Genomic DNA, 56,493 nt, shown 5'->3' with positions numbered 1-56,493 from the left:
GAACTTCAGGCGCTTGACCACCATCTTGTCGTCGAGGACGAAAGACAGTTTGTCTTGCCAGGCCAGCGACAGTTGAGTGACCACTTTGCCGGTGCTCAGGTGCAGCTGGATCTCTTCGCTGGTCAGGTCCTGACGTTTGCAGCGCACAATCCCGCCGTCTTCGTGAGTATCACGCAGCTCGCATTCGTCCAGCACAAAGAAGTCGTCCGCGGCTTTCTGGGTGGTGACCCATTCGGTCATGGTGGCGGTCGGCGACATTTTTACCGTCAGTGGACGTACCGGCAGGGTGCCGATCACTTCACGCAGGGTCGACAGCAAGTCTTCGGCACGTTTCGGGCTGGCCGAGTTAACCAGGATCAGGCCCTGTTTCGGCGCAATAGCGGCGAAAGTCGAGGAGCGACGGATAAAGGCGCGCGGCAGGAACGCCTGGATGATTTCATCCTTGATCTGGTCACGCTCCTTCTTATAGACCTTGCGCATTTGTTCGGCTTCGATCTCGTCGACCTTTTCCTTCACGGCGTCGCGCACGACGCTACCTGGAAGAATGCGTTCTTCTTTACGTGCAGAGACCAGCAGGAAGTCGCCGCTGACGTGGACCAGCGGTGCATCTTCGCCCTTGCCGAATGGCGCGACGAAACCGTAGGTGGTCAACTCCTGGCTTGCACATGGACGCGCCAGTTTGGTGGCCAGTGCAGTTTCCAACGCCTCGGCATCAACAGGCAGATCTTGGGTCAGGCGATAGATAAGCAGGTTTTTGAACCACATGGGGTAAGTCTCTCCTTATATACAAAGGGGGGCATTATTCTCTTAGCGGCGCCATAGGCCAACCCTTCGCTAAGCCTTTGGAAGGCCTGAGAAAATTATTTAAAAAAGTGCTTGCCAGAGGTGAGGTCGCTCCGTAGAATGCGCGCCACACCGAACGTGAAGGGTGATTAGCTCAGCTGGGAGAGCGTCTGCCTTACAAGCAGAATGTCGGCGGTTCGATCCCGTCATCACCCACCATTCGCATTCAGTGTTACGCGCAGCGGTAGTTCAGTCGGTTAGAATACCGGCCTGTCACGCCGGGGGTCGCGGGTTCGAGTCCCGTCCGCTGCGCCATATTCGGTAACCTGGAACGCTGAACGCCAGGTCACCACGGAAAAGCCCGCTAACGCGGGTTTTTTTCTGTCTGTAGATTGTCCGTTGTTCCTGCAGGTTGCATCGTTTCACCGGTTTTCGGATTTATTTGAAAAATAATTCAATTAAATCAACACTTTACGAAAACATGTGGCATAATGTGCCCCGCAACGAAGGTAAAGGGTGATTAGCTCAGCTGGGAGAGCGTCTGCCTTACAAGCAGAATGTCGGCGGTTCGATCCCGTCATCACCCACCACTTTCAACGCTACGCGCAGCGGTAGTTCAGTCGGTTAGAATACCGGCCTGTCACGCCGGGGGTCGCGGGTTCGAGTCCCGTCCGCTGCGCCATATTCGGTAATCTGGAACGCTGAACGCCAGGTCACCACACAGAAAGCCCGCTTAATGCGGGCTTTTTGCTGTCTGGCATTTGGCAAATCCCCTATTTTCACTGAGAGAGCGACCTTCGGGCCGCTTTTTTCGTTTTTGCTGGCTTATTGCTCAGCGTTGCGACTGTGGCGGTAATCACTCACGGATTCATACACCGCTTTGCGCAGTCGGTTGATGCCGCCAATCGGCCGATGAGCCTCAAGACCAAACCATGGGTTGAACGACTGGTTGTCACAATGCAGGTTCAGCGCCGGGGTATCGAAGTCCTGAGCGGGCAGTTTGATCCGCGCGACCGTCTCGAACGGCGCATCGTTTTCGCTCCATTCGATGCTGGCGTCTTCAATGGGCATGTAGTGGCTTGGGTCCTGACGTTGAACTTGCAGGACGAAGCAGGCTGGCACCCGGTCGGTCGACAATTGCTGGTTCAGCGCATTACGCAGGAAGTTTGGCAACTTCTGGTTCTGCGAGGGAAGGGTGTAGGTCGGGCAGCTATCAGGGTCCGGCATCACTCGAAATTTGGCATTGGCCTCACCAAACTTGTAGGGCGAAACCGAAAAATAAGTCGTCTGTGTCGGGCTTTGCGGTGCAGTGGATAGTGTCGCCAGGGCGATAAACAGATGGCGAACCTGCCAGGTGCGCGGGTCCCAGCCAGGAAAAAACGCCGTCAGCTTCTTGCCGTCAGCCTGCGCCGCCACATTCTGACGATATTCGGCGACATCGCTGACGAAGAAATTCGGGTGGCTGAACATCACAAAGTCCTGTTCACCGCGGTGCTGTTGATCGGCGAGCAGCTGCTTGCCGCGCACATCGTGCAATTTGATCGCCATGCCCCGGGCGTCGCGGATGCTGTCGAACTGCGGATACGCGTTGCCATTGGACAGGCGCATTGTCGCTTGCCAGGTTTTGCCGGGTTCACCGAACACGCCTTGGCGCAGTACTTCTGAAAGGTCCGGCAGCACCTGAACCTCGGCTTTCACGCAGCCATGGGCCTTGGCGTGGGCGTCGCGCAGGTAGCGGGTGTTTTCACGGTGTTGATCGACGATGCGCACCGCTGTTTGAATGACGTCCTGGGTCATAGCGGCTTCGCCGTCCGGTATCAGTTCTTGCACCGAAACCGGTCCGCTGTGCTGCCAGGCAAACCACGCCGTGAACAACACCCAGCCAAGGACTCCAAGGCCAAGTAACCACAGAAGGAACTTGCCGAGAAACGCGCCAAAGCGCATCCAGAGTGTACTCATGGCAATTGTGACTCCAAGGGGCCACCCAATACTTTCAGGTATTCAAGCAGCGCCCAGCGCTCCTGCGGTTGCAACAAGCGGCCAATCACGCCATTGCCGCGCTTTCCGGCACGGAACTCGTGGCCACTGTTGTGATTACCGGTGATACGCGTGTCGAACACGAAGCCATTGGTGAAGGCCTCGGTGCGATAGCCAAGATGTTGGGGATCGTACTCGAACGTACCTTTATAGAAGGTCGTTGCGCGTTCATCTTGAGGTGAGAGCAACTGATAAATGCTCGGTACCGAACCGTTGTGCAGAAACGGCGCCGTGGCCCAGACGCCTGCCAATGGTCTTGCCTTATAGGCGCGCAGCTCACGTACGCCAATCGGCAGGCCGAAGCCATTCATGGCGGGTTGTTCGGCGGCAGGAATGTTTGCGTCGCGGTAAGCGCGTTTCCGACGAAAGCAGTGATGTAGGCCAGCCCCTTGGCCGATGACAGCTGGCTCAGATCCAGCGGTTCAGTGGGCGTCGGCTGCAAGTGCACATCCAGCTGCTTGAGTTCCGCCAAGTCCCATTGCAAGGCGGAGAGGTCGAAACGATGATCGGCAATGTTGTTGGCAGCCCCCGGGTCTGTGCCAATGAAATCCACGGGCAGCATTTTGAGATGTTGCACCCAGCGCCCGTCACTTTCGACTACGCGCGGGGAATGGCAGCCGGCGCAGTTTTCGCTGAACAACTCGCGACCTTTGACCGCCAACGGCTTGTCGACAGTGCCGAGTAACTCTTCAGGCCAGGCGGGTGGTTTGAGCTTTTGCAGGCTTTCTTCGATCTGGTGCAGGTCGCGTATCCGGACACTCGACGGATAGCGCTTATCACCTTTGAGCGGTTGGCCGCTGTCGTCGAAGAAACTCAGCGTGGCACCCACACCCAAGGATTCGCCGATGTTGCGGGCCATGGGTTGTTGCGCCGATCCGTTCCACTGCACCCAGTCGAACGTCCACATGTCCCACAGTTGCGGATAATCCACCGGGGCATTGGCCACGCGGTAGTTGTCGGCTGAAATCGCATCGCCGAACGTGGCGTTGGCGATGCGCCCGAAGGCATCGGTACGGCCCGGTCCTTCCTCGGTGGGGTAGAGTCCGCGGTGGGTATCGTTCCAGGCTACTTTCAAGAAGGTATCAAGAGACGCTTTCAGGTCTTTGCGCAATTGTGGGTGCCGGGTGTCGTAGTCCTCGGCCAGCACGTTGCGAGCGAAGCGTTCAAATTTCCAGGGGTTCAGGTAAGTCGAGGTCAGACTGGCGACCAGCGCTTGTCCGAAACTGCCTCCTTTCAACGTAGGAACACTGGAAGGCAAAACATGTTGCGCCGAGCCGCCGTCAATGCGGATCGCCTGGCCATTGAAGCGCAACTCACCGGTGTGGCAAGCGGCGCAGGTGATGTCCAGAAACACGTCCTGACTGCCTGGGTTTTGGTGACGGGCAAAGCCTACGGGCAAATTGCCTGGATTGTTTGGCGTGGCTTTCTGGCCGGGGTCGATCAGGAAGCCAAAGCGAGCGAGGTAGTCGGGCGAAGCGAATCGTTGCTGGGAGAAGGGCAGTTCCAGGGCCGTGAACCAGTCGTAGCGCAAGCCTTTGACCTGAGTGCCTTGGGGGGTGAAGTAGTAAGTCTGGCGGTCTTCAGCGCTCCACTGCTCCAGGTAATGCACCTGCTGCGCGGGCGACCAGGTTGGTAATTTCGGGTTGGCAACGTAGTACAGAGCCACGGCCAGGCCCAGTCCAAAGAGTAAAGCGACCAGCATCAGCAGGCGGAATAAGAGGCGCACGATAAACTTCCTTGTTAATTTTTAGCTCTTTTATGCCTTGGCGTATGGGGTGCGGCAAGAGGCCATTACGCCAGATGCTGTGGGATCCGGGATCAGCTGTTGCAGGTGCAAGATGACAGAAGCTTCATGCGGCCAAGGCTGAAATGCGCTAAAACACCTGAACTTATCAGAAAAATCCTGCTCTCATGCCGGTAGCCATTGGTCGTGGCCGCCTGATAAGCTCGCGGCTTTACTCGATTGCCCTTTAGGCGCATGAACAAGGAAATAGCATGAAACAGCATCGGTTGGCGGCGGCGGTGGCCCTGGTTAGCTTGGTACTCGCGGGTTGTGATTCGCAGACCAGCGTAGAGCTGAAAACTCCGGCGCAAAAAGCTTCCTACGGTATTGGCCTGAACATGGGCAAAAGCCTGGCTCAGGAAGGCATGGATGACCTGGATTCCAAAGCCGTAGCCCAGGGCATCGAAGATGCCGTCGGCAAGAAAGAGCAGAAGCTCAAAGACGAGGAGCTGGTCGAAGCCTTCGCCGCCCTGCAAAAGCGTGCTGAAGAGCGTATGGCCAAGATGAGCGAAGAGTCGGCAGCTGCCGGCAAGAAGTTCCTCGAAGACAACGCCAAGAAAGCCGGCGTAGTGACCACCGCTTCGGGCTTGCAATACGAAGTGGAAAAGAAAGCCGATGGCCCACAGCCTAAGCCGACTGACGTAGTGACTGTTCACTACACCGGCAAGCTGACCAATGGTACCGTTTTCGACAGCTCCGTCGAGCGCGGCAGCCCGATCGATCTGCCTGTCAGCGGTGTGATTCCGGGTTGGGTCGAAGGCCTGCAACTGATGCACGTGGGTGAGAAGTACAAACTGTACATCCCTAGCGAGCTGGCTTACGGCGCCCAAAGCCCTAGCCCGGCGATTCCAGCCAACTCGGTGCTGGTATTCGACCTGGAACTGCTGGCGATCAAAGATCCAGCCAAAGAAGACGCCGCCAAGTAATCTGCGTCCGCTTTGACAACAACGCCTCGCTTATGCGGGGCGTTGTTGCATCTGGCATTCAGTGACGGTAAACAAAGCGAACGGTTGCTGTACGCTGGAGTCATAGCCATTGAGGACGCCCGTGCTAGCCGCGCGGGCGTCCCAAGTCAATGAAATCTTGGGTTTTTTTATGTGAGTAAAAAACGCCCGATCTGAGCTGGCCCCTTATGAAACGGGGCTTTCAGCCGTGAAAAACAGCTCTGTTCACAAGGTTATCCACAATTTGTGTGGATAACATTTCAGTGGGAGGAATGATGAAAGCACCCTGGAATTTCGCTCGATTCTTGCCACTCGCCGGGCGCCTGCTAGCGCGCGGGCGCTTGCCAACACTTCTATTCGCGGTCGCCAGTAAAGGTGCGAGTCAGGGGAGTCGTTTGGGCAAGGTTAAAGATGATCTGCGCTTGTTGCAGGCACTATGTCTGGCTTATTGGCGTGGGGAGTACCGTGCCATCAGCCCGAAGGCGCTGATTTCGGTAGTTGCAGGCCTGATGTACTTCCTCAGCCCGGTGGATGCCATTCCGGATTTCATCCCCGTGTTTGGCATGCTCGACGACATCGCTGTGTTGGCCTGGCTGATGAAAGTGCTCGACGACGAACTCAATGCTTTCCGTGCCTGGCGTAAACGTCAGGTGCCGGAGAAGCTGGCGGTGGTCGAGCGCCTGCCCGATACACCGGAACAACTTCGGCTTCAGGGCCCGAAAAAGAACCGGGCCGAGTGAGAATTCCGTTTATTCATACCCCCCGCGCGACCTTGGCCGCTGTTAGGATTACACTTCTAGGGAAAAGCGCCGACTCGCAAAGTGTCGTTGTCCTACGGGGAAGTCATGGATATTCAGATAATCACACGCGAAGGCGAGCCCGAGTATGCAGTTTTACCGTGGGCTCAGTATCAAGCTCTATTGAAAGCAGCAGGCATTAACGAGCAACCGGCGCCCGACGCGCCAGTGCGTCACGCGCCACCACCAGACCAGATTCTTCCGGGTCTGGATCAACTACGCAGTTTGCGCGAAGGGAAGGGCATCGCCATTGAGGCGCTGGCCCGCACGGTAGGCATCAGCCCGTCTTATCTGGCCTTGATTGAAAGTGGCGAGCGTCAACCCGACGCTGCGATTCGCCGCAGCCTGGCCTGGGAATTGACGGTGCCAGGGTGGAGGGATGAATCGTGAGCGTACGCATCAGTCGTCAACATTGGGACGGGTTGTTGGGCGAACTGGACCAGGCGCGCCGCCAGCGCCATCTTTTGACGTATCGCGCGTTGCTGGAGCGATTGCAATTACCCACGCCCGCCATGCAAACATTAACGGCCGCTCTTGAGCATCTGGCCGCCTTGGATGCCAAGGCCGAACAGCCACTGCGCAGCTCGCTGGTAATCAGCCAGGGCGCCAGCCGCCTGCCGCGCACTGGCTTCTTCGAGTGTGTCGAGCGTCTGGGCCGTTTCTCCGGGCCATCCGACGGTGTCGCCGCCGCATCCTGGCACGCTTCGGAAGTGGTGCGAGTGTTTGAATATGAATATCCCGAATCGGCAGAGGCCTGAGTGTTTTTAAAGCTCAAGGCCCGCGCCGGTTACTGGCTGGCCCGCCGGTTGTTTCATTGGTCATGGTTTGTGCGCCAACCGCGGGGCTGGAGTTGGCTTGAAGGCCAGTTCGCCCGCATGGCGAACCTGGGTGACGTTGGCGCTCAAAGCTTCTATGGCCACATCCTGACCTTTCGCGGTGTCGGCCTTGGGGCTCGCGAAGAGGGCGTGCGATTACTGCGCCTGGCGGCGCTGGCGGGCGATGGCAAAGCGGCGTATCAGGTGGGGGTGATTAGCCTGGCGGGTACGCCGAGCAAGGCGCCGGATCCGGTCGAGGCGGCGCGCTGGTGGGGCATGGCCGCCAAGGCCGGGCATCCATTGGCTGAGCTCAAGCTGAAAGAGTTGGCGTCTCGCGGCCCTACGCAGTAACCCCAAAATTTGTCTGATAGAGGAACGTGGTGTGAGGGAAACCTCACGCCACGTTTGCGTTTTGGCCTGTCTGTTGTTTGTTGAGGCGTTTTTAAGGACTTTCCCTACAGTCATCGCCTACTTCTCTGACTTCTTTCCTGACTGATCCCCTGCAAAGTCTCGCGCGCCCCATTTTCTGCGCGAGGGATTGCTCATGTTCGACCCGATGTTCCACTCCGCTTCCTGCCGTTCGGTGCGTTGATGACCCACATCGCCCGCATCGAGCAGGAACTCGACAGCATTCCGCACACCCTTTCTCTCTACCGCGAACAGCTAAAACACTGGTTTAGCCGGGCGACAGACCAGGCCAGTCGTGCGGCTGATGTGCCGTCGCTGATGGGCATGGAGCGGCTGATAAAACTCGGTAACACGACGACTGCGGTGAGCAGTGGCGACGATGATTTTTTATCCAGTGTTGCGCAGTGTCCGGACGGCGGGATGCTGGAGATCGAGAGCAAGTTTGAATCGGTCTATGACATTCCGTTGGGGAATATTTCGGTTGATGTGATTGCCATGGATGGCGGCGAGAGCAAGTCGGTCACGCTCGATGAAAACGGTAAAGGGCAGTTCGTAGGGATACCCGGCAAGTTCTATCGAGTTCATGTTCAGAGCGAAGTAACCCCGAAGCAAATTGAGGCGCTTTTTTCCTCCTATGACGGCCTGACCAAGGAACTGGACGGCTGGCTGCGCGGTGAGTGGGCAGGGTTTAAACCGCAGTGGTCGCAGTCGACCTTTACGGCCGCCGGTAACGGAATGCTCGCGGGAAGTTGGAAGGCGATTGTAGGGGTGTGGGACAGCATCAGCCTGTTCTCGGACATCCTTCAGGATCCCCGCAAGTTCGCTGAACGGTTGGGCAGTGGTGCTGGCGAGCTGGAAAAGCTGGCAGAAAAATTTCCGGCCACGATGGCAAAAGTCCAGCTGCTGGTCAGTGACGAAGCGGCGCTGTGTTTACTGCTACGCACCGCCAGCCTCTGGCTGGACATGCTGCCACCGAGCGAGATCGCCGGTAAAACGGCCGAAGCGGTTTCAACGGCAGTAGTGCAGCTGCTCATCGACATTCTGATCGGGATTGTCCTGACCTTCGCCGGTGCGGGGGCGGGCATTGCCTACCTGGGGATGCGTCTTGCGAACTACGGTGCCCGGATCGTCGACGCGGTTCTGGGTTTCGTCAAAGCGAGCTTCACGATCATCAACGGCTTCATTTCTTACGTCGACCGCTACAAAACGGTCGCTGCCCGCGGCGTCGCGGCCGGCCTGAAAAAAGGCCGCTTGCAACTGCGCTGGGATGCCAAACGCAACACCACGCTCAAGCAAAACGAACATCACGACAACGTCCCGGATCAAGCGAAAAACCCCAACGGCGACAGCGCCGATTCCGCCAACAAAACCGCCACCAATAAATGCCCGGTGTCGATGGTCACCGGCGAAGAACTGCTGACCCTCACCGACGGTTCGCTGGACGGCGTCCTGCCGTTCGACTTCACCCGGCTCTATCGCACCAGCGCCGCCGAGATCGACTGCGGCCTCGGTTTTGGCTGGAGCCATTCGCTCTCCCATCGACTGGAAGTCGACGGCGACCGCGTCATCTGGATCGACCACGAAAACCGCCGCACCACCTTCCCGTTGCCGTCCGCTGAACGCCCGGCGATCCATAACAGCCTGTCGCGCGCCGCGATTTATCTCGGGGCTGAACCCGAAGAACTGATCCTCGCCCAGGCCGGCGACGACACGCGGTTTTATCACTTTCACCACGGTCGACTGACGGCGATCAGCGACGCCTACGACAACCGCCTGCGCATCACCCGCGACCGCCAAGAGCGCATCCAGCGCCTCGACAACGGCGCCGGCCGCGCCTTGCGCTTGCGCTATGAACGCAGCCATGTGGTCGCCATCGACTATCAGCTGTTTATCCCGGCGCCGACCCTCGATGCGTGCTGGAAAACTGAGCAAACCCTGGTCAGTTACGCCTACGACGAACGTGCGCAACTGATCGAAGCGAGCAACGCCGCCGGCGAAAGCGAACGCTACGACTACGACGACCAACACGTCATCCTCCAGCGGCAACTGGCCGGTGGGGCGAGTTTTTTCTGGGCGTGGGAAAGGTCCGGCAAAGCGGCGCGCTGCATCCGCCACTGGGCGTCATTCGCGCAGATGGATGCGCGCTATGTGTGGGATGACGCCGGCAGCGTCACCGTGCACAACCTCGACGGCAGCGAAGAGGTTTACGTCCACGACGAGCGCGCGCGGCTGGTGCGCAAGGTCGAACTGGACGGTGGCGAACAGCTCAAGGCCTACGACGAAGACGGCCGGCTGGTGGCCGAGCAGGACCCGCTCGGCGCCGTCACCGAATACCGCTATGACGAAGTCGGACGCCTGGTGGCGCTGATTCCGCCGGCAGACGAGCCGACGGCCTACGAGTACCGCAACGGTTTCCTGCACGCCCGTTATCGCGGCAAAGCGGTGTGGACCTGGCAGCGCAATGCCCAGGGGGATGTCACGGAAGCGACCGATCCCGATGGCCAGATCACCCATTACCACTACGACGCCAAAGGTCAGCTGCTGTCGATCCGTTATCCGGACACCAGCCGGCATGTGTTCGTCTGGAACGGTTTGGGGCAACTGGTCGAGGAAACGCTGCCGGACGGCGGGCAGCGGCGCTTTTCCTACGACACCTTGGGGCGGCAGCTTACCCGTCAGGACGAACATGGCGCGGTCACCCAGTCGCAATGGGACGCCGTTGGCCGACTGATCCAGACGATTCTTCCTACCGGCGCCAGTCGTGCCTACAGCTACAACGCCTACGGCAAAATCACCGCCGAACGCGACGAACTCGGCCGCGTCACGCGCTACGACTACCTCGACGACCTGCACCTGGTCAGCCGCCGCCTCAATGCCGACGGCACCCAGTTGAAGTACCGCTACGACAACGCGGCGCTGTTGCTGACGGAAATCGAAAACGAATCCGGCGAGCAATATCAGCTGGACTACACGCCGGGCGGCTTGATCCGACAGGAAACCGGCTTCGACGGCCAACGCACGGCGTACGCCTACGACCTCAAGGGTCAACTGCTGGAGAAAACCGAATTCGGCGCTGACGGCTCGCAGCTGATCACCGCTTACGAGCGTGATGCGGCAGGGCGTTTGCTGGTCAAGACGCTGCCCGACGGCCTCCAGGTTAAATACCGCTACGACAGCCTCGGTCGGCTGATCGGCGTCGACGACGGCCACGACCATCCGCTGGAATTCGAGTACGACCCACAAGACCGCCTGATCACCGAACATCAGGGCTGGGGCACGCTGCGTTATGGCTACGACGCCTGCGGCCAACTCAAGCGCCTGCGCCTGCCGGACGGCAGCAAACTCGATTACCACCACGCCAAGGGCGGCGCGCTCACCGCCATCGACCTCAACGGCGCGCGGCTCACCGGCCACCAATTTACCTTCGGTCGTGAACAGCAACGCCAACAAGGCCAGTTGCTCAGCGACTATGCCTACGACGTTCAGGGCCGCCTGCAGGCTCAAGCCGTCAGCCAACCGCAACAACCGCTGTACCGCCGCGACTATGCCTACAGCGCCAACGGCAATCTCGACCGCATCGCCGACACCCGTCACGGCCAGCGCAACTACACCTACGACCCGCTCAACCGCCTGACCCGCGTCCGCCACAGCCGCGACGACCCACCGGAAAGCTTCGCCCACGACCCGGCCGGTAACCTGCTGATGCAGGACCGCCCCGGTGCCGCAACAGTCAAAGGTAACCGCCTGCTCCTACAAGGCGACCGCCACTACGACTACGACGCCTTCGGCAACCTGATCCGCGAACGTCGTGGCACCGCACAAAAACTCGTCACCGACTACCGCTACGACTGCCAACACCGCTTGATCGGCGTCACCACCCCGGACGGTCGCAGCGCCAGCTACCGCTACGACGCCTTCGGCCGCCGCATCGCCAAAACCGTCGACGGCCACACCACCGATTTTTTTTGGCAAGGCGACAACCTCGTCGCCGAAAGCGGCCGCGAACACTACCGCAGCTACGTCTACGAACCCGGCAGCTTCCGCCCGCTGGCCATGCTCGACGGCAAAGGCCCGCGCAAGGCCTGCCCGTTTTACTACCAACTCGACCACCTCGGCACGCCGCAGGAACTGACCGATTTTGGGGGCGAGGTTGTCTGGTCGGCGCAGTACAACGCTTACGGCAAGGTCACGCACCTGACGCTGGGCGGGGGCGAGCAGCTTGAGCAGCCGTTGCGGTTTCAAGGGCAGTATTTCGATGCCGAGAGCGGTCTGCACTACAACCGGCATCGGTACTATGATCCGCAGGTTGGTCGGTATCTGACGCCGGACCCGATCAAGTTGGCGGGTGGGCTGAACCAGTACCAGTACACGCCGAATCCGACGGGGTGGGTTGATCCGTTGGGGTTGAGCGGGAACTGTCCGCAGTCGGGTAAGCCTGGGTGTGGGGCGCCGGATGATACGACTGGCACTAGGGTTGATGAGGGAACGCCAACACTTCCAGAGCCCAGGGATAACTCAGCTCATAATGTGGCTCTTTTTGAGAGACAACGCGCGGGCTATGCAGCACAAGAAATAAATGCTGCTCAACCAGTAGGAAGCGCTCTGAAAGAAGATCCAATGCACAGAGCCCCTAGCTACGTTGTTGATCAGATACCTGCTCAGGGGAGGGTCTTTTCACTAAAGGGCGGTGATGGATCAAATAATACGCTCACACAGTTGGTAGGGGTGGTGAATAATAAAAGTGGTATTTATGAATGGATTGTAAATTTAAAGCTAGAGTTAACTCATCAGAGATTTATTCCGGATGGAAAAGTAACTGGAACACCAAATCAGACTCCATCCAGACTACCTAAGTAGATGCTAATGAAAAAACTATTACTCGACGGCCAATACATACACAACAAAACCCCGTGGCTAAACTGGGCTGAACTTCTCTATGGGTTCGAGCACGGATTTATAGATGAAAAAGGAGTTTCGGAATACGCATGCGAAGCCTTAACTACTGAATCCTCACAAGAAGCTATTGAGCTGGCCTCATTGCTACTTGAAGAAAAATATTTGGTAAGCATCCTACTTGAATCACTGGTAAACAAAGAGCCGTCACCCAAAACGGAAGAACCTCCAAAGCCTTGGATTTTTTTATTGCTCTCGTTTCTATTTGAGCATCAAGATGAGTATGAAGATCCACTTGAAATAGTGGGGGAGCTGTACGCAGACTTCGATTATCCAGCAGAGATCTCCTCTATGATTAGGTATATGCCTCCTTCTGAAGGGCTAGAAGGATCTGAAGAGCAACTATTTGAAAATTGGAAAGAAGTTATTCTCACTTACAAAGCTTTTTTTGAACAACAAAATAGATTCACCTAGCAATGATAAATATAGAAAATGTAAATAAATCTGCCCCGTTATTTTGAAGGTCCAAACGAGCTTACGGAAGTATTAGGAGTCCAGCCCAAAATTTCACAGACTCAACATGGAAGTCAAAGAATGGCGTGGCTACCTAACGCGGATACTATTATTAGATTTGAAAGTCATCCGGGAGATGCTGGGCCATTTAATGCGAGGCATCATGGTGAGCACTATCATTTGGAGCTCAAACCTAATTATTTAAGTTGGAGTCAGGCGGATAAAAAGAAGGCTGTTGTCAAAGTCAAGCCTGACGGCTATCAACTCGGTCACGGAACTGGCTTTGTTGCCGGTGAGAAACATCCAGGTATTTCAAAATGACAGAATTTCCAGTTTCAGACGGCACTATTGAAAAAATAACGTGTGAGCACGAGCTCGTTTTTGTAGAGTTTCTAGATTGGCAGGAAAAACGATGGATCATTACCTTTGAAAATGTTTTAGGTATGAAATCTGTTGGGGCAATCGGCGCGGAGATTTCAGAGATGTTTGTGATGGATGTGACGTCGTTGTCGCAGGAGTTGCTTTTGATTGACTCTTCGGAAGTCGGGCTAAACTACTGCTTCACTTGTGCTCGCGAGTGCAACATTGTTTTGACAATAGTGGCTAGCGGATACACTGTTGAAAAGTGTGATTGAAAAATAAATAAATCTGTTTCGCTTTTGATAAGGGGTAATGTTCGCGATAAAGTAGTGAGGCCAGCGAATGACTAAAAGATATGAAGCTGTAGTGCTGGCAGTAGGCCCAGTGGTTGAAGACGAGGTCTTGTTGCTCGTTAAAGGCTTGGAAGTTAAATGCTTTGCAAGCTACTGCCCATCGAAAATTGAAGTGGGAGAAGCCTATGAAGTGGAGTTCGATTTGGTGCTTGCCGATAATGATGTAGTTGCTGCGGCAGAGGAACCAATCACTACACTGATAGAAATGAAAGATGACGGATTTTCATGCGCGCTTTATGGGTATTTAGATGGGGGCGTGTTCCGATCTTTTGTTGATTTTCCGGATCAGGAAATTCACTACGACTATCCTCGTCTGAACGGGCGATTCGTAAAAATTCAGGTAGATCGGATAGACGTATCTTTCTGACGGAAATTGCGAAATTTCCGGGCGGCCTCATCGGAAATTTCCTTCAACTCCTGGCGGTTTCCATGAACTGGTGCAGGTCCGATCTCATCGATAGTCTTTCACCTGTCGCTGCAAACTCAGTGACAGGGCGTGGAAGCCCTTCTATCGTTAGGCGCATCAAGCGCCACCAGTTCGGCGTTTTTTATCGTCTGTGTTTTATGGTGGCTGTGCGCGGGGCGCTTTCGAGTGCGCCGGGTGCCTAACGTCCCGGTCTTCCACACCTGCGTACAGCCGCCACCTATTTGCGTGGAAGTGATTTCTGGCGGCTTCAATCCATACGTTAGGATTCAAATCGATGAAAACCCTTCACCCCGATCCACCCTACGAAAAACCAATCCCCCACCCCGACAACCGCTTCATGGCCCTCACCAGCAACTGCACTGACATGCCCACGCTGTTCGTCGATACCCACGCGCCGCTCGATGTTTTGTATGACGCTGCCAGCTACCGAATTCGTGCCGTGACACAGGTGCTGGAGAACATGTCGATACGCGGTTCAGTCGAGTGCGAATCCTTTATCCTCAGCGACTTTGCCTTGCTCTGTGCCATTCCATTGCGCGATGGCTGTGACGTGCTGGATGTGGTGGGGCGGCGGTTGCGGGCTCGATCTTCTGAGGTTTAGAAATTGAGGATCAGGCTCAACATTTGGGCTGCCTGATCGGGCCTCTTCGCGGGCAAGCCCGCTCCTACATTTAGCCGAGTATTTCCAGAAGTAAGTGGTCAATGTAATTGGATGGACTCGCCCACGAAGGCGTCAGACCATTCAGCGATGCCCTTCAAGCAATAAATCTTCTCTTTCAGGTACCACCAAACTATCAATCACATGCACGCTATACCCCGACACATTCTTGGCGTGATGTTTGGCCTGCGATGCCATCTCTGCCAACTGGCTGGCATCGAGTTGCCCACAGGCCTGTGGATGCAAATGCACCACGCCGATGGACAATGACAACAACGCAAACTCCTGCCGCACACCTTGCCGGTTCGGGGCGATGAAGCAGCCGGCTTCCAGGTGTTCGCTGCGGTAGAAGCGTCGGCATTGGCTGTGGAAGTCGTCCAGCAACTGGTTCAAGCGTTTGCGCCAGTCTTCCGGGCCGAGCACCAGCAGGAAGTCGTCACCGCCAATATGGCCGACGAAATCGCGGGAAGGGTCGACCCGATCATTCAGGCATTGCGCCAGGCACAACAGGACTTCGTCTCCACGACCGTAGCCGTAGAGATCGTTGAAAGGTTTGAAGCTGTCGATGTCGACGTAGCAGATTACCGACTCCCGTTCCTGTTTCAGCAACCGCGTCAGGCATTGCTGGATCGGTACGTTGCCAGGCAAGAGGGTCAGTGGGTTGGCGTAGCGGGCTTGCTGGATTTTCAGTTCGGTAATCAGCTTGAGAACATCAATGACCCGACCCAATCCCAAATAGCTTCCATTGAGGGTGATGATGAAGTCTTCTTCAATGCGTTGGCGCGCGCGGCTGGTGATCAGGCGGCTGACCTGTTGCAGCGACTGGCTGATTTCCACGGCGAGAAAGTCGTCGTTCATCAAACGGCTGATCGGCTTGCGGGCGAACAGGTCGGTAGCAAACGGCTTGAGCAGGGCGTCTGAGAGCGAATGTCGGTGAACGATGCCGCAGGGCTGGCTTTGTTCGTCGAGCACAGCCATAGAGTTCAGGTTGGCCTGACGGCGGAATGCTTCCAGCACAGTGGCAGTGGGTGTGTCGCGTTTCACGGCCGGTTGATCGTTGAGCAGGGGACTGAGGTCGCAGCCTTCGTCATTCAGTGCCACGGCGCTGTTGTCGTGTTTGGGCAACAGGTGGCGAGCATCCCGGGGCGGATGTTCCTGAGGGCGGCACAGCAGATAGCCCTGGACTAGATCAACGCCCATCTCGGTCAGTACCGCGAGCTCTTCCTGCAATTCGATGCCTTCGGCAATCACTTGAGCCCGCGAGGCGTTGGCGATTTGCAGGATCGAACCGACAAACTCGCGTTTGAGCGCGTCTTGGTGAATGCCGTCGATGAAGTGTCGATCGATCTTCACGTAATCCGGGCGCAGCTCGGACCACAATCTCAAGCTTGAATACCCTGCACCCAAGTCATCCAGCGCAATGGAAAACCCCATTGCCCGATAGTGATGCAGCGCGTTTTGCAGCAACTGGAAATCGTCGGTCGGGGTCTGTTCGGTGAGTTCGATTACCACCTGGCTCGGCGGAATGCCGAAATCCTGCAGCAGTTGCAGGGTGCGGCCCGGCTGATGAGCCGCTTCGAGAAGCGATTCCGGGGAGACGTTGAGGAAGAGTTTGCCCGGCAATTGCTGTTCGTTGAAACATCGGCAAGCGCTTTCGCGGCAAGCAATTTCCAGCTCGCTCAAGCGACCGGCCTGGCGGGCAACGGAGAACAATGCGATAGGGGAGTGCAGCGGACTGTTTGACGGGCCGCGGGTGAGGGCTTCATAGCCGACAATGCGTCGCTCGGAGAGGGAAATGATCGGTTGGAACAGGCTGTGTAAACCGCTTTGAGCCAGTATGGAACTCAAGGCACTCAGCTGTTCTGTCGTGGTCATGGCAATCTCTGGGCGATAAAAAAGGACTGGGAGCAGACTCTTGTTAAAGAGGTGCTCCCAGTCCCTTATTTCACGACAGAACGATGACTGTTTGATGACGCTCCGGAGAGCGTCAGCATTAAATTGCCATCATCTTGCCTGTAACAACTTAGTGCTTGGCGACTGCGCTGTTGAGTTTCAGGTAGTCCAGCAGAATCCGACCGGCCTCGCTCAGGTAGGCGTCGTCTTCTGGCTTGGTCTTGTCCGGCTCGGCCGCAATGGCGTCTTCGTCTTCTTTCTTCAGCTCTTTGAGCGGCTCTTCGCCCTTGGCCTTGCGACGGATATTCTCCATGACCAGCTGCTTGGCTTCGATGTCGGTGTGCTGCGCCCGACGTTCGACTTCGTTGAGGCTGACGGTTTTTTCTTCCATCAGCTTCTGCGCCAGCGCCAGCTTGTCGCGGATAAACACGAACTCCGCGTCCTTGGCCGAGCGTGCGTCATGCTCGGACTTGAGCTGCGCGATGTACGGTTTGAACGGATCAACCGAAGGCTTGATGGCCGGCTTGATGGTGTCCCACGGCATGGCTTCCGGCAGGGCGCTTTCGCCGATTTCCTTGGTGTCGATGATCGACGGGTAATCGATGTCTGGCAGTACGCCCTGATGCTGGGTGCTCTGGCCGGAAACCCGGTAGAACTTGGCCAGGGTCAGTTTCAATTCGCCATGATTCAGCGGTTGAATGGTCTGCACGGTGCCTTTACCAAAGGTCTGGCCGCCGATGATCAACGCGCGGTGGTAATCCTGCATCGCGCCGGCAAAAATCTCCGAAGCCGAAGCGGACAAGCGGTTGACCAGCAACGCCATCGGGCCTTTGTAGAAGGCGCCCGGGTTTTCATCTTCCAGTACATCGACCCGGCCATCGGCGTTACGCACCAGGACCGTAGGACCTTTATCGATGAACAGACTGGTCAGCTCGGTGGCTTCCTGCAAGGAACCGCCGCCGTTGTTGCGCAGGTCGATGACCACGCCGTCGACCTTGTCTTTCTGCAATTCGGTCAGCAGTTTCTTGACGTCGCGGGTGGTGCTCTTGTAGTCCGGATCGCCGGCACGGAAAGCCTTGAAGTCGAGGTAGAAGGCCGGAATCTCGATGACGCCGAGCTTGTAGTCCTTGCCATCCTGTTTCAGGTTTAGGACTGACTTCTTCACCGCCTGATCTTCAAGCTTCACCGCTTCGCGGGTGATCGGCACGATTTTGCTGGTCTGGTCGTTCGGAGCATTGCTGGCCGGAATGACTTCCAGGCGCACGATGGTGCCTTTCGGACCGCGGATCAGTTTGACCACTTCGTCCAGGCGCCAGCCGACCACGTCGACCATCTCTTTGTTGCCTTGGGCGACGCCAATGATCTTGTCGGCAGGGGCAACCATTTTGGTTTTGTCGGCCGGGCCGGCAGGCACTAGACGCACGACTTTTACCTGGTCGTTGTCGCTCTGCAACACGGCGCCGATGCCCTCCAGGGACAGGCTCATGTTGATGTCGAAGTTTTCCGCGTTATCCGGCGACAGATAGTTGGTGTGCGGGTCGTAAGACATGGCGAAGGTATTGATGTAAGCCTGGAAGATGTCTTCCGCACGGGTCTGGTCCAGGCGCGCCAGCTGGTTCTTGTAGCGCTTGATCAGGGTTTCCTGAATCTGCTTGGAATCCTTGCCCGCGATCTTCTGCCGCAGCACCTCGTCCTTGACGCGTTTGCGCCACAGGTCATCGAGTTCAGCGGTGGACTTGAGCCAAGGCGCGTCCTTGCGGTCGATCAGCAAGGTTTCCTTGGTGGTGAAGTCGATCTTGTCGACGCCTTTGTTCAACTCGGCAAGGGCGAAGTCCAGACGCGCCTTGACGCGGTCCAGGTAGCGCTTGTAGATGGTGAACCCGGCGTTCAAGTCACCGCTTTTGAGGAAGTCGTCAAACTGGGTTTTCCATTTGTCGAATTCCGCAATGTCGCTGGCCAGGAAGTAGCTGCGCGACGGGTCCAACAGCTTGAGGTAGCTGTCGTAGATGATCACGGAGCGCGCGTCATCGAGCGGCGGCTTGCTGTAGTGATGGCGCTTGAGCAATTCGACGACGTTCAGACTGGCGATTACTTCGTCACGATCAGGCTGAAGCTTGTCCCAGCTATTGGCTGCAAACGTATTGGTCGATAGCGGCAACAGGCCGATACCGATGAAGAGGGCAAGGGCAGTGCCAGGGAAAAAATGCTTCATGCTGATTCGACGCGGGGACAATTGATCACGCATATTAGGCCGTCTTTGAAGTCGCCGGATCCACAAGAACCGGTCGCATAATGCAAGAAAGCCCGACGCTAAAGCTACGGGCTCAGTCCAGACTCACTATGGAGGCACTGTGAAAGCATTGCAAGGCGTTGAAGGTCAAGTGGAGTGGCTTGAAGAGCCCAGTCCTACATGTGATGTAGGACAAGTTCGTATCCGAGTGGCGGCTGCGGGACTCAATCGTGCCGATTTGTTACAGAAAGCGGGCCTCTATCCACCCCCGCCGGGAGCCAGTCAAGTACTGGGTCTTGAGTGTTCAGGGGTGATCAGCGAGGTAGGCGCGGGGTCTTCCTGGCAGGTCGGTGATCGAGTTTGCGCCTTGCTGGCCGGGGGTGGGATGGCCGAAGAGGTAGTTGTCGACGGACGGCATGTGTTGCCGGTTCCCGACGGTCTGTCTTTGGTCGAAGCGGCCGCGTTGCCCGAAGTGTATGCGACCGTCTGGCTGAATCTGTTTCAGCTCGCGGCGCTCAAGCCGGGTGAGAAGGTTCTTCTGCACGCTGGAGCAAGTGGAATTGGTTCAGCTGCCATTCAGCTCTGCAAGGCGTTTGGTAACCCGTGCTGGGTCAGCGTCGGGTCCGTCGAGCGTTTGGCTTACTGTGAGGCACTGGGGGCGCAGGGTGGGGTGGTACGCAAGGGGGACCTGGACAGTTTGAATGATCTGGGGCCGTTTGATGTGATCCTTGACCCGGTAGGCGGTAACTATGCCGCGCTGAATCTGAAGCTGCTGGCTCGTGATGGCCGTTGGGTGCTGATCGGCCTGATGGGTGGCCGTGATGCGCAGATGGACCTGGCGCAAGTGCTGGCCAAGCGCGTGCAACTGCTGGGCTCGACCTTGCGCAGCCGCGACGAGCAGTTCAAGGCGGATTTGTTCAGTGATCTAAGCCAGCATGTCTGGCCGTTGTTTGCCGAAGGACGCTTGAGTCCGCAACTGGCCAAGACGTTCCCGATCAAGGATGCCGAAGCGGCGTTTGCGGAGTTGGCGAGCAATACCGTGGCGGGGAAATTGGTATTGGTGATCGACGAAAGCCTGAGCTAATTCCTGTGGGAGAGCGGCTTGCCCGCGATTCAGGCGACGCGGTGTCTCTGTCAGACCGCGTTATCGTTCATCGCGGGCAAGCCACGCTCCCACAGGTTCTCCATTACTTCCAGAGGTGGATCGGCCAGCCGGCTTTTTCGGCGTGCTCAAGCAGCACCGGATCCGGATTCACCACATGTGGGAAATCAACCTTCAGAAGCAGCGGTAAATCGTTGCGTGAGTCGGAATAAAAGCTCGCGCCTTCGAGGTTTTCCTCTTCCGCATCCAGCCACTCCAACAGACGGGTGATCTTGCCTTCGCGGTAGGTCAGGGTGCCAACGGTGTGGCCGCTGTATACCCCGTGCGCGACTTCAAGTTCTATGCCCAAAATCTCGTCGATGCCCAGGCGTTCGGCAATCGGTCGCACCAGGTGCGTGCCAGACGCCGAGATCACCAGAATCCGGTCGCCCGCCTTGCGGTGGGCGGCGATGGCTTTGGTGGCGTCGCTGAAGATGATCGGCTCGATGAAGTCTTCAACCCATGGTCCGACCAGGTGATCGACCTCTTCAGGCGTCCTGCCGATCATCGGCTCGAGGCTGAACTCCATGTACTCTTCCATGCGCAACTTGCCGTGGCTGTAAGCGTCCATCAGCTCATTGTTCTGCCGCATGAATGACTCAGGATCGACCCAGCCCAGGCGGCCCATTTGCTCGCTCCAGAGGGTGGCGCAGTCGCCGTGGATCAGCGTTTCATCCAGATCAAAAATTGCCAGGGCCATCAGTGTGGTTCTCTCTTCAACATCAGCAAAGGCATCAGGCTACCTCACAGAGGGCCGTTGGATCGATGGAAAGCGCCAGACGCTGACCATCGGGATGCAGGTCGGCCGCCGAGCGGTTCAGCACATCCACCACCAGTTCCACGCCGCGGGCTTCGACCCGATAACGAATCACGTTGCCGAGTAAGCTGTGACTGCGCACCTGGGCGTCCAGTTGGCCGTTCAGGCTCAGCTCGATGGCTTCCGGGCGAATCGCAATGCGGTGGCTGATCGGTCGCTGCAGCAGCTTGGAAGCGCTGTCGGCGTCCAGCAGGTTGTAGTTGCCGATGAACCCGGCAGCGAACACATCCACCGGCGCGGTGTACAGGGTTTCGGCGTCACCGCTTTGTACGATCTTTCCTTGATTCATCAGGAAGATCCGGTCAGACATGGTCAGCGCTTCTTCCTGATCGTGTGTGACGAAAATCGTGGTCAAGCCCAGTTCGCGCTGGATCTGACGGATTTGTTCGCGCAAGTGCTTGCGAATCCGTGCGTCGAGGGCCGACAACGGTTCATCCAGCAGCAACAGCCGTGGTCGCGTGACCAGCGAGCGGGCGAGGGCAACGCGCTGGCACTGGCCGCCGGACAATTGATGGGGAAAACGCGCGGCGAAGTCGTTCAGCTCCACCAGTTTGAGCACTTCGTCAACGCGTCTTTGGCTGTCGTCGGCGTTGACCTTTTGCATCCGCAGGCCGAAAGCGATGTTTTGTTCCACGCTCATGTTCGGGAACAATGCATAACTCTGAAAGACCATGCCGATCCCGCGTTTCTGCGGGCTCAATGGCACGAGGTCCTGACCCTCCAGCAGAATCTTGCCGCCGTCGACCGACGTCAGGCCGGCGATGCAGCGCAACAGCGTGGATTTGCCGCAACCTGACGGACCGAGCAGGGTGACGAATTCACCTTTCTGGATTTCGCAGTTGATGTCGCTGAATACCGTCGTACCTGCGTAATTTTTCTGCAGATGTTGGACGCTGACATAGCTCATTCGCTTTTGTCCTTGTTCAATATATTGGCCACCCAGGTCAGAACCAGCACGAAGAAGAAATAGGAAATCACCAGCGCACTGGTGAAGTGGCCGCTGCTGTTACGCATGTTATTAAGGTAGACCTGCAGGGTTTCGTAGCGGGTGCCGACGAGGATGTTGGCGAACACGAACTCACCGAACAGGAACGAGAACGACAGCAGCAACGCCACCATCAAACCCTTGCGCAGGTTCGGCAGCACCACCAGAAATGCCGCTTGCCAAGTGCTGGCGCCCAGCAGCTGTGCGGCGTCCATCAGGTCGCGCAGGTTGATCGCTTGCAGGTTGTTGGTGATCGCCCGGTACATGAACGGCAGCGCAATGGTGAAATAGCAGCCAATCAGAATCCACGGCGTGCCGACCATCGCGAACGGTCCGGAACCGTAGAGCTGCAACAACCCCACCGACGACACCACCGGCGGCACCGCGAAGGGCAGCAGGATCAGAATGTTCATCAGCGCATCGAGTTTCGGGAAGTGGTAATGCACCACAAACAGCAACGGCAGAATCAGCACCACCGACAAAATCAACGAGCCGACGCAGACCAGCAGCGACTGACCGAACGCACTGAGAAAGCGTGGGTCACTCCACAGCTGGATGTACCACTTGAAGGTAAAACCGCTGGGCAGTACGGTCGCTGACCAGCTGCTGGCGATCGAGTAGATCAGCGTCCCGAACAGTGGCAACAACAGAATGGCAAACAGCAGATACACCACCACGCGGTGGTAGACACCGACAGGGCCCAGTTCAGCGCGAGACATGGTAGCTCCTCTTCAACAGCAGCTGATGCACGAGGGTCACCAGGGTCATCAATGCCACCAACACCACTGCCAGGGCACTGGCGAGGTTCGGGTCCAGAGAAATATCGCCGGACACCATCGCCGCAATGCGGATTGTCATCACGTTGAAGTTGCCGGTGGTCAACGCATACACCGTCGCGTAAGCGCCGAGGGCGTTGGCCAGCAGGATCACGAACGTACCGAGCAACGCCGGCGTCAGCACTGGCAAACCGATATGCCGCCAGAACTGCCAGCCGTTGGCGCCGAGCAATTCGGCAGACTCGCGCCAGTCTTCTCGCAAAGCATCGAAAGCCGGGTAGAGCAGCAACACGCCGAGCGGAATCTGGAAGTAGGTGTAGAGAATGATCAGTCCGGTTTTCGAGTACAGGTTGAAGTCCTGAATGATCCCGGCCTGCTTGAGCATGATGGTGAAGCTGCCGTTGAAGCCCAGCAGGATAATGAACGCGAAGGCCAGGGGCACACCGGCGAAGTTGCTGGTCATGTTGGCGAAGGCGTTGACGAAATTGCGCAGTTTCGAGTCGACCCGGCGCAGGGAATAGGCGCCAAGCACCGCGATAATGATCCCGAATACGCTGGACCAGAAACTGATCTCAAGGCTGTACTGGATCGCCTGCAAGTAGAACTTTGAATTGAAGATCTTGGTGAAGTTGGCCAGTCCCCAGCCGAATTCTTCCGATTGCAGGCTATTGATCATCACCCAGACCAGCGGGGCAATTTCAAACACGATAAAAAACAGGGCGAAGGGCACAAGGCACAAGGCTGCCAACCACTTGCCACGGGTATTGGCATTCACTTGAGCAGCTCCCTGCACACCGGTTTGTCGTGGGCCACGCCCAGCAGTTCGCAGACCGTGCCGCAGATTTCAGTTTGTTTCGGTGCGGCGCCGGGGTTGAAACTGAACGCGTCACCGAGAACAAACAACGGCACTTCGCGTTCTTCCGGCAACAGGCCGTTGTGGGAACGGTCGTTGTTCATGCCGTGGTCGGCGGTCACCAGCACTTGATAGCCGGCTTCGAGCCACGTGCGCAGGTAGTCGGCCAGGATAATGTCGGCCGTGCGGGCGCTGTTGCGGTATTGCGGGGTGTCGAGGCCGTGTTTGTGCCCGGCATCGTCGATGTTCATTGGGTGGATCAATAGAAAATTCGGCGCATGCCGCAGGCGCAGACTTTCGGCGTCGGCGAACAGGTGTGAATCCGGGTAGTGATCGTTCCAGTAGAAGTGACCGTGCTGGATCGGCAGGGCTTCGTCGTGGGTGTGGCGATCCCGAGCGGCAACAAACGGCGAACGGTTATACAGCTCGCTGACCCAGTGATACGCGGCTGCGGCGGTTTTCAGGCCGGCGTCCGTAGCGTAGTGATAGATGCTGCGCTGGTTGGACAGACGCGAGACGTTGTTATGAACGATGCCGCTTTCAATGGGCGGGACGCCGGTGAGAATGCACTCGTAGAGTGGGCGGGACAGTGACGGCAATTCGCACTCCAGTTTGTAGAGCGCGGCGCGCCCTGCGCCAACATAGGCCTGCAAGTGCCCCATGGTGTGGCGCGCGACTTCGTAATTGAGGCCGTCGAGCACGACAAGGATGACGTTGTGCTTCATTGGGGCAAACTCCGCGAGACAGGATGTCGAAAATCTTGAAGTCAACTCAATCCCATGTGGGAGCGAGCTTGCTCGCGATGGCGGAAGATCAGTCGACATCAATGTCGACAGTCAGTCCGCTATCGCGAGCAAGTTCGCTCCCACAGGGATCTCCATTAGATCTCCAGATGGGGATCTACCGGGTTACTGCATATTGACGATGACTTCTTCGTTCCACTTCTGAGGAAGGGCCTTGGAGGTCTTTTCCCAGGCATCGGCGTCTTTGATCGGCGTGACATTTTTGTACTGCTCATTAGGCAGCAGCTTGGCCTTGACCTCGGCGGGCAGGGTCAGGTGTTCGGCACGGATCGGACGCGCGTTGCCTTTTGCCAGGTTGATCTGGCCGGCGTCGCTGAAGATGTATTCGCGGGTCAGCTTGGCGGCGTTCGGGTTTTTCGCGTATTTGTTGATGATGGTGGTGTAACCGGAAATCACCGAGCCATCGGATGGAATCAGCACGACGTAGTCATCCGGATTGGCCATCTTGGCCTTGTAGCTCAGACCGTTGAAGTCCCAGACCACGCCGACTTCGATTTCACCTTTTTCCATGGTGGCAATCGTCGGGTTGGCCATCGACAGGCGACCCTGTTTGGCGATTTCTGCGAACAGTTTCAGAGCTGGATCAAGGTTTGCCTCGTTACCGCCATTGGCCAAAGCCGCCGCCAGTACGCCGTTGGCTGCTTGGGCCGCGGTGCTCACGTCGCCGATGGAAACCTTGTATTTGCCACCCTTGAGGTCAGCCCATTTGGTGGGTGCTTCGGAACCGTGCAGCAGTTTTTTGTTGATGATAAACGCGATGGAGCCGGTGTAGGCCAGTGCCCAGTTGCCGTCCTTGTCCTTGGCCCAGGCCGGAACCTGATCCCAGGTGGTGGGCTTGTAAGGCTGCACCACACCTTGCTTGACCGCGATCGGGCCGAAGGCGGCGCCCACGTCACCGATATCAGCGCTGGCGTTGTCTTTTTCAGCGGCGAACTTGGCGATTTCCTGGGCCGAACTCATGTCGGTATCGATGTGCTTGAGGCCATAGGTTTTGGCCAGGTCTTCCCAGGTGCCTTTCCAGTTAGCCCAGTCATCGGGCATGCCGACGCTGTTGACTGCGCCTTCCGCTTTCGCAGCGGCTTCGAGGGTTTTCAAATCATCAGCCGCCATGGCGGCGGTGCACATGGCAATGGTCGTGCCTAACAGTGATGCCAGGAAAAGCTTTTTCATCCGAAGCTCCTTTGGGCGTTTTCAACGCTGCGATTGCGGTTGTGTTGGTCTAGGTCAGCAATACCTGAGCCAATTTAGGCGGGCTCGATGACACTTTCATGTCGGTTTCACCCGGCAGCACAGTTATTTGCCCGGTATTTGGCAGGTGCCCGGTAAGCGTAGACCATGGGTAAAGCCCCCGTGTGCAAGGGACTTTGCGGATGTATTGCAGGGTTTGCGGCGACCGTTGAATGACCGTTGGGTGGCTTTGTCATCGATCAGTCATCTGCATTGCCTACGCTTGCAGGATGTCGATGAACCGGTTTTGCAGCGCGGTTCTGCTCCGAAACAGCGCTGGTCTAGTCCAGATAGGTAACGTTGATGCGCGATGAGGCAACGAAAGCGGTTACCGCCATTGGTCAGGTTCTGCAGGAACAGCTCGACCACGGTCTGTTGGCCCCCGGCAGCAAACTGCCGTCCGAGCGCAAGCTCAGTGAGTTATTCGGGACCACACGGATTACCGTGCGTGAGGCGTTGTTGCAGCTGGAGGCGCAGGGGCAGATTTATCGCGAAGAGCGCCGTGGCTGGTTCGTTTCGCCACCGCGCCTGGCCTACAACCTGATGCAGCGCAGTCACTTTCACGCGATGGTCAGCGCGCAAGGGCGTGTGCCGTCCACCGAAGTGATTTCGGCGCGGTTGCAACCCGCCTCGGCAGCGGTGTGCGCCTGGTTGCAGTTGCCGGCGCTGTCGAGCGTGATCCAGATCTGTCGCGCGCGGCGCATTGATGAGCGGCTGGTGTTGTATGTGGAGCACTATTTGAATCCGCAGTATTTTCCGGGGATTCTTGAGTTTGATTTGAATCAGTCGATCACCGAGTTGTACGCACGGCATTACGATTTGCACTACGGGCGGGTGCGTTTCGAAATAGTGCCGACGTCGCTCTCGGCGGATGCGGCCGCCGCGTTACGGGTGTCGGTGGGCAGCCCGGGGCTGCGCATTGCCCGGGTCAATTACGATCAGCATGAGCGGCTGATCGATTGTGACCTGGAGTTCTGGCGCCATGATGCGATTCATGTCGGGGTGGATGTGGTTTAGCCGCAGAAACCGCAGCCTGACAGCCAACGCTATTCTTTCTGCGGCCCACCCGCTGCCGTCGCCACCTGAACACTCATGCGCGGCATCGCCAGATCCAGCCCCGCCTCATCCATATGCCGCTTGAGCGACAGGTTGAACGCTCGCGAAACTTCCCACTGTTTGATCGGCGCGGTTTTGAACCGGGCGCGCAGGATTGCGTTGCCGGACTCGAAACTTTCGACACCCTGGATCTCCAGCGGTGACCAAATATTGCGACGTTGCAGGGGGTCGGTGCGCATTTTCTGACCGACTTCGCGCATCAGTTTGATCGCGCTATCAATGTCCATCTCGGACGGCACCGCCACCCGGAAAATCGCGTAGCCGAACTCCCGGGAGTAGTTCTTGATGCTTTTGATTTCGCTGAACGGACTGGTGTGGACGATGCCGTCGATGTCCCGCAGGCGCACGGTGCGAATAGTCAGCCCTTCGACGGTGCCCAGGTGGCCGCCGACGTCCACGTAGTCATCGATGGCCAGGGAGTCTTCGATGATGATGAACAGCCCGGTGATCAAATCCGCCACCAGCGACTGCGCACCGAAACCGATGGCCAGGCCGATTACGCCGGCACCGGCCAGCAAGGGCGTGACGTTCATGCCCATGTTCGCCAGCGCAACGATCAGCGCGATAATGAAAATCGTCACGAACAACACGTTGCGGATCAACGGCATCATCGTCTGCGCGCGGGTGTTGGCCAGGCCTTTGCGTGAGCGGGTGAGCGCGTGGTGTACGGCGGTGTCGCTGAGGATCCAGATCAGCCAGGCGAAAATCAGTGTGCCGGCGAGGCTGAACAGTTTGACGCTGACCTCATGGCCTTCCCCTTCGGTGAACGTGATCAGCGACATGCCCCAGACCCGCAGGCCGAGTTCGATGAACGCCAACCACACCAACAGGTGGACGAGGGTGTAGAAAAAATTCTTCAGGCGTTCCGAATACAGTGCGTGGCGCTTCACACCGCGTTGCGGTTTCAGTGCGTGGCGCCGTACCAGTCCGTTGATGACCATGCTCATCACCAGTAATACGGTGCAGATCAGCGACTGGCGCAGTGCAGTGCTGGTGTCGCCCGCCGAGATGAACGTGGCGAACAGCGATACGCCCACCAGCACCAGTGCCGGGACGTACCAGAAGGTGCCGAGAATCTCGATGGTATCGCTCAGGGCGCGACGGGTCAGGCGCCGGGACAGCGGCTGATTGCGGATCAAGTGCGCGATCGGTCGACGGAACCGCAAGATGAACATTCCGGTCGAAATCGCTGCCAACACATTGGCGGCCGTCGCTGCCGTGTGCGCCAGATGACTGCCGAGACCGGCGACCAGTCTCGGGTCGTTCAGCGCCTCACCAAACGCGGCGAAACTGCCGATCAACCACAACGGCCGAAAGGCTTGGTGCCGCAGGATATACAAGGCGCGGTGGCGGTGCGGGCCATCGAGCAGGGAGAAGGCGATCACACAGATCGCCGAGAAACACGTGCCGACCACCAACGCGTAAGCCAGCACCATGGCCAGGCTTTTACCCAGGGACGAGGGCAGCGCATAGCTCATGTAGACGGTGATCACCAAGGCAACCATCCATGGCCCAAGCTTGCGCAGGGCGAAGCGCAACATGTCCAGCGCCTTGGGGTGTTGTGGCAGTTCTTCGGTCAGGCCGAAGCGCGTGCGTACTCGGTGACTGATCCAGATCAGGGCCGCCGCCAGCAGGCTCCAGACCATCAGGATCATGGCGAACGCGAAGATTATCGGCAGCCACTCACTGGCCGGCATCATCAGTGCTGTCAGTTCGTCCCTGGCCTGATCGAGTTCTTCGGACCAGCGCGTGAGCGGGCTGTCGGCCCCGGAGAATTGCTTTTCGAGTGTGGCCAGCGTACCGCCGATCAGTCCCAGCACGCCTTCTTCGGCGGCGGGTTGCGCCTTTTTGGTGGCGTCGCGCAGTTTCTTCAGGTCGGCCAGGAGTTTGCTGCGCTGTTGATCGTTCTCCAGCGACTTGATGACTTCATCCAACGATTGGCCTAACGGTTCCTGTGCTTCGGGCTGGGCTTTCGTCGAGCTGCCGAGCAGGCTCGGTAAACCGGCCGCCTGGGCAGGCGCCATCGGCAGCAACGTCATGAGGCAGACAAGGAAGAAATACGGCAGGGCGAAAAGACGGGTGAGCACTAGGCGGTCAACCTCGGGATGAGCGGATCGACCGAGTGTACGAGCCCGTCTAAATCAATGCGAGTCAGGGGGAGGATTTATTCGTTGAGTTTGGCGAGGATCTTGAAAATCACGGTGCCGAAAATGGTCAGCATGCCAATCCACATGGCCAATACACCGGCGTTTTTGTCGCGAAAGTTGAAGCCGATTGCCAGCATGAGCATTCCGGCGAGGATCGGGACCAGCATGGCGTGAAACGAAGACAACGAGATCATGGAGACGGCCTTGTCAGCAGGTTAATTTAAGTCTAGGTGGCTTTTGGGTGACTGATGCGGATGAGTTTCTGGATAAGAAAGTTTGTCGTCGGCGCTACCGCATCGCGAGCAGTCTCGCTCCCACATTGGAATGCATTCCAAATGTAGGAGCCAGCTTGCTCGCGAAGCTTTTCAGGGGCTAAGGCAATTCCTGGCAGGCGTAGAACGCGCTCAGCACTTTGACCAGGTGCGCCAGGTCGTGGCTGCCGCACAGTTCGCGTATCGAGTGCATGGCGAACGTCGGCAGGCCGATGTCCACGGTGCGCACACCCAGGTGGCTGGCGGTGATCGGGCCGATGGTTGAACCACAGCCCATATCGCTGCGCACCACAAAGCTTTGCACCGGTACTTCCTCGGCCATGCACAGGTGACGGAAGAAGCCGGCGGTTTCGCTGTTGGTGGCGTAACGCTGGTTGCTGTTGACCTTTATTACCGGGCCAGCGTTGAGTTTCGGGCCGTGGTTGGCGTCGTGTTTGTCGGCGTAGTTGGGGTGTACGCCGTGGGCGTTGTCGGCCGACACCAGCAGGGACTTCTGAATGGTGCGCACGAACTCGTCACCTTCAGGCAGCAGGCGACGCAACGTCTGCTCAAGCATCGGGCCATCAGCGCCGCAGGCCGAACAGGAGCCGACTTCTTCGTGATCGTTGCAGACCAGCACACAGGTTTCGTCGGTTTCGGCGGTCAGCAGTGCTTGCAGGCCGGCGTAGCACGACAGCAAGTTATCCAGGCGCGCGCCGGCGATGAAGTCACCATGCAGACCGATGATCGCGGCGCTTTGGGTGTCGTAGAAACTCAACTCGTAATCCAGCACGACATCGGCGTTCAAGCCATGTTCCAGTGCCAGCTGGTTGGTGAGTACGGCGCGGAAGTCCACGCGTTCGTCACCGGCGAATTGCGCGAGGATCGGCGGCAATTCGGTCTGCGCGTTGATTGCCCAGCCCATGTTGGCTTCACGGTTAAGGTGAATCGCCAGGTTCGGAATGGTCGCGATGGGCGCCTTGAAGTCGATCAACTGGCTCTCGACCTTGCCGTCGCGACGGAAAGTTACGCGGCCGGCGAGGGACAAATCACGGTCGAACCACGGCGCCAGCAACGCACCGCCATAGACTTCGACGCCCAATTGCCAGAAACCCTGACGTTGCAGCTCAGGTTGGGGTTTGACCCGCAGGCAAGGGCTGTCGGTGTGCGCGCCCACCAGGCGAATACCGCCATGCAGCGGTGAGTGACGCCCCATCTTGATCGCGACGATGGAGGAGTCATTTCGGGTGACGTAGTAACGACCGTTGGCTTCGGTGGTCCAGGGTTCGCGCTCGTCAAGGCGCATGAAGCCCGCCGCTTCCAGGCGTTGAACAAGACTGGCAGTGGCATGGAATGGGGTAGGGGAGGCCTTGAGAAAGTCGATCAGGCCTTGGTTCAACTCTTCGCGCATAAGAAGCTCCAGACAGCAGTGGCGCCAGTTTAACGTATTAGCTATGGAATTGGCGGTGGGCTGATGTTGGGGCCAGGCTCCGATAATTGAATCTGCCGGAGAACCCTGTAGGCGCGGGCTTGCCCGCGAAGGCGTCGTGTCAGTCGACACCAGTGCTGGCTGATCGACCGTAATCGCGGGCAAGCCCGCTCCCACAGGGTTTTGTGCTCATACGCTTAGAACGGTGCCGGGCACTCGAAGCGCAAACGTTCACCGGTTTGAGGGTGGGTGAAGCTGAGCATGCTGGCGTGCAGGCACAGGCGCGGCCAGGCGGCCAGGGCTTGCTCGTGGGCATAGAGCCCGTCACCCAGTAGCGGGTGGCCAATGGAAAGCATATGCACGCGCAATTGGTGCGAGCGGCCGGTGATCGGCGTGAGTTCAACGCGGCACCAGTCACCACAGCGTTCCAGTACACGCCAGAAGGTCAGGGCATTCTTGCCGAATTCGTGGTCGACCACATGGCGTGGCTTGGTCGGCGGGTCATAGCGCAAGGGCAAGTCGATGCTGCCACTGTCCAGTTCCGGCTGGCCCCAGCACAACGCCGTGTAGGCTTTTTCGGTTTCGCGGTCATGAAATTGCCGAGACAGCTCGCGATGAGTGTCCGGGTCACGGGCCAGAAGAATGATGCCGGAGGTTTCCCAGTCCAGACGATGGACGATTCGCGCTTCCGGGTAACCGTTTTCTTGCAGGCGGGTAATCAGGCAATCCTTGTTGTCGTCAGCCCGGCCAGGGACGGAGAGCAACAGGGTCGGTTTGTTCACCACCAGTACGGCGGCGTCCTGATGGATGATGTGGACGTTGGACAACGGCATTAAAACAGCCTCGTAACAAACGCCAACGGCGGCTCAGAACCTCGCACCCTGTAGGAGCCGAGCTTGCTCGCGATGGCGGTCGGTCATTCAACATCGTCGTTGAATGTAATACCGTCATCGCGAGCAAGCTCGGCTCCTACAAAGGCAGGTTCCGGGCCGCCGTGGCTCCCGCTGGATCGATTAACGATCTGGCAGGGTGATATTGAGTTCCAGAATCGAGCAGCTGCCCTGGTTTTCCAGAGCGACGTGCACGTCATCGGACCCGATATTGACGTACTTGCGGATCACTTCCACCAGTTCCTTCTGCAAGGCTGGCAGGTAGTCCGGTGTACTGCGTTGGCCGCGTTCATGCGCCACGATGATCTGTAGACGCTCTTTCGCTACCGATGCGGTACTTGGCTTCTTGTTGGCACGAAAGAAGTCAAAAATGTTCATTACCGGCCTCCAAACAGACGCTCAAAGAATCCTTTCTTCTCTACATCGAGGAACCGATGCTCCAAGTTCTTGCCCAGCAGGCGGTCCACGGTATCGCTGTAGGCCTGGCCGGCATCGCTCTGGTCGTCAAGAATCACCGGAATGCCCTGGTTGGATGCTTTGAGCACCGCCTGGGATTCAGGGATCACGCCGAGCAGGGTCACCGAGAGGATGTCCTTGACGTCTTCTACGCCGAGCATTTCGCCTTTGCTCACACGTTCAGGGTGATAACGGGTAATCAGCAAGTGTTCCTTGATCGGATCTTCGCCACGTTCGGCACGACGCGACTTGCTGGCCAGCAGGCCCAGCATACGGTCCGAGTCACGTACCGAGGACACTTCCGGGTTGGTCACGACGATCGCTTCATCCGCGAAGTACATGGCCAAGTGGGCGCCTTTCTCGATGCCAGCCGGGGAGTCGCAGACCACGAATTCGAAGTCTTCTTTCAACGCCATCAGCACTTTTTCCACGCCTTCCACCGTCAGCGCGTCTTTGTCGCGGGTCTGACTGGCGGCCAGGACGTAGAGGTTTTCCAGGCGCTTGTCTTTGATCAGGGCCTGTTGCAGGTTGGCTTCGCCGTTGACCACGTTGACGAAGTCATACACCACTCGACGCTCACAACCCATGATCAGGTCGAGGTTACGCAGGCCGACGTCGAAGTCGACGATGACTGTTTTGTGACCACGCAGAGCGAGGCCGGTACCGATAGCGGCGCTGGTGGTGGTCTTACCCACACCACCCTTGCCGGATGTAACCACGAGAATCTTGGCCAAGGTGTTTCACCCCTAAGGAAAAAGGACTTTTAGCCCCTGAAAAACATCTCTTGAAAACTACTGCAGTCGGACAGCCTTGGCTGGAATCCGGTTTTGGGCGGGGCTTACCTCCGGTAAACACTGCTTGTGGCCGTTTTCCTACTTCGCTTGAGCCGTTTTCGCTAGGTTTTAGAGATGTTTGGAAAATGCGGCAGTATCCGTTAAAGCCGAATGATGTTCAACACATCGCCCGACAGGCTGACTTGTACGCCCGAGCCCCACAACGGGTCGCGACGCAGATCCTCGGAGACCTTGTAGTGGCCTGCGATGGACACCAGTTCAGCGCTCATTTGCTGACAAAAAATCCTGGCTTTCGTGTCGCCTTTGACGCCGGCCAATACACGACCGCGCATAGGGCCGTATACATGGATATTGCCATCGGCGAGAAGTTCCGCCCCCGGGCTGACCGAGGAAATCACCACCAAATCACAACCCTGGGCATAAATCTGCTGGCCACCACGTACTGGCGACGTAATGATTTTTGTCGGTTTGATAGTCGGTTCCGGCGGTTTTTCCGGTTTTTTCTTCACCTGACCTTCGAGGGGGTCGAGCGGACGCTCACGGGCGCCGGACGGCGGCAGCACCGGCAAGTCGACCGCAATGGCGGCAGCGATGTCTTCGATGCGGCTCGCGCGGATGGCCAGCGTGCGCAAGCCATGCTGGCGGCAGACGCGCATCAGGCCGGGCAAATCCACTGCGCCTTCGCCGGCCGGGAGCTTGTCCAGGGCCAGCACCAGCGGCGCATTGCTGAAAAAATTAGGCGCCTGAGCGACCTTGGCGGCCAGTTGCCGATCAAGGTTATCGAGGTCGTTGCGGGCCAGTTCCAGCACGGTAATGGCGAGCATGCTGCCCTTCAACTGGAACACGGGATCCTGGTCTTGCGGTTCGGTTTGGCTCATGGTCGGCATACAACGGCTTGTCACTAAAAGTGCCGAGACTTATAACGAGAACGCCCGCAAGCCGCAAGCCGGGTCGAACGATGTAGAATGCGCGGCCATTGTCTTTCCGGAACCTTTAATGGATCGCCCGCGTTTTCGAAAAACATTTCTTATGCCGCGTTTCTGGCCGCTGTGGTGTGGCTTGGGGCTGCTGTGGCTGATTGTTCAGCTGCCGTATCCGGCGTTGCTGTTTATAGGTCGCCTACTGGGTGCCGTGATGTATCGGCTGGCCGGCGACCGACGGCGCATCGCCAAACGCAATCTTGAACTGTGTTTCCCCGAAAAGTCCGCCGCCGAGCGCAAGCGCCTGCTCAAGGAAAACTTTGCCTCCACCGGCATCGCCTTTTTCGAAATGGCCATGAGTTGGTGGTGGTCGCGGCAGCGTCTGGCGAAACTGGCCCATGTCGAAGGCCTGGAACATCTGAAAAAAGCCCAGCAAGACGGCAAGGGCGTGATCCTGATGGCGGTGCATTTCACCACACTGGAAATCGGCGCGGCGTTACTTGGCCAACAGCACACCATCGACGGCATGTACCGCGAGCACAAGAATCCGCTGTTCGATTACGTCCAGCGCCGTGGTCGCGAGCGGCACAACCTCGATTCGCTGGCGGTGGAGCGCGACGATGTGCGCGGCATGCTTAAACTGCTGCGCGCCGGCCGAGCGATCTGGTACGCACCGGATCAGGACTACGGCGCCAAACAAAGCATTTTCGTGCCGCTGTTCGGCATTCAGGCCGCGACCGTGACCGCCACCAGCAAGTTTGCGCGGCTGGGCAAGGCGTTGGTGGTGCCGTTCACCCAGGAGCGGCTGGCCGATGGCAGCGGATATCGACTGATGATTCATGCGCCGCTCGAAGGTTTCCCCGGCGAAACCGAAGAAGCCGATTGCATCCGCATCAACCAGTGGGTCGAAAGCGCCTTGCGTGAATGCCCGGAGCAGTACCTCTGGGCCCATCGCCGTTTCAAGAGCCGGCCACCGGGTGAGCCCAAGTTGTATAAAAAACGTCGTTGAGTCACCGATTCCTATAAGCGCCATGGAGTGTTGCGATGAGTCCTGCTGAACCGGTTACAGGGTTGATTCTTTCCGGCGGCGGGGCTCGGGCGGCGTATCAGGTAGGGGTGCTGGCGGCGATTGCCGAACTGTTGCCGAAGGGGGCAAGCAATCCGTTTCCGGTGATCGTCGGCACGTCGGCCGGTGCGATCAACGCGGTTAGCCTCGCCAGTGGCGCGCTGGATTTTCGCGGCGCCATCGAGCGTTTGACCGCCTTCTGGCAGGGCTTTCGCAGCCATCTGGTGTTGCGCAGTGACTGGCCCGGCGTCATCAGCCAGGCCAGCCGGTTTGTCAGTCACAGTTTGCTGGGGCTTGGTGCCCACGTGCCGGTAGCCTTGCTCAACAGTTCGCCACTGCGCGGTTTGCTCCACGACAAACTGAATATGGCCGGGATCGCCGAAGCCATTGCCCAGAAGCAGTTGCAGGCAGTAGCGGTGACGGCGTTTGGCTACGAGTCCGGTCAGGCTGTCACGTTCTATCAGGGGGGTGGCACTATCGAATCGTGGTTACGCCACCGGCGCATTGGCGTCCCAACCCAATTGAGTGTCGAGCATTTGCTGGCCAGTTCCGCCATTCCGCTGCTGTTCGCCCCGGTGAAAATCGGCGAGGAATACTTCGGTGACGGTGCTGTGCGCCAATCCGCCCCGATCAGCCCGGCCCTGCACCTGGGCGCCAGTCGGGTGCTGGTGGTGGGCGTCAGCGGCAACCCGCGCGGCGTCGACCCGCAGCAGCCGTTGCAACGCGCCTATACCGGGCAACAGCCGACGCTGGCGCAGATTGGCGGACACATGCTCAACAGCACGTTCATTGACAGCCTGGAAAGCGACATTGAGTTGTTGCAGCGTCTGAATCAGTTCAGCCACTTGATGCCCGACGGGACGCCGACCCGTGCGCTGGGTGTGGCGCCGGTGGAGGTGCTGGTGATTTCGCCGAGTCAACCGATCGATGAGATAGCGGCGCGGCATCGTCAGGAATTGCCGGCGGCACTGCGCCTGTTTCTGCGCGGGCCGGGGGCGACCAAGACCAGTGGGGCGGGGGTGTTGAGTTATCTGTTGTTCGAAGCGGGGTATTGCAGCGAGTTGATCGATCTGGGGCGGCGCGATGCGTTGGCCAAGCGTGAGGAGCTTTGCCGGTTTCTTGGGTTGCAGGAGCCGGTAGTTCTCGCTTAAGACTTGTGGCGCAGCCATCGCGGGCAAGCCCGCTCCCACAGGGTTTTGTGTCATTTACGTAATGTGCGAACGACACAAAACCTGTGGGAGCGGGCTTGCCCGCGATGGCGTCCTTGCAGACGCCACTTACAACCGGATCAGAAGTGGAACTTCACCAGCAGGCTCGCTGTGTTCTGATCGGTGGTGAAGGCATGGGAGTCTTCGATCCCGTACTTGTCTTTCCAGTAGTCGTACTCGACACCCACGTACAACTGCTTCGCGCCGAAATTCAACGCTTTACCCAAGTCGTATTTAACCTGTGGGTTGAAGTGCAGGTTGGCGTGGTATTCGCCGTTGCGGTTGACATCGTTGTCGACTACCCAGTCCATGTAGCCGTCGATCAGGATGCTCGAATCGCCGACCGGAATGGTGTAGGACCAGACCGGAGTGATCTGCCAGACATTGTCTCCCGGGCGGTCGCCTTCGGTGTGACGGTTGTAGAAGTTCAACTGGAAGTAATCGAAGCCCGGGATGGCCAGGTCGAAACCCGGACCGATCAGGTAGGACTCGGTATCGTCCTCACCAAACTCGTACGTCATGGCCAGCAACACGTCCTTGATCGGGCCAAATGCTAGCTTCTGGTCAAAGATCTTGCCGAATGACAAGCGCGGGCTGAATTCGCCATAGTGGGTGTTCTCCCCGGCGAAGGCGTCTTCCTTGCCGTTGTAGAAGATCTTGTCAATGAAGAAGAAGTTATCCCCATATTTCCAGCCATCGGCATGCTCGAAAGTCACAGTCTGCTGAATCGCCGGGTTGACCTTGAACTCTTTACCGTAGAGATAAGTCAGGCTGTTGGTCTGCCATTGCAGCAAGTCACCGGCCATGGCCTGGCCCCCAGCCAGCATTGATCCTGCCAGCATCAGGCTAGTGCACGTACGTTTCATTCGGTTGCTCCCAAAAAAGTAGGTGATTCCACGTTATTTTTTAAGTTCGGCGCTCTGGTGTGGCGCCTCTATCTGTAGCGGTAAAAAATCATCCAGTTGGTCAGCTTTAATGCTCATAGCAAGAGCTGCGCCAAGGTGTTCAAAAAACAAATAAACGCCCGTTCGGCTGCTCAAAAACAGTCGATTGAGAGGGGGTATGGAGTGCCTTGGTACTGTCCAGAGCCGAGAAAAGCTGGCTTTTTGGTCAGAAATTAAATCCGGGCTTTTTTTTAACGCGGATTCAGGCGGCCGCGGAGAATACTGACTACTCGGCCAGGTCTCAAGTGCCCCGCAACAGCGCACCGACGACAGGTGTGGAGCACGGTTGTCGGCGCGTGGCTTATCGTCGTTAAACGACGGCTTTGAGTCGGTGAAAACCATCTGTTGCTTCCTCTTGTTTTTATTGTTGAGGCGCAGGCAGCCATGGGCCGCCAGAAGGCAGCCCTGTTCAAAGGTTTTGTTCAATGCGTGTGAGCGGTGCAGTCGTTGATGGCCGCGCGTTCGGCGCCACCCAGAATGTTGAACAGCAGGTTCAGCGTCAGGGCGCTGATCGTGGCCATGGCGATGCCGCTGTGGGTAATCGGGCTCATCCATAGCGGCAGGTGGGCGAAGAACTCCGGGCGCACCACTGGAATCAGGCCCATGCCGATACTCACCGCCACCAGCAGTTGGTTGCGACGGTCGCCGATGTCGGCTTCCTGAAGAATCTTGATCCCGGTGGCGGCGACCATGCCGAACATCGCAATCGCTGCTCCGCCCAATACCGCGGGCGGAATCGACGCCACCAGAAAGGCGGCTTTCGGCAGCAGGCTCAATACAATGAGCAACCCGCCTGCGACGATGGTTACCGAGCGGCACCGTACGCCGGTCATCTGCACTAAACCGATGTTTTGCGCAAAAGAGGAGTGGGTGAAGGTGTTGAAGAACCCGGCGAAAAACGAGGCGCCGGCATCACACAGCAAGCCGCGCCGCAGCATCCGTGGGCAGACTTCCTGGCCGGTGATTTTGCCCAGGGCGAGGAACATCCCGGTGGACTCGACGAAGATGATCACCACCACCAGACACATGGAAAGTACCGGCGCGAGTTCAAACTTCGGCATGCCGAAATGCAACGGGGTGACGAATTGCAGCCACGGCGCTTGCGCCATGCCGCTGAGGTCGACCATGCCGATCAGGCCGCAGAGCACGTAGCCCAGGCACATGCCGATCAGCACTGAAATATTGACCCAGAAACCGCGCATGAAACGGTGCACCAGCAAAATGGTGCCCAGCACCAGCGCGGCAATGGTCAGGTAAATAGGCGAACCGAATTGGGTGGCACTGGCACCACCGCCGGCCCAGTTGACGGCCACGGGGAACAGCGACAAACCGATCGAGGTGATGACCGTGCCGGTCACCAAAGGCGGGAAAAAGCGAACAACTTTGGACATGAACGGGGCGATGAGCATGCCGAAGAACCCGGCGGCGATGGTCGCGCCGAAGATCCCTTGCAGACCGATACCGGGCATGCCGGCCATGGCAACCATGCTGCCGACCGCGGCGAAACTGGCGCCCATCATCACTGGCATGCGGATGCCCATGGGGCCGATGCCTAGCGACTGGACGATGGTGGCTATGCCGGCCACAAGCAGATCGGCGTTTATCAGAAAGGCGATTTCTTCACGACTCAGGCCAGCGGCCTGTCCGATGATCAGCGGGACCGCGATGGCACCGCCGTACATCAGCAAAACATGTTGCAGACCGACCAGGATCAGCTGCAAAAGGGGCAAACGCTGAATGGCGGGTGCGTCGGGGATGCGCGCTTCGGATAGCTCGGACATGCAACACCTCGGATCTTTTTTATTCTTGTGATGTACAACGGCCGTGCTGCTGGCCGCTGTTTTCGAATCAGGTAGGCCGCAGTGCGGCCAATCGCAGGCAAGCCAGCTCCCACACAGGCCATGCAGAACCTGTGGGAGCGAGCCTGCTCGCGATGCTTTTGCTACTTAATTGGTCTGGGCTCCCTGCACTATCCAGGCACCGATCAGGTCACGTTCCTGCTGGGTCATCTGCGTGATGTTGCCCAGTGGCATGATCTGGCTGGTAACGGCCTGGGCCTGGATACGCGGGGCGTTCTGGCGGATCTGCTCGGGGGTGTCGAACATCACACCGGCAGGGGCCGCGCTGAACAGAGGGCTGGTCGGTTTGGCCGAGTGGCAAACCGCGCAACGCTCCTGAATCACGCTGTGTACCTTGTCGAACCCAGGGCCTGCGTTGGACGCCTGAGCCGGTGCGGCTGCGGGCGCTGCCGCCGGTGCTGCTTCAGCCGGTTTCAAGCCACCACCCACTGCGGTTTCCGGCAGCGGTTGGTACTCGATCTTCGCAGGGGCCTTGGCCACTTCCGGGCTAGTCATTGGCGCAGGGCCGGTGACGTAAGCCAGGCTGATCATGCCCACGGCTGCCACTGGCAGGGTCCAGGCAAACTTGTGGCTGTCATGACGGGTGTTGAAGTAGTGACGCACCAACACTGCCAGCACCGCGATTCCGGCCAGGATCAGCCAGTTGTATTGGCTGCCGTAAGTGCTCGGGAAGTGGTTGCTGATCATGATGAACAGCACCGGTAAGGTGAAGTAGTTGTTGTGACGCGAACGCAACAAGCCTTTGGCCGGCAGTGCCGGATCGGGCGTGCGGTTCTCGGCAATCGCCGCCACCAGTGCGCGCTGTGCCGGCATGATGATGCGGAACACGTTACCGACCATGATGGTGCCGATGATCGCGCCGACGTGCAGGTACGCACCCCGACCGCTGAACACTTTGCTGAAGCCGTAAGCGGCGCCAATGATCAGCACGAACAGAATTCCGCCTAGCAGGGCAGGGCGTTTGCCCAGCGCCGAGTCGCACAGGAAGGAGTAGACGAACCAGCCGACGAACAGCGAGCCGATGCCCAGCATGACACCTTCAGGGCCGCTCAGGCTGCTGCCCGGTGCCAGCAGGTACAGCGTCGGGTTGGAGTAGAACACCACGCACAGCAGCGCGATCCCCGACATCCAGGTGAAGTAGGCTTCCCATTTGAACCAGTGCAGGTTGTCCGGCATGGTCGGTGGAGCCAGTTTGTATTTTTCCAGGTGGTAGATACCGCCACCGTGGATCGCCCACAAATCGCCCGCCAGACCACTTTTCGGGTTGACCCGATTGAGGTTGTTTTCCAGCCAGACGAAATAGAACGACGCGCCGATCCAGGCCACGCCAGTAATCATGTGAACCCAGCGCACGCTCAGGTTCAGCCATTCAATCAGATGTGCTTCCACAGTCTTTACCTCTCGCCTGTCACTCTGTTGTCGAGTGATCAGACCTTCTCTTATTGGTGGGGGGCGAGGACCAAACGCTCATCCTCTTTGAAAAAATGCTCATCGCAGTTATTGCCTGTGCCACTGCGATCAACCACCAGGAAGTCATCCCGCTTTTCGATCGTCAGCACCGGGTGGTGCCAGACGCCGCGATGGTAATTAATGCCCTGCCTGCCGTTGGTGACGAAGGCGCGGACCAAGCCTGATACAGGTTCATCGCCAAGTGGCGCGACCACGATCAGAAAAGGGTTGCCGAGCAGCGGAATAAACGCCTGGCTGCCCAGCGGGTGACGCTCCAGCATACTGACGGTCAGCGGCATGTCCTGCGCGTCGGCGCGGAAGATGCTGATGATCGCGTTGTCCTCTGGCGTGGCGGTTTGCACCGTCGCCAGTTTATGGAAGCGCATGGTCGAACCGTTGTTGATCATGAAGTGATCGCTGCCATCGGTTTCGATCACGTCACCGAAAGGGGCGAAGGCTTCTTTGGTCAGCGGTTCAATCGTCAATGTGCGCATGCTGGTCTTCTTTCCCGAGTTCTGTGTTGTTGGTTCTATTGCTATCGCTGGCAGGCCAGCTCCCACATTTGGAATGCATTCCCCTGTGAGAGCCAGCCTGCTGGCGATTGGGTTCGGCGCTTATTTAGCGACCTTGCCCAGTACGCGCAGGCGGCTCACACCACCATCCGGGAACACGTTCAGGCGGATGTGGGTGATCGGGCCCAGCGCCTTGATCTGCTCGGCGAAGGTGTGTTCGGCGTGCATTTCCAGTTTCTGCGCCGGCAGCAGTTCACGCCAGAACAACGATTGGGTTTCGATCTGGCTGTCGGTGCCGCCCTTCACGAATGCGCCTTGGATCGAGCACGTGTCCGGGTAGTTGCCCTTGAAGTGCAGGGTGTCGACGATGACTTTCTCGACTTCACCGGCATGACCCAGCGCGACGATCACCCAGTCATTGCCTGGGGTGCGACGACGTGCGGTTTCCCAGCCGTCGCCCATGTTGATGCCACGGCCCGGGTTGAGGATGTTGCTCATGCGGCCGAAGTGTTCGTCGGAGCAGGCGAGGGCGCGGCCACCGTTGAGGGCAGCGGCCAGGTCGATTTGCTCGTTGTCGCCCACGGCTGACCAGTCGCGGTGTGGAATGCCGTACACACGCAGACGGGCCACGCCGCCATCCGGGTAGATGTTGAAGCGCAGGTGGCTGAACGCCTGATCGTTATTGATTTCGTGGAAGTGATGGCTGTTGCCTTGCAGCTCTACAGCGGACAGCACTTCAACCCACTGGGTGTTTTCAGTCGGCTCGCCTTCAGCCAGGAAACAGGCTTCCAGGGAGGCCGACGGCGGGAAGTTGCCGGTGAAGAATGAAGTATCGATGTCGACGCCTTTGATCGAGCCCGCTACACCGAGGCGGATCACCGCGCTGTCATAGCCTTCGAAGCGCTTGCGGCGCGACTCCCAGCCGTCCATCCACTTGCCGTTGTCATCGAACACGCCTTCTTTCCACACCGCCGGGGTCGGCTGGAACAGGCGGTTGGCATCAGCGAACCAGTCATCGGTGACCGAGATGATTTTGGTGCCCAGGCGGGCGTCGGCCAGGTTGACGAACTTCTCGAAAGGTACGGCGTAAGCTTTCATTCTTCTTGTCTGCCTTTAATAAGTTGGCTTGGGATGCTTGCAGTGCCCTGGGCGATGTCTGCGTTCAATGGCGCTAGGGCAATGCTCGCTATAGGGTCAGTAAACGGAACAGGGCGATCTTGTTGATCTCTGCCAGCGCGCATTTGAATTCGGTGTCGACCGAGTTGTGAATGCGCGTTTCGAACGCCGCGAGGATCTGATGCCGGTTGCTGCCTTTTACCGCCATGATGAAGGGAAACTTGAACTTGGCTTTGTAGGCGTCGTTCAGCTCGGTGAAGCGCTGGAACTCTTCGGCCGTGCATTGGTGAATACCGGCGCCAGCCTGTTCATTGGTGCTGGCTTCGGTCAGTTGGCCCTGGACGGCGGCACGGCCTGCCAGGTCCGGGTGAGCGTTGATCAGTGCAAGCTGGCTTGCGTGATCGGCGCTCAACAGGATGTCGCTCATGCGTTGGTGCAGGGTTTCGATCTGGTCGATCGAGGCGTCCTGGCCCAGGTCGAAGGCCTTTTCGGCCACCCATGGCGAATGTTCGTAGATGTCGGCGAAAGCGGCGACGAACGCATCGCGACTCAGGGTTGACGGTTTGACGGACTGAAAGGTGCTCATTTCGCGGTCCCTTGGAATGGGTGGGTTTCGTGCCAGTGGCGCGCAATGTCGACGCGGCGGCTGAACCACACCTGTTCATGACTTTTAGCGTATTCGATAAAGCGTTTGAGCGAAGCCAGACGCGCCGGCCGGCCGATCAGTCGGCAGTGCAGGCCGATCGAAAGCATCTTCGGTGCTTCGGCGCCTTCGGCGTAAAGCACGTCGAAGGCGTCTTTGAGGTATTCAAAGAAGTCATCGCCCTTGTTGAATCCCTGGACCTGGGTGAAGCGCATGTCATTGGTGTCCAGGGTGTACGGGATCACCAGGTGCGGCTTGCCGGTCGGGTTGTTCGGTTCCCAGTAGGGCAGGTCGTCGTCGTAGGTATCGCAGTCGTAGAGGAAACCGCCTTCTTCCATCACCAGCCGACGGGTGTTCGGACCGGTGCGGCCGGTGTACCAGCCCAGTGGGCGCTCACCGGTGATTTCGGTGAGGATGCGGATCGCTTCGAGCATGTGCTCGCGTTCCTGCGTTTCGTCCATGTATTGGTAGTCGATCCAGCGATAGCCGTGGCTGCAGATCTCATGACCGGCATCGACCATCGCGCGGATCACATCCGGGTGGCGCTGGGCAGCCATGGCGACGGCGAAGATGGTCAACGGAATATCGAATTCCTTGAACAGTTTCAGAATCCGCCAGACGCCGGCACGGCTGCCATACTCGTAAAGAGACTCCATGCTCATGTTGCGCTCGCCTTGCAGCGGCTGCGCCGAGACCATTTCGGAGAGGAAGGCTTCGGATTCTTTATCGCCGTGCAGGATATTACGCTCGCCGCCTTCTTCGTAATTGAGTACGAAAGACAGCGCGATGCGGGCGTTGCCCGGCCAGTGTGGGTGAGGAGGGTTACTGCCGTAACCGATCAGGTCGCGTGGGTAGTCAGCGCTCACTGCAGTCTTCCTTCTTATTCGTGTCGACGTGTTCAAGGTTGTGTGGCGGCCTTGCGATGAGATATCAGGCTGGCGTCACTGCGATGAGGTGATTGTATACAACTTTATATTCAATTTGTAAGCCTGATTTTTTGCATTTTTCTCGAACTGTCATGAGTTGATGATACTGCAAGAAACCTGCCCGAGTGGTCAGCTAAATGATAGAAGGTCCGCTGATCTTATGGTGCGGGGTTAAATTCGCTGTAAACCCCCGACTGGCGGGCATTGAGGTAAATAGGTCGTTTTTATTGTGTACAATTTTTTTGAAAAGTGTCTTAATCAATCGCTCGCCGCAGTGATTCGTGCTCCGAATCGGTGCGGTCTCCTTTTTAACTGACTTCGGGAGGCGCGAGGCCTGACTGCTCTACGCAGGCAGGCGCGCAGAATCAATGGGACGTTTGACTACACACGTTTTGGACGCTGCACACGGTTGCCCGGGCAGCTCGATCAAGGTCGAGTTGTACCGCGTTGAAGGTTCGCACCTGGAATTGGTCGCCAGCGCGACAACCAATAGCGATGGCCGTGTCGATGCGCCGCTGCTGCAAGGCGATGGCTACCGTACCGGGGTCTATCAGGTTCAGTTCCATGCGGGCGACTACTACCGCGCCCGTGGCGTTCAGTTGCCGGAGCCTGCGTTTCTCGATGTAGTGGTGCTGCGTTTCGGCATCTCTGCGGAACAGGATCACTACCATGTGCCGTTGCTGATTTCGCCGTATAGCTATTCCACGTATCGCGGCAGCTGATCCCCCAAGCAGCTGCCTCAGCCTTGAAGCGACTGCGCATATAGCTTCTTTGGTTTTCGCCCGCTCATACTGCGGGCTTTTTTTCGCCTTCAGAAATGTGGTGTTGCTGCTGACGCCTTCGCGAGCAGGCTCGCTCCCACAGGAGATCTTCGAACACCTTAGATCAATGTGGGAGCGAGCCTGCTCGCGAAGCTTTTGCTTTTACCGGCTTAGAAGGGATGCAGCCCCAGCCCCACCAAACAACCCCGCACTCACCCGATTGAACCAACTCTGCCCCTTGCCACTGCGCAGATAACGCGCCGCACCATGGGCACCCAGCCCATAAGCCAATTTGCACAGTAGATCCAGCACGGTCCAGGTCGCAATCATCACCAGCAGCTGCGGCAGGAACGGTTGTTCGGCACTCAAAAACTGCGGCAGGAAAGCAGCAAAGAACAGAATGTCCTTCGGGTTGCTCGCACCCAGTACAAACGCGCGACCGAACAGCGCACGGAAACGCGGTACTGGCGCCGCCTGAGGCACTTGGGCCCCCACCGAAGGCTGACGCGATTGTTGCCAGCTCTGCCACGAGAGGTAGAACAGGTAGAGCGCCCCAACGATTTTCAGCGCGCTGAACAGCTGCTCCGACGCGAGCAGCAAGGCGCCCAAACCCAGCGCCGAGGCACTGAGCAAGCAGATCGAAGCGATCACGCCACCGAGAAACGCAGGGTAAGAACGGCGCAAACCGTAATTCAAACTGTTGCTGATCATCAGCAACGACAGGGGCCCCGGGATCAGGATCACCACCAGCGCAGCGCCGCTGAACAGCAGCCAGGTTTCCAGACTCATCACTTTCCTCCATTTGTGCAAAAGCCCCACCCGGCGGGGTGAGGCTGTTTTGAAACACTGTTTTTGAATCGTAGGCGGCTTACAAGAAAATGAACTTGGCGATGAAGATCGCGCAGAGCACCCACAAGCTGACGGAGATTTCCTTGTACTTACCGGTGCCCGCCTTGAGCGCCACGTAGGTGATGAAGCCCAGCGCAATACCGTCGGCGACCGAGAAGGTCAAGGGCATCATGATCGCGGTAACGATTGCCGGAATGCTGTCGGTCGCTTCGTCCCATTCGATGTGCTTCATACCGCCCATCATCAGCATCGCCACATAAATCAGCGCGCCGGCGGTGGCATAGGCTGGGATCATGCCGGCCAATGGTGCGAAGAACATCGCGGCAATAAATAGCACGCCGACAGTCACGGCGGTAAGACCCGTCCGACCGCCTGCCGCAACACCTGCGGCACTTTCCACGTAGCTGGTAACCGGCGGAACACCGACAATTGCGCCGAAAACGCTGGACGCGCTGTCGGCTTTCATCGCGCGGGAGAGGTTTTCGATCCGTCCGTCTGCTCCAACCAGGTTGGCTCGCTGGGCCACGCCCATCAGGGTGCCGGCGGTGTCGAACATGTGCACAAAGAGGAAGGCCAGGACCACGCTGATCATGCTGACGTTGAACACGCCGGCCAGATTCATCGCCATCCAGGTCGGGGCCAGACTCGGCGGGGCCGACATGATGCCCTCGTAGTGCACCAGGCCCAGGCCCCAACCGGCCAGGGTCACGGTGATGATGCTGATGAGGATTGCGCCGAACACTTTGTGATAGCTGAGGATGGCGATCATCAGGAAGCAGATGGCGGCGAGCAGCGGGCCGGGTTCGCGCAGGGAGCCGAGCTTGATCAGGGTCGCCGGGCTATCGACGACAATGCCCGCGGTTTTCAGGCCGATCAGCCCCAGGAACAAACCGACGCCGGCGCCCATGGCGAAGCGCAGGCTCACGGGAATGCTGTTGAGCAGCCATTCGCGAATCCGCGAGAAGGTCAGGATCATGAACAACACACCGGAAACAAACACCGCGCCAAGGGCGGTTTCCCAGTTGTAGCCCATGGTGCCAACCACGGTGTAGGTGAAGAACGCGTTCAGGCCCATGCCCGGCGCCAGGCCGACCGGCCAGTTGGCGTAGAGGCCCATCAACAGGCAACCCAGCGCAGCCGCGATGCAGGTCGCCACAAACGCGGCGCCATGATCGATCCCGGCGTCGGCCATGATGTTGGGGTTAACGAAGATGATGTAAGCCATGGTGATGAAGGTTGTCAGACCGGCAATCAGCTCGGTCTTCACCGTGGTGCCATGCAAGCTGAGTTTGAAGATGCGCTCAAGCAAGCCATTGCGTAATGGCGGCGAAAGATCCAGCGTCGATGCTTCGGATTTGCGGCTTTCCACAGCGAGTACTCCTCAAGAGTTTTATTGTTATTTCCAGGGCCGGACCCATGAGGGTGGCAGCGGCCCTTTGAGGCAAGGCGCTTGCGAATTTGTTGACCGCTTGGTCAGGAACTCGCACGAAGTGGATTATGCTTTTGTATACAAATAAAGCAAATAATGTTTTCTATTTTGTTTGTAAAAAGTTTGGCGATTGAGATATATCGCCTGTGCCGACGCCATCGTGAGCAGGCTCGCTCCCACAGGGGCAAGCGTTCACCTTTGGGAGTTAGCCTGAGGGGGGGGGCGGGCAAAAACAAATAAACCGGCCATTGGGCCGGTTTATTTTTGACTGAGATTTGTGGTGCCTCATCGCGAGCAGGCTCACTCCCACAGTGGATTTGTGGCGTTCACAAACCTGTGGGAGCCAGCCTGCTGGCGATAGCGTCAGTCAGAGCAGCACAAAAACCATCAGGCCGCCGCAAACCGCTTATCCAGATAATCAATGATCACCTTGGATTCATACATCCAGGTCGTCTGGCCGTTCTCTTCGATGCGCAGGCACGGCACCTTTATCTTGCCACCTTGTTCCAGCAGGGTCTGGCGATCCTGTTCGTTGTTCTTCGCATCGCGCAACGCCACCGGCACATTCAGGCGGCGCAGGCTGCGGCGGGTCTTCACACAGAAGGGGCAGGCGTGGAATTGATACAGCGTCAGGTCTTTGGCAGCTGAGTTGACTTTGGCCTGAGCCTCGGCGGGGCGCTGCTTCTTGCCGGGACGAGTCAGGAAGTCGATGAAGATGATCAGTTGGCCAAGGCCGACACGAAGCGCTTTTACGAACACGTTGAAAGCCTCACGGTGCGAATTGAGAAGGGCGCGCAGCTTACCTGATTTTTTGCAGACGAAAAAAACCGGCGATGAATGCCGGTTTTCTTCGTGCTGCAGATTACTTGATCAGGCTGAGAAACTCGCTGCGGGTGGCCGAGTTTTCGCGGAACTCACCGAGCATCACCGAGGTGATCATCGACGAATTCTGTTTCTCCACGCCGCGCATCATCATGCACATGTGTTTGGCCTCGATCACCACCGCAACGCCCAAGGCGCCAGTGACTTGCTGAACCGCATCCGCGATCTGGCGGCTGAGGTTTTCCTGGATCTGCAAACGGCGTGCGTACATGTCGACGATTCGCGCCACTTTCGACAGACCCAGCACTTTGCCGCTCGGGATGTAGGCGACATGCGCCTTGCCGATGAACGGCAGCAGGTGGTGTTCGCACAACGAGTACAACTCGATGTCCTTGACCAGCACCATTTCGCTGTTGTCGGAGCTGAACAAGGCACCATTGGTGACCTCTTCCAGCGTCTGTTCATAACCGCGGCAGAGGTACTGCATGGCTTTGGCGGCACGCTTTGGCGTGTCGAGCAGGCCCTCGCGGGAGACGTCCTCGCCCAGTTGGCCGAGAATCGCGGTGTAATTCTGTTCCAGGGACATGAAACTACCTGTGGGGATTTTCGCAAAGGCCAAGGGTACGGTGGCAAACACGGCGCTGCAAGCGTGACGCGACAGCTTTACTCGTCACGACCTTCCATCATGGTGCGTTTGAGCATCACATACACCGCTCCGGCACCGCCATGTTTGGCCTGGCACGAGGTGAAGCCGAGTACCTGTGAATGCTGGCGCAGCCAGGTGTTGACGTGACTTTTGATCATCGGCCGCTTGCCGTCCAGACGCACGGCTTTGCCGTGGGTGACGCGCACGCAGCGAATTTCGAATTTGGTCGCTTCGGCCAGAAAGGCCCAGAGGGTTTCTCGGGCTTTTTCCACGCTCATGCCGTGCAGGTCGAGGCTGCCCTCGAACGGAATCTGACCGATCTTGAGCTTGCGCATCTGGCTTTCCTGGACACCGTCACGGGCCCACATCAGCTCGTCTTCCGGGCCGACATCAATGACGAACTGATCGGACAGACCGTCAACGGTGGTGGCATCGGTGCGAATGGTCGCGGCTTGACGCAGTTTAGCGATTTGCGCGCGGTCGGCCTTGGGTTTGCCGGTTTCGGCGCGATCATGCTTGATCGGCTTGACGCCTTGAATCGCACTTTTGAACAGGGAAAAATCGTCGTCTTGCATGTCAGCCTCCGCGAAGGGCGGCCAGTTTACCCAAGTCGAGGCGCGATCCATAACAATTGAGGCCCGGCAAATACCGGGCCTTGCGTTCAGTCGTGTTTTTTCATCAGGTGCGGAGACATGTTCAGCCCGCGCGACTGGCGCGAACGGCGCCGGCAGCGACGCCATAGCCACACGCCGAGGTACAGCATGAACAGGCCAACCCCCAGAACCACTGCCGCACCGGTCCGGCTAGTGTTCAGTTCGCCCAGCGCGGGTACATGGCCAAAGAGACTGGCGGCAGCCGCCATGGCAAGTAAGACACCGCACGTGGCCAGCAACGCGGCAAACGCGGCGCCAATTCGAAAACGCCAGTTGCGCTGGCCTTTGGACCGCAAGCGGCGAGCGTCAAAACCATCGGATAACTTCATTCCGACCTTCCTCAGTGGGTATCGGCCCTTCGACCGGGAGTTGACCGGGTTGTTCCTGAGGCTAAGTCAATTGCGGCAAATGCGAGACTTTTGCGGATGAGCGGCAGTATTGGGCACTCATCCAGGACCGATCAAATCAGATCGTGAGTGAGCGCGAGCGTCGCGAAGTTGTCCGCCATGATCGCCATTTCGGTCTGTTGAACGTGCTCGGCGCTCAACACGCCGCCTTTGTAAGGCAAATCGCGCGTAGCGCACGCGTCTTCCACCAGCGTGCAACGGAAACCCAGGTTCTTCGCGGCGCGCACTGTGGTGCTTACGCTGGAGTGACTCATGAAGCCGCAGACGATCAGGTCAAGGGCGCCGAGGTCTTCCAGACGTTTTGCCAGTTCGGTGCCGTGGAACGCACTCGGCAGCATTTTGCCGATGATGGTTTCGTTGGCCAGTGGCTCAAGGCCGGGGATGAACTCACCACGCTCGCCTTGTGGGTCGAACAGCCCGCCGACCGTTCCGAGGTGGCGTACATGCACGATGGTGCGTCCGGCCGCGCGGGCAGCCGCCAGCAATTGCTTGATGTTTGCGACGGCAGCGTCCATGCCGCTCAGGGCCAGCGGGCCGCTGAGATACTCTTTCTGTGCATCGATGATGACAAGGGTCGCATGGCTCAGATTGGCTGCTGCATAACCGCGGCCACTGAGTTGAAACATCGTTTTTGGAACGGACATTCTGGGGCTCCTTGGAGTGGGGCTTTTGCGCCATTGTCCTCTGGCTGAGCGGTTCTGTGAATCGCTACTATTGTAGACGTCGTCTTTTCTGGCTTGCAGCCTTGTCAGTTTGCTCGTTTTGTTCAATAGCCAGCGGTAAAAAGGGATGGGTCCTACATCTGCTCTGGTGTTTTTCCTGCGTCGTCGTGGCGCGTTTTGGCTGTTAGACTCGCCAGTCGTTTTTTCTGGAGTTTGCCGCCGTGATCACTTCCCGACTTCGTACCCTGCGTGACCATATCCGTTGGGCCGTCAGCCGCTTCCATGGGGAGGATCTGTTTTTCGGCCATGGGACTGACAACGCCTGGGATGAAGCCCGTCAATTGGTGTTGGGTGCCTTGCATTTGCCGTGGGAAATTGCCGACAGCTACCTTGACTGCGCGCTGGAAGAAGATGAACTGGTCCACTTGCAGCTGTTGCTAAAACGCCGTATCGAAGAGCGCGTACCGACCGCCTACCTGTTGGGCGAAGCCTGGTTCTGCGGCATGTCATTCATCGTCGATGAGCGTGTGTTGATCCCGCGTTCACCGATTGGCGAACTGATCGAAAACCGCTTCACACCATGGCTGGGCACCGAACCGGCGCGCATTCTTGACCTGTGTACCGGCTCAGGCTGCATCGGCATCGCCTGTGCCTATGAGTTCCAGAACGCTGAAGTGGTGCTGGCCGACCTGTCGTTTGAAGCGCTGGAAGTGGCCAATCAGAACATCGAGCGTCACGGTGTCGATGAGCGGGTGTACACCGTTCAGGGCGATGGGTTTGATGGCTTGCCGGGACAACGTTTCGACCTGATCGTGTCGAACCCGCCCTACGTCGACGCGGAAGATTTCGCCGATATGCCGGACGAATATCAGCATGAACCGGAGCTGGGACTGGCCTGTGGCGATGATGGTTTGAACCTGGTGCGTCGCATGCTCGCTGAAGCCGCAGATCACCTGACCGAGAAGGGCTTGCTGATGGTCGAAGTTGGCAACAGCCAGGTTCACGTCGAGGCGCTCTACCCGGAAGTCGATTTCGCCTGGCTCGATTTCGAGCGCGGCGGGCATGGGGTGTTCATGTTGACGGCTGAGCAGTGCCGCGATCATCAGGCCCTGTTCGCTTCCCGCGTCTGACCTGAGGACGCCATCGCGGGCTTGCCCGCGATTGGCGTGCCTCGGTTCTGAATCCTTACCGATGCGTAGCAATCCAGATCAACAACCCCGCCTGAAACACCGCAAACGCCACCAGACACGTAATGGTAAAGCGCAGTCCGGCGTCTTCTCGCCTGTACTTGCTGACTTTTTCTTCGTGCGTCTGCAGCTTCACTTCCTGCTCGGCCAGGTTTTGTTCGGCCTGCTGAAGCATCTGCGCGGCTTCGAGGATTTCCACCCGCTGCAGCTTTTCAGTGCTCCAGTCGCCCGAGAGGTCGCCGATCCGTACGGCTTCGACGCGCCCCTTCAAATGCTGCGCATCGGCATACACCACCTCAAAACCATGGGCTCCGAGAAAGTGATCGCGACGTAGTCGGGTGTCTTCGTTCAGCGCATCCTTGTTGTTCAGGTCTATGCCATCGACGGTGTAACCGGACCAGCGCTTCTTCGCCCAGGTGATCCCTTGAGCGGCCATGAAGCGGCCGATGCCACGGTTCATCGGTTCAATCTGCAGGCCACTGTCGGGCCCGAAATGCACGCTCTTGGTGGTGTGATTGACCCACACGTCCAGGTGATTCTGTTCTTTGCGCACACGCTGACTGGGCAGGGTGATGCTCATGCGCATCAGGCTTTGATCCGTGCTGTGGCGTTCGGCATAGCCGAATTCGACAAAGCGCAGCGGCCGTGCGCCGGTGTTGCGATCGGTCTTCAGCGGCGCCAGACGAAGCAGTTTGTGGTGTTCGACGTGGACGTCCGCCCACGGCAGCTCAACCGCGGGCGGTGCGTCTTGTTCAGCGGTGGTGTCGGGTGAAGTCTGGGTATCAGTCATAACGGAGCGATCCTGTCCAAGCCCTGCCGCCAGCCAGTGCGCTGGCGACAAAGGCTTATCGGCCGGTTTTGACAGGACTGGAGGGCCAACAGCGCTTAACGGGGGCGAAGTCCTTCAATAAATCCGAGGATTCGTGTGCCAAGTTCGGCGGCCAGCGGTAATTGTGGGTCTTTATAAGAGGCCAATTGCCGTTTTACATCGTTGGGCACGATGCGCATGACGTGGTTCATGCCTTCGATAAGCGCCAGTTCGGCGTCGGGCTTGGCGGCCTTCAGCAGCCTGGCGTCACCAACGCCAACCTGGATGTCGTTGCTGCCCTGAATAATCAGCGCCGGCATCTTCAATCGGGAAAACGCTGCCGCCGGATCCTGACGGAACAGCGAAATCAGGTACGGCTGCACACTTGGGCGGAATATTGCCTGCAATGGCGGTGGCACGTTGTCGTCGGTGTGACCGGCCTTGAGCGTGTCGAGCAACTCATTACTGCGCTGCATCAGCGCCGGCGGCAGTTGATTGCTCAGTTGCTGACGCAACACCTGATCCACCGGTCGCGCGCTGCCGGACAGGGAAATGACCCCCGCGGCATCCACGCTCGGTGCCGCCAGGGTGGCAATCAAGGCACCTTCGCTGTGGCCGAGCAAAATCAGTTGGCTAAAACGCGAATCGTTTTTTAGTTTCTTGCCCCAGGCTTCGGCGTCGGCCACATAGGCCTCAACTGACAGATTGCGTTCGTCCGGGGTGGCAGCAAGGCTCGCCGCCACGCCGCGTTTGTCATAACGCACGCTGGCGATGTTGTGTTTGGCCAGCACCCAGGCCAGCCGTTTCAGGCTGTCGTTGCGTCCGCCATCGGTGTTATTGCCGTCACGATCCGTAGGGCCAGAGCCGGAAATTATCAGGACAACTGGCACAGGCGAGTCGGACTTGGGCAGTAACAACGAGCCGAAAAGCTCACCGCTGCCGGTATCCAGGGTGACGGGGCGTTGCAGGACGGTGGCCTGCACAAAACCGGTAAACAGGGTCAGGCTCAAGGCTATAACTCGCAGCATCATCACGCCATCATTCACAAAGATGCCGTTTGGACTCACCGGCACCCATAAGGTTCGAGGATGAACTACTCGGGTAGCCTGCGTATACTGGCGCGCATTACGTATTCAGGTTCTATTTCACGGAGCGTCCTGCATGTCCGGCAATACCTACGGCAAGCTGTTCACTGTCACCACCGCGGGCGAAAGCCATGGTCCGGCGTTGGTCGCCATTGTCGACGGCTGCCCGCCGGGGCTGGAGATTTCCCTGGAGGATCTGCAGCGTGATCTGGACCGCCGCAAGCCCGGTACCAGCCGCCACACCACGCAGCGCCAGGAAGCCGACGAAGTCGAAATCCTCTCTGGCGTGTTTGAAGGTCGGACCACCGGTTGCTCGATTGGCCTGCTGATTCGCAACACCGACCAGAAGTCCAAGGACTACTCGGCGATCAAGGATCTGTTTCGTCCGGCCCACGCCGACTACACCTACCACCATAAATACGGCGAACGCGATTACCGTGGCGGTGGTCGCAGCTCGGCCCGGGAAACCGCCATGCGCGTAGCGGCTGGCGCGATTGCCAAGAAATACCTGGCAACCCAGGGCATCATCATTCGCGGCTACATGAGCCAGCTCGGCCCGATTGAAATCCCGTTTAAAACTTGGGATTCGGTGGAAGAAAACGCCTTCTTCAGCCCTGACCCAGACAAAGTCCCGGAGCTGGAAGCCTATATGGACCAGCTGCGTCGCGATCAGGATTCGGTCGGTGCGAAGATCACCGTGGTGGCTGAAGGTGTGATGCCAGGCCTGGGCGAGCCGATTTTCGACCGCCTCGACGCCGAACTGGCCCATGCGCTGATGAGTATCAACGCAGTGAAAGGCGTGGAAATCGGCGCCGGTTTTGCGAGTGTTGCCCAGCGCGGCACCGAGCATCGCGACGAAATGACCCCGGAAGGTTTCCTCAGCAACAATTCCGGCGGCATTTTGGGCGGCATCTCGTCCGGTCAGCCGATCGTCGCGCACTTGGCGTTGAAACCGACGTCGAGCATCACCACGCCGGGCAGGTCTATCGACATCCATGGCAACCCGGTGGAAGTCATCACCAAAGGCCGTCACGATCCGTGCGTCGGCATTCGTGCCACGCCAATCGCTGAAGCGATGATGGCCATCGTGCTGATGGATCACTTGCTGCGTCACCGTGGGCAGAACGCCGATGTGCGCGTGAGCACCCCGGTGCTGGGTCAGCTTTAATGGCTGACCTGACAGCCGCTGCAGTCTGATGACGGCAGCGGCGCTCCCGTACTGGCGGCTCTCCAGTTTCTACCTGTTCTATTTCGCCTTGCTCGGATCGACGGCGCCGTTTCTGGCGCTGTACTTCGATCACCTGGGCTTTTCCAGCGCGCGGATCGGCGAACTGGTGGCGATCCCGATGCTGATGCGCTGCGTCGCGCCGAACATCTGGGGCTGGTTGGGTGACTACACCGGCCGACGGCTGGCCATCGTGCGCTTCGGTGCGGTGTGTACGTTATTGACGTTTTCGCTGATTTTCGTCAGCAAGACCTACGCCTGGCTGGCGATGGTCATGGCGCTGCACGCGTTCTTCTGGCACGCGGTATTGCCGCAGTTCGAAGTGATCACCCTGGCACACCTGAAAGGGCAGACCTCGCGCTACAGCCAGATTCGCTTGTGGGGCTCCATCGGTTTCATCATCACCGTGGTATTGCTTGGCCGATTGTTCGAATGGCTGAGCCTCGACATCTATCCGGTGGCATTAGTGTTGATCATGGGCGGTATCGTCGTCAGCAGCTTGTGGGTGCCCAATGCCCAACCGGCTCAGGGTGAGCGGCTGGCGGGGGACGGTTTTCTCAAGCAATTGCGCAGCCCCGGCGTCCTGGCGTTTTATGCTTGTGTGGCGCTGATGCAGATGAGCCATGGGCCTTATTACACTTTTTTAACCTTGCACCTGGAACGTCTCGGCTACAGCCGAGGCGTGATCGGCCTGCTCTGGGCGGTCGGCGTGGTCGCTGAAGTGTTGATGTTTCTGGCCATGACCCGAATCCTCACACGGTACTCGGTGCGCCGGGTGCTGTTGGCGAGCTTCCTGCTGGCCGCCCTGCGCTGGGTGCTGCTCGGTTCGTTTGCCAAATTTCTTTGGGTGTTGCTGTTCGCTCAAGTGCTGCATGCGGCGACCTTCGGCAGTTTTCATGCAGCTGCGATCCAGTTCGTGCAGCGTAGTTTCGGTGCGCGTCAGCAAGGGCAGGGCCAGGCGCTTTACGCCGCACTGGCCGGTACCGGCGGCGCTTTGGGTGCGTTGTATTCCGGCTATAGCTGGACTGCCCTCGGCGCCCCATTGACCTTTAGTATTGCAAGCCTCGCAGCCCTGGCGGCAGCCGTTATCATTGCCACACGACTGCAAGAGGACAGGCCATGAGCCTTACCCATGGACACTTCGTCCAGGGCAGATCCAGGCCGTTGAATTTTTTGTTCGAGTGCGAGTTGAAGACGCGCGCGCTCTTTAACCGTAAAGCATGAACCGTTAAGGAGTTGCCCTGATGAGCAGCCTGTCCGTTTACCACATCTCAAGCCCTGATCTGCCGAACAAGGTACTGACCCATTTCGAAGACATCGCCTCGACCCTGGCCGAGCAGGGCGTGCGCTTCGACCGCTGGCAAGCGGCGGCGAAAATCCAGCCCGGCGCCAGTCAGGAAGAAGTGATCGCCGCGTATCAGGAGCCAATCGACAAGCTGATGACCGAGCGCGGGTACCTCTCCATCGATGTCATCAGCCTGAGCAGTGATCATCCGCAAAAAGCCGAACTGCGCGCCAGGTTCCTCGACGAACACTGTTATGGCGAGGATGAAGTCCGGTTTTTCGTTGCCGGTCGTGGCTTGTTTACCCTGCGCATAGACGATTACGTCTACGCGGTGCTCTGCGAAAAGAACGACCTGATCTTGGTGCCGGCCGGTACCCCGCACTGGTTCGACATGGGCGAACATCCACATTTCGTCACGATCCGTCTGTCCAATAACCCTGAAGGCTGGGTGGCCAACTTCACCGGCGACGACATCGCCAGCCGCTTCCCGGGTCTTGAGGACTGACGGTTTCGCGCGGATCAATCCTTCAACTTTTTAAGAACAATGCACATAACTTGTGGGAGCGAGCCTGCTCGCGAAAGCGGTGTATCAGTCAACTTTAATCTTGACTGATACGCCCTCTTCGCGAGCAGGCTCGCTCCCACAATATTTGTACTGTCCAGGGATTTACGCCGTGTGATAAGTCGGCAAAGCAAACCGTTGTTGGCTTTGCAACATGGAGATCTGCGGCAGTTCACTGGCCTGTTCGGCGAGGTCACGGCGAATAGCACTGATCACCCACGATAACTGATCGCCAGCATGCAATTGCTGGTAGGAAATCGAACGCTTGAACACCCGGCCTTCAGTGCCACGCAGGGTTAGTAGAATCCCGCCGTCAGGTCGCGGTTGTGTGGTCACTTCGAAGTTGGAGAACAAGGAAGAAAATTTTTCTTGGATCAGGTTCATGTCTATCAGCTCCGTGTGCACATGATTGGCAAGCATGGAGAGGCAGTTGCAGCGATTGTGCCAGTATTCAAAATTTATAAAATCGTTATAAATCAATTATTTAACTTTATAGCTGAATTTTTACATCGTGCAATCTGCATGAATGGCCATCGTGCATCCTGCATTTTGAAAGATTGTTGCTGTTTCGATGGAACCAATTGGCAGGTCGGGGTTCATCGTTCGCTTGTCCGTGGTGCGGATACAAAACATTGCAAAAACCGCGTGTACAGCTCAAGAACCGCTGACGTATTTTCGAGCTCAATGAACGCCGCCCGACAATAAAAAAATAAGCGGAAACACGCATGAAACGCACGCCGAACGACACGATTACCTGGGGCATGATGCTCCGCAAACTGCCGACGATCGCCAAAACCATTCCCCGCGTGGTGAAGGGTCTGAAAGTCGCCAACGTCAAGGATCCGACCCAACCGTGTGGCCTGGGCTGGTGTTTCGAGCAGGCGACGTTG

At 58.0% G+C, this 56,493-nt stretch carries 55 protein-coding genes, 4 tRNA genes and 2 pseudogenes (2 of these 61 cut by a window edge); 25 read left to right on the top strand and 36 right to left on the bottom strand.

Annotated features, from left to right (window positions below; genetic code table 11):
* Positions 1-765, bottom strand: the 5' portion of a protein-coding gene (rdgC, locus tag AC3ISI_RS20485; RefSeq protein WP_489333535.1) for a recombination-associated protein RdgC. The gene continues 156 nt to the left of window position 1, outside the view; 765 of the gene's 921 nt are visible here — the first part of the coding sequence; it begins with the start codon at positions 763-765; its stop codon lies off the left edge, out of view.
* A 161-nt stretch (positions 766-926) separates the two neighbouring features.
* Here rdgC and AC3ISI_RS20480 point away from each other — a divergent pair.
* From AC3ISI_RS20480 to AC3ISI_RS20465, 4 genes are all read left to right on the top strand, one after another.
* Positions 927-1,002: transfer RNA gene (locus AC3ISI_RS20480), tRNA-Val, on the top strand.
* Between the two features lie 19 nt (positions 1,003-1,021).
* Positions 1,022-1,098: transfer RNA gene (locus AC3ISI_RS20475), tRNA-Asp, on the top strand.
* Positions 1,099-1,297: 199 nt separating this feature from the next.
* Positions 1,298-1,373, top strand: a tRNA-Val gene (locus AC3ISI_RS20470).
* Positions 1,374-1,388: 15 nt separating this feature from the next.
* Positions 1,389-1,465 (top strand) — tRNA-Asp (locus AC3ISI_RS20465).
* 143 nt (positions 1,466-1,608) lie between these two features.
* On the opposite strand, the gene AC3ISI_RS20460 is transcribed toward AC3ISI_RS20465, so the two are convergent.
* Positions 1,609-2,742 (bottom strand): catalase family protein, encoded by a 1,134-nt coding sequence (locus tag AC3ISI_RS20460; protein ID WP_489333534.1) that lies wholly within the window; start codon positions 2,740-2,742, stop codon positions 1,609-1,611.
* Positions 2,739-4,546 (bottom strand): annotated as a pseudogene (locus AC3ISI_RS20455) (di-heme-cytochrome C peroxidase). Before AC3ISI_RS20455 ends, AC3ISI_RS20460 begins: the two are co-directional and overlap by 4 nt.
* 269 nt (positions 4,547-4,815) lie before the next feature.
* On the opposite strand from AC3ISI_RS20455, the gene bamJ reads away from it, so the two are divergent.
* The 11 genes from bamJ to AC3ISI_RS20400 all read left to right on the top strand — a co-directional run bounded on the left by bamJ (position 4,816) and on the right by AC3ISI_RS20400 (position 14,714).
* Complete coding sequence (bamJ, locus tag AC3ISI_RS20450; protein ID WP_452627570.1) at positions 4,816-5,529, top strand: BamJ family beta-barrel-assembly machinery protein; 714 nt, start codon at positions 4,816-4,818, stop codon at positions 5,527-5,529.
* Between the two features lie 293 nt (positions 5,530-5,822).
* Positions 5,823-6,287, top strand: a complete 465-nt coding sequence (locus tag AC3ISI_RS20445; protein ID WP_489333533.1) for a YkvA family protein — start codon at positions 5,823-5,825, stop codon at positions 6,285-6,287.
* 105 nt (positions 6,288-6,392) lie between these two features.
* Positions 6,393-6,734: a helix-turn-helix domain-containing protein gene (locus AC3ISI_RS20440; protein ID WP_452627569.1), complete on the top strand. Its 342-nt coding sequence runs from the start codon at positions 6,393-6,395 to the stop codon at positions 6,732-6,734.
* Positions 6,731-7,102, top strand: a complete 372-nt coding sequence (locus tag AC3ISI_RS20435) for a hypothetical protein (RefSeq protein WP_003223109.1) — start codon at positions 6,731-6,733, stop codon at positions 7,100-7,102. The genes AC3ISI_RS20440 and AC3ISI_RS20435 overlap by 4 nt, the downstream gene beginning before the upstream one ends.
* Positions 7,103-7,510 (top strand): SEL1-like repeat protein, encoded by a 408-nt coding sequence (locus AC3ISI_RS20430; protein ID WP_489333532.1) that lies wholly within the window; start codon positions 7,103-7,105, stop codon positions 7,508-7,510.
* 240 nt (positions 7,511-7,750) lie between these two features.
* Positions 7,751-12,424, top strand: a complete 4,674-nt coding sequence (locus tag AC3ISI_RS20425; protein ID WP_489333531.1) for an RHS repeat-associated core domain-containing protein — start codon at positions 7,751-7,753, stop codon at positions 12,422-12,424.
* Positions 12,425-12,430: 6 nt separating this feature from the next.
* On the top strand, positions 12,431-12,934 hold the full coding sequence (locus tag AC3ISI_RS20420; RefSeq protein WP_489333530.1) for a DUF2247 family protein: 504 nt from the start codon (positions 12,431-12,433) through the stop codon (positions 12,932-12,934).
* A 120-nt stretch (positions 12,935-13,054) separates the two neighbouring features.
* Positions 13,055-13,294 carry a hypothetical protein gene (locus AC3ISI_RS20415; protein ID WP_489333529.1) on the top strand — a complete coding sequence of 80 codons (240 nt, stop codon included), beginning with the start codon at positions 13,055-13,057 and terminating at the stop codon, positions 13,292-13,294.
* The gene (locus AC3ISI_RS20410; protein ID WP_489333528.1) at positions 13,291-13,608 is read left to right on the top strand and encodes a hypothetical protein; all 318 of its coding nucleotides are present in this window, start codon (positions 13,291-13,293) and stop codon (positions 13,606-13,608) included. The genes AC3ISI_RS20415 and AC3ISI_RS20410 overlap by 4 nt, the downstream gene beginning before the upstream one ends.
* A gap of 67 nt (positions 13,609-13,675) precedes the next feature.
* Entirely contained in the window at positions 13,676-14,053 is a 378-nt protein-coding gene (locus AC3ISI_RS20405; protein WP_489333527.1) for a hypothetical protein, read from the top strand.
* A 334-nt stretch (positions 14,054-14,387) separates the two neighbouring features.
* A complete protein-coding gene (locus AC3ISI_RS20400; protein WP_489333526.1) occupies positions 14,388-14,714 on the top strand; it encodes a hypothetical protein in 327 nt (108 codons plus the stop codon).
* A gap of 141 nt (positions 14,715-14,855) precedes the next feature.
* Here the strand turns inward: AC3ISI_RS20400 and AC3ISI_RS20395 are convergent, their stop codons facing one another.
* Together AC3ISI_RS20395 and AC3ISI_RS20390 are read right to left on the bottom strand one after the other, a co-directional pair.
* A complete protein-coding gene (locus AC3ISI_RS20395; protein WP_489333525.1) occupies positions 14,856-16,646 on the bottom strand; it encodes a bifunctional diguanylate cyclase/phosphodiesterase in 1,791 nt (596 codons plus the stop codon).
* Positions 16,647-16,794: 148 nt separating this feature from the next.
* Positions 16,795-18,876: a carboxy terminal-processing peptidase gene (locus AC3ISI_RS20390; RefSeq protein WP_489337759.1), complete on the bottom strand. Its 2,082-nt coding sequence runs from the start codon at positions 18,874-18,876 to the stop codon at positions 16,795-16,797.
* 139 nt (positions 18,877-19,015) lie between these two features.
* Here AC3ISI_RS20390 and AC3ISI_RS20385 point away from each other — a divergent pair, with 139 nt between their 5' ends.
* The gene (locus AC3ISI_RS20385) at positions 19,016-19,978 is read left to right on the top strand and encodes a zinc-binding dehydrogenase (protein WP_489333524.1); all 963 of its coding nucleotides are present in this window, start codon (positions 19,016-19,018) and stop codon (positions 19,976-19,978) included.
* 103 nt (positions 19,979-20,081) lie between these two features.
* Here AC3ISI_RS20385 and AC3ISI_RS20380 read toward each other — a convergent pair whose 3' ends face one another.
* The 6 genes from AC3ISI_RS20380 to AC3ISI_RS20355 all read right to left on the bottom strand — a co-directional run bounded on the left by AC3ISI_RS20380 (position 20,082) and on the right by AC3ISI_RS20355 (position 25,439).
* Positions 20,082-20,735 (bottom strand): HAD family hydrolase, encoded by a 654-nt coding sequence (locus AC3ISI_RS20380; protein WP_489333523.1) that lies wholly within the window; start codon positions 20,733-20,735, stop codon positions 20,082-20,084.
* Positions 20,736-20,769: 34 nt separating this feature from the next.
* Complete coding sequence (locus AC3ISI_RS20375; RefSeq protein WP_489333522.1) at positions 20,770-21,759, bottom strand: ABC transporter ATP-binding protein; 990 nt, start codon at positions 21,757-21,759, stop codon at positions 20,770-20,772.
* A complete protein-coding gene (locus AC3ISI_RS20370; protein ID WP_489333521.1) occupies positions 21,756-22,556 on the bottom strand; it encodes an ABC transporter permease in 801 nt (266 codons plus the stop codon). The genes AC3ISI_RS20375 and AC3ISI_RS20370 overlap by 4 nt, the downstream gene beginning before the upstream one ends.
* Positions 22,543-23,388 carry an ABC transporter permease gene (locus tag AC3ISI_RS20365; RefSeq protein WP_489333520.1) on the bottom strand — a complete coding sequence of 282 codons (846 nt, stop codon included), beginning with the start codon at positions 23,386-23,388 and terminating at the stop codon, positions 22,543-22,545. Before AC3ISI_RS20365 ends, AC3ISI_RS20370 begins: the two co-directional genes overlap by 14 nt.
* Positions 23,385-24,191, bottom strand: coding sequence for an alkaline phosphatase family protein (locus tag AC3ISI_RS20360; RefSeq protein WP_489333519.1), 807 nt, complete (start codon positions 24,189-24,191; stop codon positions 23,385-23,387). Before AC3ISI_RS20360 ends, AC3ISI_RS20365 begins: the two co-directional genes overlap by 4 nt.
* Positions 24,192-24,374: 183 nt before the next feature.
* A complete protein-coding gene (locus AC3ISI_RS20355) occupies positions 24,375-25,439 on the bottom strand; it encodes an ABC transporter substrate-binding protein (protein WP_489333518.1) in 1,065 nt (354 codons plus the stop codon).
* Positions 25,440-25,799: 360 nt separating this feature from the next.
* Between AC3ISI_RS20355 and AC3ISI_RS20350 the strand changes: the two genes are divergently transcribed.
* The gene (locus tag AC3ISI_RS20350) at positions 25,800-26,513 is read left to right on the top strand and encodes a UTRA domain-containing protein (RefSeq protein ID WP_489333517.1); all 714 of its coding nucleotides are present in this window, start codon (positions 25,800-25,802) and stop codon (positions 26,511-26,513) included.
* 29 nt (positions 26,514-26,542) lie between these two features.
* Here AC3ISI_RS20350 and AC3ISI_RS20345 read toward each other — a convergent pair whose 3' ends face one another.
* The 7 genes from AC3ISI_RS20345 to minC all read right to left on the bottom strand — a co-directional run bounded on the left by AC3ISI_RS20345 (position 26,543) and on the right by minC (position 33,457).
* Positions 26,543-28,699 (bottom strand): mechanosensitive ion channel family protein, encoded by a 2,157-nt coding sequence (locus AC3ISI_RS20345; RefSeq protein WP_489333516.1) that lies wholly within the window; start codon positions 28,697-28,699, stop codon positions 26,543-26,545.
* A 77-nt stretch (positions 28,700-28,776) separates the two neighbouring features.
* The gene (locus tag AC3ISI_RS20340; RefSeq protein ID WP_489333515.1) at positions 28,777-28,953 is read right to left on the bottom strand and encodes a hypothetical protein; all 177 of its coding nucleotides are present in this window, start codon (positions 28,951-28,953) and stop codon (positions 28,777-28,779) included.
* A 178-nt stretch (positions 28,954-29,131) separates the two neighbouring features.
* On the bottom strand, positions 29,132-30,421 hold the full coding sequence (locus AC3ISI_RS20335) for a M18 family aminopeptidase (RefSeq protein WP_489333514.1): 1,290 nt from the start codon (positions 30,419-30,421) through the stop codon (positions 29,132-29,134).
* A gap of 215 nt (positions 30,422-30,636) precedes the next feature.
* On the bottom strand, positions 30,637-31,272 hold the full coding sequence (locus AC3ISI_RS20330; protein ID WP_046027121.1) for an RluA family pseudouridine synthase: 636 nt from the start codon (positions 31,270-31,272) through the stop codon (positions 30,637-30,639).
* Positions 31,273-31,452: 180 nt separating this feature from the next.
* Positions 31,453-31,707, bottom strand: a complete 255-nt coding sequence (gene minE, locus AC3ISI_RS20325; protein WP_007944431.1) for a cell division topological specificity factor MinE — start codon at positions 31,705-31,707, stop codon at positions 31,453-31,455.
* Positions 31,707-32,519: a septum site-determining protein MinD gene (gene minD / locus AC3ISI_RS20320; RefSeq protein ID WP_489333513.1), complete on the bottom strand. Its 813-nt coding sequence runs from the start codon at positions 32,517-32,519 to the stop codon at positions 31,707-31,709. The genes minE and minD overlap by 1 nt, the downstream gene beginning before the upstream one ends.
* 200 nt (positions 32,520-32,719) lie before the next feature.
* Entirely contained in the window at positions 32,720-33,457 is a 738-nt protein-coding gene (gene minC / locus AC3ISI_RS20315) for a septum site-determining protein MinC (protein ID WP_489333512.1), read from the bottom strand.
* 118 nt (positions 33,458-33,575) lie between these two features.
* Between minC and AC3ISI_RS20310 the strand changes: the two genes are divergently transcribed.
* On the top strand, positions 33,576-34,508 hold the full coding sequence (locus tag AC3ISI_RS20310; protein WP_489333511.1) for a lipid A biosynthesis lauroyl acyltransferase: 933 nt from the start codon (positions 33,576-33,578) through the stop codon (positions 34,506-34,508).
* 35 nt (positions 34,509-34,543) lie between these two features.
* Positions 34,544-35,716, top strand: coding sequence for a patatin-like phospholipase family protein (locus tag AC3ISI_RS20305; protein WP_489333510.1), 1,173 nt, complete (start codon positions 34,544-34,546; stop codon positions 35,714-35,716).
* A gap of 137 nt (positions 35,717-35,853) precedes the next feature.
* Here AC3ISI_RS20305 and AC3ISI_RS20300 read toward each other — a convergent pair whose 3' ends face one another.
* From AC3ISI_RS20300 to puuE, 8 genes are all read right to left on the bottom strand, one after another.
* Positions 35,854-36,639 (bottom strand): outer membrane protein OmpK, encoded by a 786-nt coding sequence (locus tag AC3ISI_RS20300; protein ID WP_489333509.1) that lies wholly within the window; start codon positions 36,637-36,639, stop codon positions 35,854-35,856.
* Between the two features lie 33 nt (positions 36,640-36,672).
* On the bottom strand, positions 36,673-37,143 hold the full coding sequence (locus AC3ISI_RS20295) for a hypothetical protein (RefSeq protein ID WP_489333508.1): 471 nt from the start codon (positions 37,141-37,143) through the stop codon (positions 36,673-36,675).
* A complete protein-coding gene (locus tag AC3ISI_RS20290) occupies positions 37,140-38,498 on the bottom strand; it encodes a nucleobase:cation symporter-2 family protein (protein ID WP_489333507.1) in 1,359 nt (452 codons plus the stop codon). The genes AC3ISI_RS20295 and AC3ISI_RS20290 overlap by 4 nt, the downstream gene beginning before the upstream one ends.
* Before the next feature lie 165 nt (positions 38,499-38,663).
* The gene (locus tag AC3ISI_RS20285) at positions 38,664-39,965 is read right to left on the bottom strand and encodes a urate hydroxylase PuuD (protein WP_489333506.1); all 1,302 of its coding nucleotides are present in this window, start codon (positions 39,963-39,965) and stop codon (positions 38,664-38,666) included.
* Between the two features lie 50 nt (positions 39,966-40,015).
* Positions 40,016-40,519, bottom strand: coding sequence for an ureidoglycolate lyase (locus tag AC3ISI_RS20280; protein ID WP_007944440.1), 504 nt, complete (start codon positions 40,517-40,519; stop codon positions 40,016-40,018).
* A 120-nt stretch (positions 40,520-40,639) separates the two neighbouring features.
* The gene (alc, locus tag AC3ISI_RS20275; protein ID WP_489333505.1) at positions 40,640-41,635 is read right to left on the bottom strand and encodes an allantoicase; all 996 of its coding nucleotides are present in this window, start codon (positions 41,633-41,635) and stop codon (positions 40,640-40,642) included.
* Positions 41,636-41,723: 88 nt separating this feature from the next.
* A complete protein-coding gene (uraD, locus tag AC3ISI_RS20270; RefSeq protein ID WP_489333504.1) occupies positions 41,724-42,239 on the bottom strand; it encodes a 2-oxo-4-hydroxy-4-carboxy-5-ureidoimidazoline decarboxylase in 516 nt (171 codons plus the stop codon).
* The gene (puuE, locus tag AC3ISI_RS20265; RefSeq protein ID WP_489333503.1) at positions 42,236-43,162 is read right to left on the bottom strand and encodes an allantoinase PuuE; all 927 of its coding nucleotides are present in this window, start codon (positions 43,160-43,162) and stop codon (positions 42,236-42,238) included. Before puuE ends, uraD begins: the two co-directional genes overlap by 4 nt.
* 428 nt (positions 43,163-43,590) lie before the next feature.
* Between puuE and uraH the strand changes: the two genes are divergently transcribed.
* Entirely contained in the window at positions 43,591-43,944 is a 354-nt protein-coding gene (gene uraH, locus AC3ISI_RS20260; RefSeq protein WP_489333502.1) for a hydroxyisourate hydrolase, read from the top strand.
* A 201-nt stretch (positions 43,945-44,145) separates the two neighbouring features.
* Here the strand turns inward: uraH and AC3ISI_RS20255 are convergent, their stop codons facing one another.
* From AC3ISI_RS20255 to AC3ISI_RS20225, 7 genes are all read right to left on the bottom strand, one after another.
* The gene (locus AC3ISI_RS20255) at positions 44,146-44,772 is read right to left on the bottom strand and encodes a LysE family translocator (protein WP_489333501.1); all 627 of its coding nucleotides are present in this window, start codon (positions 44,770-44,772) and stop codon (positions 44,146-44,148) included.
* Positions 44,773-44,851: 79 nt separating this feature from the next.
* Positions 44,852-46,201, bottom strand: coding sequence for an NCS2 family permease (locus AC3ISI_RS20250; RefSeq protein ID WP_489333500.1), 1,350 nt, complete (start codon positions 46,199-46,201; stop codon positions 44,852-44,854).
* A 447-nt stretch (positions 46,202-46,648) separates the two neighbouring features.
* Positions 46,649-47,020, bottom strand: coding sequence for a glutathione S-transferase N-terminal domain-containing protein (locus AC3ISI_RS20245; RefSeq protein ID WP_007944451.1), 372 nt, complete (start codon positions 47,018-47,020; stop codon positions 46,649-46,651).
* A 103-nt stretch (positions 47,021-47,123) separates the two neighbouring features.
* On the bottom strand, positions 47,124-47,669 hold the full coding sequence (gene folE / locus AC3ISI_RS20240) for a GTP cyclohydrolase I FolE (RefSeq protein ID WP_414916961.1): 546 nt from the start codon (positions 47,667-47,669) through the stop codon (positions 47,124-47,126).
* Positions 47,670-47,746: 77 nt separating this feature from the next.
* Positions 47,747-48,304, bottom strand: a complete 558-nt coding sequence (locus AC3ISI_RS20235; RefSeq protein ID WP_123434159.1) for a Smr/MutS family protein — start codon at positions 48,302-48,304, stop codon at positions 47,747-47,749.
* 86 nt (positions 48,305-48,390) lie between these two features.
* A complete protein-coding gene (locus AC3ISI_RS20230; RefSeq protein ID WP_489333499.1) occupies positions 48,391-48,711 on the bottom strand; it encodes a hypothetical protein in 321 nt (106 codons plus the stop codon).
* Between the two features lie 131 nt (positions 48,712-48,842).
* Positions 48,843-49,433, bottom strand: coding sequence for a cysteine hydrolase family protein (locus tag AC3ISI_RS20225; protein ID WP_489333498.1), 591 nt, complete (start codon positions 49,431-49,433; stop codon positions 48,843-48,845).
* Positions 49,434-49,672: 239 nt separating this feature from the next.
* Between AC3ISI_RS20225 and prmB the strand changes: the two genes are divergently transcribed.
* The gene (gene prmB / locus AC3ISI_RS20220; protein WP_489333497.1) at positions 49,673-50,581 is read left to right on the top strand and encodes a 50S ribosomal protein L3 N(5)-glutamine methyltransferase; all 909 of its coding nucleotides are present in this window, start codon (positions 49,673-49,675) and stop codon (positions 50,579-50,581) included.
* A gap of 55 nt (positions 50,582-50,636) precedes the next feature.
* Here prmB and AC3ISI_RS20215 read toward each other — a convergent pair whose 3' ends face one another.
* Together AC3ISI_RS20215 and AC3ISI_RS20210 are read right to left on the bottom strand one after the other, a co-directional pair.
* The gene (locus AC3ISI_RS20215) at positions 50,637-51,428 is read right to left on the bottom strand and encodes a hypothetical protein (RefSeq protein ID WP_489333496.1); all 792 of its coding nucleotides are present in this window, start codon (positions 51,426-51,428) and stop codon (positions 50,637-50,639) included.
* Positions 51,429-51,523: 95 nt separating this feature from the next.
* A pseudogene (locus tag AC3ISI_RS20210) lies at positions 51,524-52,523 on the bottom strand (alpha/beta hydrolase).
* An 84-nt stretch (positions 52,524-52,607) separates the two neighbouring features.
* On the opposite strand from AC3ISI_RS20210, the gene aroC reads away from it, so the two are divergent.
* The 3 genes from aroC (at position 52,608) to AC3ISI_RS20195 (ending at position 55,546) form a co-directional block, all read left to right on the top strand.
* Complete coding sequence (gene aroC / locus AC3ISI_RS20205) at positions 52,608-53,699, top strand: chorismate synthase (RefSeq protein WP_489333495.1); 1,092 nt, start codon at positions 52,608-52,610, stop codon at positions 53,697-53,699.
* A gap of 28 nt (positions 53,700-53,727) precedes the next feature.
* Positions 53,728-54,879, top strand: coding sequence for an MFS transporter (locus AC3ISI_RS20200; protein WP_489333494.1), 1,152 nt, complete (start codon positions 53,728-53,730; stop codon positions 54,877-54,879).
* 121 nt (positions 54,880-55,000) lie between these two features.
* Positions 55,001-55,546 carry a 1,2-dihydroxy-3-keto-5-methylthiopentene dioxygenase gene (locus tag AC3ISI_RS20195; RefSeq protein ID WP_489333493.1) on the top strand — a complete coding sequence of 182 codons (546 nt, stop codon included), beginning with the start codon at positions 55,001-55,003 and terminating at the stop codon, positions 55,544-55,546.
* Positions 55,547-55,708: 162 nt separating this feature from the next.
* Here AC3ISI_RS20195 and AC3ISI_RS20190 read toward each other — a convergent pair whose 3' ends face one another.
* Positions 55,709-55,987, bottom strand: coding sequence for a DUF3509 domain-containing protein (locus AC3ISI_RS20190; protein ID WP_489333492.1), 279 nt, complete (start codon positions 55,985-55,987; stop codon positions 55,709-55,711).
* 341 nt (positions 55,988-56,328) lie between these two features.
* On the opposite strand from AC3ISI_RS20190, the gene AC3ISI_RS20185 reads away from it, so the two are divergent.
* A protein-coding gene (locus AC3ISI_RS20185) for a long-chain-acyl-CoA synthetase (protein ID WP_489333491.1) crosses the window boundary here: on the top strand, positions 56,329-56,493 show its 5' portion. 1,674 nt of this gene lie beyond the right edge of the window; 165 of the gene's 1,839 nt are visible here — the first part of the coding sequence; it begins with the start codon at positions 56,329-56,331; its stop codon lies off the right edge, out of view.

It is taken from the genome of Pseudomonas sp. GL_139_B, from assembly GCF_057834475.1.
The sequence above is the reverse complement of the archived record's forward strand: the minus strand, read 5'-3'. Positions and strand labels throughout refer to the sequence as shown.

Bases quoted from the DNA above. Each gene is read 5' to 3' on its own strand.
- AC3ISI_RS20230 (WP_489333499.1), bottom strand. From the start codon at position 48,711: ATGAAGTTATCCGATGGTTTTGACGCTCGCCGCTTGCGGTCCAAAGGC.
- AC3ISI_RS20290 (WP_489333507.1), bottom strand. From the start codon at position 38,498: ATGTCCGAGCTATCCGAAGCGCGCATCCCCGACGCACCCGCCATTCAG.
- AC3ISI_RS20305 (WP_489333510.1), top strand. From the start codon at position 34,544: ATGAGTCCTGCTGAACCGGTTACAGGGTTGATTCTTTCCGGCGGCGGG.
- AC3ISI_RS20410 (WP_489333528.1), top strand. From the start codon at position 13,291: ATGACAGAATTTCCAGTTTCAGACGGCACTATTGAAAAAATAACGTGT.
- AC3ISI_RS20440 (WP_452627569.1), top strand. From the start codon at position 6,393: ATGGATATTCAGATAATCACACGCGAAGGCGAGCCCGAGTATGCAGTT.
- AC3ISI_RS20375 (WP_489333522.1), bottom strand. From the start codon at position 21,759: ATGAGCTATGTCAGCGTCCAACATCTGCAGAAAAATTACGCAGGTACG.
- AC3ISI_RS20395 (WP_489333525.1), bottom strand. From the start codon at position 16,646: ATGACCACGACAGAACAGCTGAGTGCCTTGAGTTCCATACTGGCTCAA.
- minE (WP_007944431.1), bottom strand. From the start codon at position 31,707: ATGAACATTTTTGACTTCTTTCGTGCCAACAAGAAGCCAAGTACCGCA.
- AC3ISI_RS20300 (WP_489333509.1), bottom strand. From the start codon at position 36,639: ATGAAACGTACGTGCACTAGCCTGATGCTGGCAGGATCAATGCTGGCT.
- AC3ISI_RS20405 (WP_489333527.1), top strand. From the start codon at position 13,676: ATGACTAAAAGATATGAAGCTGTAGTGCTGGCAGTAGGCCCAGTGGTT.
- AC3ISI_RS20350 (WP_489333517.1), top strand. From the start codon at position 25,800: ATGCGCGATGAGGCAACGAAAGCGGTTACCGCCATTGGTCAGGTTCTG.
- AC3ISI_RS20355 (WP_489333518.1), bottom strand. From the start codon at position 25,439: ATGAAAAAGCTTTTCCTGGCATCACTGTTAGGCACGACCATTGCCATG.
- uraD (WP_489333504.1), bottom strand. From the start codon at position 42,239: ATGAGCACCTTTCAGTCCGTCAAACCGTCAACCCTGAGTCGCGATGCG.
- AC3ISI_RS20360 (WP_489333519.1), bottom strand. From the start codon at position 24,191: ATGAAGCACAACGTCATCCTTGTCGTGCTCGACGGCCTCAATTACGAA.
- AC3ISI_RS20460 (WP_489333534.1), bottom strand. From the start codon at position 2,742: ATGAGTACACTCTGGATGCGCTTTGGCGCGTTTCTCGGCAAGTTCCTT.
- AC3ISI_RS20400 (WP_489333526.1), top strand. From the start codon at position 14,388: ATGAAAACCCTTCACCCCGATCCACCCTACGAAAAACCAATCCCCCAC.
- AC3ISI_RS20200 (WP_489333494.1), top strand. From the start codon at position 53,728: ATGACGGCAGCGGCGCTCCCGTACTGGCGGCTCTCCAGTTTCTACCTG.
- AC3ISI_RS20310 (WP_489333511.1), top strand. From the start codon at position 33,576: ATGGATCGCCCGCGTTTTCGAAAAACATTTCTTATGCCGCGTTTCTGG.
- bamJ (WP_452627570.1), top strand. From the start codon at position 4,816: ATGAAACAGCATCGGTTGGCGGCGGCGGTGGCCCTGGTTAGCTTGGTA.
- AC3ISI_RS20380 (WP_489333523.1), bottom strand. From the start codon at position 20,735: ATGGCCCTGGCAATTTTTGATCTGGATGAAACGCTGATCCACGGCGAC.
- AC3ISI_RS20425 (WP_489333531.1), top strand. From the start codon at position 7,751: ATGACCCACATCGCCCGCATCGAGCAGGAACTCGACAGCATTCCGCAC.
- AC3ISI_RS20415 (WP_489333529.1), top strand. From the start codon at position 13,055: ATGGCGTGGCTACCTAACGCGGATACTATTATTAGATTTGAAAGTCAT.
- AC3ISI_RS20340 (WP_489333515.1), bottom strand. From the start codon at position 28,953: ATGATCTCGTTGTCTTCGTTTCACGCCATGCTGGTCCCGATCCTCGCC.
- minC (WP_489333512.1), bottom strand. From the start codon at position 33,457: ATGAGCCAAACCGAACCGCAAGACCAGGATCCCGTGTTCCAGTTGAAG.
- uraH (WP_489333502.1), top strand. From the start codon at position 43,591: ATGGGACGTTTGACTACACACGTTTTGGACGCTGCACACGGTTGCCCG.
- AC3ISI_RS20390 (WP_489337759.1), bottom strand. From the start codon at position 18,876: ATGAAGCATTTTTTCCCTGGCACTGCCCTTGCCCTCTTCATCGGTATC.
- AC3ISI_RS20195 (WP_489333493.1), top strand. From the start codon at position 55,001: ATGAGCAGCCTGTCCGTTTACCACATCTCAAGCCCTGATCTGCCGAAC.
- AC3ISI_RS20255 (WP_489333501.1), bottom strand. From the start codon at position 44,772: ATGAGTCTGGAAACCTGGCTGCTGTTCAGCGGCGCTGCGCTGGTGGTG.
- alc (WP_489333505.1), bottom strand. From the start codon at position 41,635: ATGAAAGCTTACGCCGTACCTTTCGAGAAGTTCGTCAACCTGGCCGAC.
- AC3ISI_RS20420 (WP_489333530.1), top strand. From the start codon at position 12,431: ATGAAAAAACTATTACTCGACGGCCAATACATACACAACAAAACCCCG.
- aroC (WP_489333495.1), top strand. From the start codon at position 52,608: ATGTCCGGCAATACCTACGGCAAGCTGTTCACTGTCACCACCGCGGGC.
- AC3ISI_RS20235 (WP_123434159.1), bottom strand. From the start codon at position 48,304: ATGCAAGACGACGATTTTTCCCTGTTCAAAAGTGCGATTCAAGGCGTC.
- folE (WP_414916961.1), bottom strand. From the start codon at position 47,669: ATGTCCCTGGAACAGAATTACACCGCGATTCTCGGCCAACTGGGCGAG.
- AC3ISI_RS20215 (WP_489333496.1), bottom strand. From the start codon at position 51,428: ATGACTGATACCCAGACTTCACCCGACACCACCGCTGAACAAGACGCA.
- AC3ISI_RS20370 (WP_489333521.1), bottom strand. From the start codon at position 22,556: ATGTCTCGCGCTGAACTGGGCCCTGTCGGTGTCTACCACCGCGTGGTG.
- AC3ISI_RS20280 (WP_007944440.1), bottom strand. From the start codon at position 40,519: ATGCGCACATTGACGATTGAACCGCTGACCAAAGAAGCCTTCGCCCCT.
- AC3ISI_RS20330 (WP_046027121.1), bottom strand. From the start codon at position 31,272: ATGCCGTTGTCCAACGTCCACATCATCCATCAGGACGCCGCCGTACTG.
- AC3ISI_RS20225 (WP_489333498.1), bottom strand. From the start codon at position 49,433: ATGTCCGTTCCAAAAACGATGTTTCAACTCAGTGGCCGCGGTTATGCA.
- AC3ISI_RS20335 (WP_489333514.1), bottom strand. From the start codon at position 30,421: ATGCGCGAAGAGTTGAACCAAGGCCTGATCGACTTTCTCAAGGCCTCC.
- AC3ISI_RS20190 (WP_489333492.1), bottom strand. From the start codon at position 55,987: ATGAACCTGATCCAAGAAAAATTTTCTTCCTTGTTCTCCAACTTCGAA.
- AC3ISI_RS20445 (WP_489333533.1), top strand. From the start codon at position 5,823: ATGAAAGCACCCTGGAATTTCGCTCGATTCTTGCCACTCGCCGGGCGC.